This is a genomic window from Stenotrophomonas sp. 28608_Sma, assembly GCF_056486185.1.
This window is the reverse complement of the sequence record NZ_CM151308.1, coordinates 3,630,215-3,686,784: the sequence shown is the minus strand read 5'-3', so window position 1 is coordinate 3,686,784 and position 56,570 is coordinate 3,630,215. Positions and strand designations below refer to the sequence as shown.

General features: G+C 66.5%; 49 protein-coding genes, 1 pseudogene and 1 riboswitch (2 of these 51 running past the window's edge). Of the genes and pseudogenes, 31 read left to right on the top strand and 19 right to left on the bottom strand.

The features are described from left to right. A protein-coding gene (locus ACZLHH_RS17460; RefSeq protein WP_180844199.1) for a methyl-accepting chemotaxis protein crosses the window boundary here: on the top strand, positions 1-1,949 show its 3' portion. The gene continues 178 nt to the left of window position 1, outside the view; 1,949 of the gene's 2,127 nt are visible here — the last part of the coding sequence; its start codon lies beyond the left edge, outside the window; its stop codon occupies positions 1,947-1,949. An 86-nt stretch (positions 1,950-2,035) separates the two neighbouring features. Here the strand turns inward: ACZLHH_RS17460 and ACZLHH_RS17455 are convergent, their stop codons facing one another. Continuing rightward, a complete protein-coding gene (locus ACZLHH_RS17455; RefSeq protein ID WP_107432237.1) occupies positions 2,036-2,326 on the bottom strand; it encodes a hypothetical protein in 291 nt (96 codons plus the stop codon). 14 nt (positions 2,327-2,340) lie between these two features. Then, a complete protein-coding gene (locus ACZLHH_RS17450; RefSeq protein ID WP_459057004.1) occupies positions 2,341-2,847 on the bottom strand; it encodes a hypothetical protein in 507 nt (168 codons plus the stop codon). A gap of 173 nt (positions 2,848-3,020) precedes the next feature. Between ACZLHH_RS17450 and ACZLHH_RS17445 the strand changes: the two genes are divergently transcribed. Further along, positions 3,021-3,761, top strand: coding sequence for an alpha/beta fold hydrolase (locus ACZLHH_RS17445; protein WP_180844201.1), 741 nt, complete (start codon positions 3,021-3,023; stop codon positions 3,759-3,761). A 9-nt stretch (positions 3,762-3,770) separates the two neighbouring features. Here ACZLHH_RS17445 and ACZLHH_RS17440 read toward each other — a convergent pair whose 3' ends face one another. Then, positions 3,771-4,244, bottom strand: coding sequence for a hypothetical protein (locus tag ACZLHH_RS17440; protein ID WP_049463124.1), 474 nt, complete (start codon positions 4,242-4,244; stop codon positions 3,771-3,773). 22 nt (positions 4,245-4,266) lie between these two features. Further along, a pseudogene (locus ACZLHH_RS17435) lies at positions 4,267-6,357 on the bottom strand (catalase). A gap of 116 nt (positions 6,358-6,473) precedes the next feature. On the opposite strand from ACZLHH_RS17435, the gene ACZLHH_RS17430 reads away from it, so the two are divergent. The 3 genes from ACZLHH_RS17430 to ACZLHH_RS17420 all read left to right on the top strand — a co-directional run bounded on the left by ACZLHH_RS17430 (position 6,474) and on the right by ACZLHH_RS17420 (position 9,159). Continuing rightward, on the top strand, positions 6,474-7,196 hold the full coding sequence (locus ACZLHH_RS17430; protein WP_032127825.1) for an AraC family transcriptional regulator: 723 nt from the start codon (positions 6,474-6,476) through the stop codon (positions 7,194-7,196). A gap of 81 nt (positions 7,197-7,277) precedes the next feature. Beyond that, positions 7,278-8,645: an amino acid permease gene (locus ACZLHH_RS17425; RefSeq protein WP_180844203.1), complete on the top strand. Its 1,368-nt coding sequence runs from the start codon at positions 7,278-7,280 to the stop codon at positions 8,643-8,645. Between the two features lie 103 nt (positions 8,646-8,748). Beyond that, the gene (locus ACZLHH_RS17420) at positions 8,749-9,159 is read left to right on the top strand and encodes a VOC family protein (RefSeq protein ID WP_005410627.1); all 411 of its coding nucleotides are present in this window, start codon (positions 8,749-8,751) and stop codon (positions 9,157-9,159) included. 92 nt (positions 9,160-9,251) lie between these two features. Here ACZLHH_RS17420 and gcvP read toward each other — a convergent pair whose 3' ends face one another. Beyond that, a complete protein-coding gene (gcvP, locus tag ACZLHH_RS17415) occupies positions 9,252-12,119 on the bottom strand; it encodes an aminomethyl-transferring glycine dehydrogenase (protein WP_125895311.1) in 2,868 nt (955 codons plus the stop codon). Positions 12,120-12,181: 62 nt separating this feature from the next. Beyond that, positions 12,182-12,284, bottom strand: a riboswitch (glycine riboswitch). A 299-nt stretch (positions 12,285-12,583) separates the two neighbouring features. Here gcvP and ACZLHH_RS17410 point away from each other — a divergent pair. The 3 genes from ACZLHH_RS17410 to ACZLHH_RS17400 all read left to right on the top strand — a co-directional run bounded on the left by ACZLHH_RS17410 (position 12,584) and on the right by ACZLHH_RS17400 (position 15,325). Continuing rightward, positions 12,584-13,810 carry a multidrug effflux MFS transporter gene (locus ACZLHH_RS17410; protein WP_180844204.1) on the top strand — a complete coding sequence of 409 codons (1,227 nt, stop codon included), beginning with the start codon at positions 12,584-12,586 and terminating at the stop codon, positions 13,808-13,810. Positions 13,811-13,952: 142 nt separating this feature from the next. Beyond that, a complete protein-coding gene (locus tag ACZLHH_RS17405; protein WP_180844205.1) occupies positions 13,953-14,849 on the top strand; it encodes a siderophore-interacting protein in 897 nt (298 codons plus the stop codon). Between the two features lie 83 nt (positions 14,850-14,932). After that, the gene (locus tag ACZLHH_RS17400) at positions 14,933-15,325 is read left to right on the top strand and encodes a hypothetical protein (protein ID WP_008265644.1); all 393 of its coding nucleotides are present in this window, start codon (positions 14,933-14,935) and stop codon (positions 15,323-15,325) included. A 465-nt stretch (positions 15,326-15,790) separates the two neighbouring features. Here ACZLHH_RS17400 and ACZLHH_RS17395 read toward each other — a convergent pair whose 3' ends face one another. From ACZLHH_RS17395 to ACZLHH_RS17380, 4 genes are all read right to left on the bottom strand, one after another. After that, positions 15,791-17,755 carry a M2 family metallopeptidase gene (locus ACZLHH_RS17395; RefSeq protein WP_180844206.1) on the bottom strand — a complete coding sequence of 655 codons (1,965 nt, stop codon included), beginning with the start codon at positions 17,753-17,755 and terminating at the stop codon, positions 15,791-15,793. A gap of 603 nt (positions 17,756-18,358) precedes the next feature. Next, positions 18,359-20,008, bottom strand: coding sequence for a phosphoethanolamine transferase (locus ACZLHH_RS17390; protein WP_180845414.1), 1,650 nt, complete (start codon positions 20,006-20,008; stop codon positions 18,359-18,361). Continuing rightward, positions 20,005-20,772: a phosphatase PAP2 family protein gene (locus ACZLHH_RS17385; protein ID WP_180845415.1), complete on the bottom strand. Its 768-nt coding sequence runs from the start codon at positions 20,770-20,772 to the stop codon at positions 20,005-20,007. The genes ACZLHH_RS17390 and ACZLHH_RS17385 overlap by 4 nt, the downstream gene beginning before the upstream one ends. 111 nt (positions 20,773-20,883) lie before the next feature. Beyond that, entirely contained in the window at positions 20,884-22,587 is a 1,704-nt protein-coding gene (locus ACZLHH_RS17380; RefSeq protein ID WP_107431480.1) for an ArnT family glycosyltransferase, read from the bottom strand. 130 nt (positions 22,588-22,717) lie between these two features. Between ACZLHH_RS17380 and ACZLHH_RS17375 the strand changes: the two genes are divergently transcribed. Together ACZLHH_RS17375 and ACZLHH_RS17370 are read left to right on the top strand one after the other, a co-directional pair. Beyond that, positions 22,718-23,431: a response regulator transcription factor gene (locus ACZLHH_RS17375; protein WP_049421248.1), complete on the top strand. Its 714-nt coding sequence runs from the start codon at positions 22,718-22,720 to the stop codon at positions 23,429-23,431. Beyond that, a complete protein-coding gene (locus tag ACZLHH_RS17370) occupies positions 23,418-24,704 on the top strand; it encodes a sensor histidine kinase (RefSeq protein ID WP_180845416.1) in 1,287 nt (428 codons plus the stop codon). Before ACZLHH_RS17375 ends, ACZLHH_RS17370 begins: the two co-directional genes overlap by 14 nt. Before the next feature lie 266 nt (positions 24,705-24,970). Here ACZLHH_RS17370 and ACZLHH_RS17365 read toward each other — a convergent pair whose 3' ends face one another. Further along, entirely contained in the window at positions 24,971-25,360 is a 390-nt protein-coding gene (locus tag ACZLHH_RS17365) for a VOC family protein (protein WP_032129859.1), read from the bottom strand. Between the two features lie 133 nt (positions 25,361-25,493). On the opposite strand from ACZLHH_RS17365, the gene ACZLHH_RS17360 reads away from it, so the two are divergent. Further along, on the top strand, positions 25,494-26,744 hold the full coding sequence (locus ACZLHH_RS17360; RefSeq protein WP_049421249.1) for a DUF819 family protein: 1,251 nt from the start codon (positions 25,494-25,496) through the stop codon (positions 26,742-26,744). Between the two features lie 204 nt (positions 26,745-26,948). On the opposite strand, the gene ACZLHH_RS17355 is transcribed toward ACZLHH_RS17360, so the two are convergent. Both ACZLHH_RS17355 and ACZLHH_RS17350 read right to left on the bottom strand, forming a co-directional pair. After that, a complete protein-coding gene (locus ACZLHH_RS17355) occupies positions 26,949-27,173 on the bottom strand; it encodes a YbdD/YjiX family protein (protein ID WP_005410613.1) in 225 nt (74 codons plus the stop codon). Beyond that, positions 27,173-29,254: a carbon starvation CstA family protein gene (locus ACZLHH_RS17350; RefSeq protein WP_032129857.1), complete on the bottom strand. Its 2,082-nt coding sequence runs from the start codon at positions 29,252-29,254 to the stop codon at positions 27,173-27,175. The genes ACZLHH_RS17355 and ACZLHH_RS17350 overlap by 1 nt, the downstream gene beginning before the upstream one ends. Before the next feature lie 215 nt (positions 29,255-29,469). Between ACZLHH_RS17350 and ACZLHH_RS17345 the strand changes: the two genes are divergently transcribed. Next, complete coding sequence (locus tag ACZLHH_RS17345; RefSeq protein ID WP_032129856.1) at positions 29,470-30,321, top strand: pirin family protein; 852 nt, start codon at positions 29,470-29,472, stop codon at positions 30,319-30,321. A 128-nt stretch (positions 30,322-30,449) separates the two neighbouring features. Here the strand turns inward: ACZLHH_RS17345 and ACZLHH_RS17340 are convergent, their stop codons facing one another. From ACZLHH_RS17340 to ACZLHH_RS17330, 3 genes are all read right to left on the bottom strand, one after another. Next, on the bottom strand, positions 30,450-30,911 hold the full coding sequence (locus tag ACZLHH_RS17340) for a hypothetical protein (protein WP_071229554.1): 462 nt from the start codon (positions 30,909-30,911) through the stop codon (positions 30,450-30,452). Positions 30,912-31,107: 196 nt separating this feature from the next. After that, the gene (gene aqpZ, locus ACZLHH_RS17335; RefSeq protein WP_032129854.1) at positions 31,108-31,827 is read right to left on the bottom strand and encodes an aquaporin Z; all 720 of its coding nucleotides are present in this window, start codon (positions 31,825-31,827) and stop codon (positions 31,108-31,110) included. A gap of 120 nt (positions 31,828-31,947) precedes the next feature. Then, positions 31,948-32,811: a pirin family protein gene (locus ACZLHH_RS17330; RefSeq protein WP_032129853.1), complete on the bottom strand. Its 864-nt coding sequence runs from the start codon at positions 32,809-32,811 to the stop codon at positions 31,948-31,950. A gap of 573 nt (positions 32,812-33,384) precedes the next feature. Between ACZLHH_RS17330 and ACZLHH_RS17325 the strand changes: the two genes are divergently transcribed. Next, a protein-coding gene (locus ACZLHH_RS17325; RefSeq protein WP_440977490.1) for an IS3-like element ISStma2 family transposase occupies positions 33,385-34,736 on the top strand; the annotation gives its coding sequence in 2 pieces (ribosomal slippage) (positions 33,385-33,832 and positions 33,832-34,736; 1,353 coding nt in all). 182 nt (positions 34,737-34,918) lie between these two features. Here ACZLHH_RS17325 and ACZLHH_RS17320 read toward each other — a convergent pair. Next, on the bottom strand, positions 34,919-36,982 hold the full coding sequence (locus ACZLHH_RS17320; protein ID WP_180844927.1) for a 3-hydroxyacyl-CoA dehydrogenase NAD-binding domain-containing protein: 2,064 nt from the start codon (positions 36,980-36,982) through the stop codon (positions 34,919-34,921). A 235-nt stretch (positions 36,983-37,217) separates the two neighbouring features. On the opposite strand from ACZLHH_RS17320, the gene rpoE reads away from it, so the two are divergent. From rpoE to recO, 9 genes are all read left to right on the top strand, one after another. Then, on the top strand, positions 37,218-37,838 hold the full coding sequence (rpoE, locus tag ACZLHH_RS17315) for an RNA polymerase sigma factor RpoE (protein WP_010482816.1): 621 nt from the start codon (positions 37,218-37,220) through the stop codon (positions 37,836-37,838). Beyond that, the gene (locus ACZLHH_RS17310; RefSeq protein WP_049421254.1) at positions 37,835-38,722 is read left to right on the top strand and encodes a sigma-E factor negative regulatory protein; all 888 of its coding nucleotides are present in this window, start codon (positions 37,835-37,837) and stop codon (positions 38,720-38,722) included. The genes rpoE and ACZLHH_RS17310 overlap by 4 nt, the downstream gene beginning before the upstream one ends. Before the next feature lie 74 nt (positions 38,723-38,796). Further along, positions 38,797-40,332 (top strand): DegQ family serine endoprotease, encoded by a 1,536-nt coding sequence (locus ACZLHH_RS17305; RefSeq protein WP_032129850.1) that lies wholly within the window; start codon positions 38,797-38,799, stop codon positions 40,330-40,332. A gap of 179 nt (positions 40,333-40,511) precedes the next feature. Then, complete coding sequence (gene lepA / locus ACZLHH_RS17300; RefSeq protein WP_032129849.1) at positions 40,512-42,305, top strand: translation elongation factor 4; 1,794 nt, start codon at positions 40,512-40,514, stop codon at positions 42,303-42,305. 54 nt (positions 42,306-42,359) lie between these two features. Next, positions 42,360-43,154, top strand: coding sequence for a signal peptidase I (gene lepB, locus ACZLHH_RS17295; protein ID WP_180844928.1), 795 nt, complete (start codon positions 42,360-42,362; stop codon positions 43,152-43,154). Between the two features lie 52 nt (positions 43,155-43,206). After that, on the top strand, positions 43,207-43,590 hold the full coding sequence (locus tag ACZLHH_RS17290) for a DUF4845 domain-containing protein (RefSeq protein WP_010482821.1): 384 nt from the start codon (positions 43,207-43,209) through the stop codon (positions 43,588-43,590). Continuing rightward, positions 43,580-44,260 (top strand): ribonuclease III, encoded by a 681-nt coding sequence (gene rnc, locus ACZLHH_RS17285; RefSeq protein WP_032129847.1) that lies wholly within the window; start codon positions 43,580-43,582, stop codon positions 44,258-44,260. The genes ACZLHH_RS17290 and rnc overlap by 11 nt, the downstream gene beginning before the upstream one ends. Further along, positions 44,257-45,153: a GTPase Era gene (gene era / locus ACZLHH_RS17280; protein WP_010482823.1), complete on the top strand. Its 897-nt coding sequence runs from the start codon at positions 44,257-44,259 to the stop codon at positions 45,151-45,153. Before rnc ends, era begins: the two co-directional genes overlap by 4 nt. Positions 45,154-45,171: 18 nt before the next feature. Then, positions 45,172-45,891 carry a DNA repair protein RecO gene (recO, locus tag ACZLHH_RS17275; protein WP_180844929.1) on the top strand — a complete coding sequence of 240 codons (720 nt, stop codon included), beginning with the start codon at positions 45,172-45,174 and terminating at the stop codon, positions 45,889-45,891. A 641-nt stretch (positions 45,892-46,532) separates the two neighbouring features. Here the strand turns inward: recO and ACZLHH_RS17270 are convergent. Further along, complete coding sequence (locus ACZLHH_RS17270; RefSeq protein WP_032129364.1) at positions 46,533-47,261, bottom strand: response regulator; 729 nt, start codon at positions 47,259-47,261, stop codon at positions 46,533-46,535. A gap of 127 nt (positions 47,262-47,388) precedes the next feature. Here ACZLHH_RS17270 and rlmD point away from each other — a divergent pair, with 127 nt between their 5' ends. The 9 genes from rlmD (at position 47,389) to ACZLHH_RS17225 (ending at position 54,721) form a co-directional block, all read left to right on the top strand. Beyond that, complete coding sequence (rlmD, locus tag ACZLHH_RS17265; RefSeq protein WP_049421257.1) at positions 47,389-48,723, top strand: 23S rRNA (uracil(1939)-C(5))-methyltransferase RlmD; 1,335 nt, start codon at positions 47,389-47,391, stop codon at positions 48,721-48,723. 33 nt (positions 48,724-48,756) lie between these two features. Next, positions 48,757-49,242, top strand: a complete 486-nt coding sequence (locus tag ACZLHH_RS17260; RefSeq protein WP_071229427.1) for a CYTH domain-containing protein — start codon at positions 48,757-48,759, stop codon at positions 49,240-49,242. 114 nt (positions 49,243-49,356) lie between these two features. After that, positions 49,357-50,052: a DsbA family oxidoreductase gene (locus tag ACZLHH_RS17255; RefSeq protein WP_121504611.1), complete on the top strand. Its 696-nt coding sequence runs from the start codon at positions 49,357-49,359 to the stop codon at positions 50,050-50,052. A gap of 163 nt (positions 50,053-50,215) precedes the next feature. Further along, positions 50,216-51,223 carry a beta-N-acetylhexosaminidase gene (gene nagZ / locus ACZLHH_RS17250; protein ID WP_032129343.1) on the top strand — a complete coding sequence of 336 codons (1,008 nt, stop codon included), beginning with the start codon at positions 50,216-50,218 and terminating at the stop codon, positions 51,221-51,223. Beyond that, on the top strand, positions 51,223-51,777 hold the full coding sequence (locus ACZLHH_RS17245) for a hypoxanthine-guanine phosphoribosyltransferase (RefSeq protein ID WP_005410592.1): 555 nt from the start codon (positions 51,223-51,225) through the stop codon (positions 51,775-51,777). Before nagZ ends, ACZLHH_RS17245 begins: the two co-directional genes overlap by 1 nt. Before the next feature lie 82 nt (positions 51,778-51,859). Beyond that, the gene (locus ACZLHH_RS17240; RefSeq protein WP_010482830.1) at positions 51,860-52,606 is read left to right on the top strand and encodes an S-methyl-5'-thioinosine phosphorylase; all 747 of its coding nucleotides are present in this window, start codon (positions 51,860-51,862) and stop codon (positions 52,604-52,606) included. 88 nt (positions 52,607-52,694) lie between these two features. After that, complete coding sequence (locus tag ACZLHH_RS17235; RefSeq protein ID WP_005410590.1) at positions 52,695-52,901, top strand: cold-shock protein; 207 nt, start codon at positions 52,695-52,697, stop codon at positions 52,899-52,901. Positions 52,902-53,003: 102 nt separating this feature from the next. Further along, complete coding sequence (locus ACZLHH_RS17230; RefSeq protein ID WP_107431486.1) at positions 53,004-54,272, top strand: FAD-dependent oxidoreductase; 1,269 nt, start codon at positions 53,004-53,006, stop codon at positions 54,270-54,272. 179 nt (positions 54,273-54,451) lie between these two features. Further along, positions 54,452-54,721, top strand: coding sequence for a hypothetical protein (locus tag ACZLHH_RS17225; RefSeq protein ID WP_032129345.1), 270 nt, complete (start codon positions 54,452-54,454; stop codon positions 54,719-54,721). Between the two features lies 1 nt (position 54,722). Here ACZLHH_RS17225 and pdeM read toward each other — a convergent pair whose 3' ends face one another. Next, entirely contained in the window at positions 54,723-55,364 is a 642-nt protein-coding gene (gene pdeM / locus ACZLHH_RS17220) for a ligase-associated DNA damage response endonuclease PdeM (protein ID WP_032129346.1), read from the bottom strand. Then, a protein-coding gene (locus ACZLHH_RS17215) for a ligase-associated DNA damage response DEXH box helicase (RefSeq protein WP_180844930.1) crosses the window boundary here: on the bottom strand, positions 55,354-56,570 show its final stretch. The gene runs 1,243 nt beyond the window's last position; only the last 1,217 of its 2,460 coding nucleotides appear in the window; its start codon lies beyond the right edge, outside the window; its stop codon occupies positions 55,354-55,356. Before ACZLHH_RS17215 ends, pdeM begins: the two co-directional genes overlap by 11 nt.

Sequence of the window (56,570 nt, the reverse complement as noted above, 5' to 3'; positions counted from 1 at the left end):
TCGATGCCAACAACCAGATGATGGTGGTGCGTCGCGAGATGCTGATCCGCCAGGGCGACGACCGTGGCCACGACGAGCAGCGCATCGCCGATCTGGTGAAGCGCTACGAGGCCAGCTGGACCGCCTATCAGGCGCTGCCCAGCGACGCCGACGGCAAGGCCATCGCTGAAACCATCGCCGCCAAGCGTGCCATTGCGCGTCCACTCAACAAGCAGACCAGCGAACTGATGGAGCAGGGCGACTACCCGGGCGCCATAGCGCTGACCCTGGGCCCGGTGCAGGAAGCGGCAAACGGCTGGAACAAGGCGCTGTCCGATGGCGTGGACTTCGAAGAGAAGGAAAGCCGTGAGGCAGCCGCCGAGGCGATCCGCCTGGGCGAGCGCAGCCTGCTGCAGCTGCTGGTGCTGGGCGGCGTCGCGCTTCTGGTGGGCATCGGTGCCTCGGTGATGATCGGCCGCAGCCTGACCGGCCCGCTGGCCCGCGCGGTGAACCTGGCCGAGCGCCTGTCCAAGGGCCAGCTGGACCAGGAGTTCCGCCTTGGTGGCCGTGACGAACTGACCCAGCTGGGCGAGGCGATGGCCAGCGTGCGGCAGAGCGTGCAGGCGGCGATCGGCGCGCAGCTGCAGATGGCCGAACAGCATGAGGCCGGTGCGATCCGCTATCGCATGGACGCCAGTGCGTTCCCCGGTGATTTCGGCCGCATGGTGCAGGCCACCAACAGCCTGGTCGAATCGCACGTCCAGGTGGAGATGCTGATGGCCGAGGTGATGCAGCGCTACGCCATCGGTGACCTCAGCCGTGATCTGCCGGACTACCCGGGCGAGAAGGGCACACTGACCCGCACCCTGGCGGCGGTGAAGCAGAGCCTGATGGCGATCAACGCGCAGATCGATGAACTGGCCCGCGCCGCACGCGCCGGTGATTTCAGCATGCGTGGCGATGCCGCAGCGTTCCAGTACCAGTTCAAGGCGATGGTCGAGCACCTCAACGGCATGATGGCCAGTTCGCAGGCCAGCATCGCCGACGTCTCCGACGTGCTGCGTGCAATCTCGCACGGCGACCTGACCGCACGCATGGAGGGCGAGTACGACGGTGTGTTCGCGCGCATGCGCGACGACGCCAACACCACCACCGCACAGCTGACCGGCATCGTGCGGGGCATCCAGGTGGCCGCCGACAGCATCAACAACGCAGCGCAGGAACTGGCCGCCGGCAACAACGACCTGTCGCGCCGCACCGAGCAGCAGGCCGCCAACCTGGAAGAGGCCGCAGCATCGATGGAGGAGCTGACCTCCACCGTGCGCCAGAATGCCGAGCTGGCCCGTCAGGCCGACAGCGAAGCGCATGCCGCCGGTGCCGCAGTGCGCGAGACCGAGCAGGCAATGGCACAGATGGCATCGGTGATGGGCGAGATCGATCAGTCATCGGCACGCATCTCGGAGATCTCCACGGTGATCGACGGCATCGCGTTCCAGACCAACATCCTGGCGCTGAATGCTGCGGTGGAAGCCGCCCGTGCGGGCGAGCAGGGCCGTGGGTTTGCCGTGGTTGCCAGCGAAGTGCGCACGCTCGCACAGCGTGCCGGTGTCGCCGCCAAGGAGATCAAGGAACTGATCGAAGATGCCGCTGCGAAGGTGAAGAGCGGCCTGGCAGTGACGGTCGAATCGGAAGCCGCGATCGCGCGCGTAGCCCAGGCAAGTTCGCGCACCACCCAGCTGATGAGCGACATCGCAGCGGCCAGCAAGGAACAGGCCGCCGGTATCGAGCAGGTCAACCAGGTGGTGGTGCAGATGGACCAGGTGACCCAGCAGAACGCTGCGCTGGTGGAAGAAGCCACCGCGGCGAGCCGCGCGCTGGAAGAACAGGCGCATGCGCTGACCACGTCGGTTTCGGTGTTCAAGGTGGAGCAGGGCGCGCGCATGCCCATCATGCCTGCTCAGGCGGCGTAAGCAACCTGCGACTGGATGTTGGATGGCGCCCTGCATGCGCTCCCGCGTGCAGGGCGTCGATGCGCGCAACCGGTCCGTGCCGTTGGCTAGCGCCCGCGCGCGGCGCGTTCGATCAGCCAGCCGGCTGCGTACAGCAACAGCAGTGTTGGCGGAAGCAGCACTGCATACGCGGTCGACCAGGGTTTGCCGTACAGCAGGCTGCCTGCGCCGATGGCATCGAGTGCGGCGGACTGTAGGGTGATGGGAAGCGCCATCAGGATATAGGTGCCCTTCGGGTCCGCGTCCGACTGCGCGCCGTGAACCAGCCATGCGGTCAACAGCAGGTAGACCACGCAAAGCGCAAGACCGGTCCAGCTCAGTAATCGCCGCATCTTCATTCGCATGCCTCCGTTCAACGGACGTCGAAGCGAGCCTGCAGAGGCAGGCTCACATTCCGCAGCAGATCCCTGACCACCACCTGCGCAGTCCATGTGCCTTTCGGATCACTGGCCTCGGCCACGAACTTCAGGTGCAGGTTGGCCATGTACAACAGGGTTGGCGGGCCGGGCAGGGCAGTGGTGAAACAGGGAACATCGCGTTCGTCGATACTGGTACTGCCGTCCGGACGTAGCATGCGCAGATCGCAGTGCACCTTGGGTACGCGGTTCTCGTCCAGTTGCGGGTTGGACAGGAATGTCAGCAAGAACAATTCACCGCCCAGGTGGACTTCGTTGGCCTCGGTAAAACCGGGAGTGGTCTCCGGTGGGGTTTCCCACTTGGCCTGCCAGTCGGCATCGGAGGTAACCAGCAGCGATGCAGCAAAGCCACCGCTGGATTTCATAGCACCGGTCTCCGGCATCGCCTTGCCGTCCCCGTTTATCCAACCATCGCTGGCGGAGCTGTTCAGTGGCAGCATCATGGCCATCATGGCCAGCGCGTAGGTCCATCGCATCAACGGCTCTCCTTGGCAGCCGCGTTCCGCGGCAGAGCGGGCAGTATTGCTCAACCTTGCCCGGCAAAGCAGCCGGAGAGCCGGAGCAGAGTTTCCGTTGCCTGCCGATGTGGGCGATGCTTGCCAGCAAAGGAGGTGACATGGGAATCGGGAGCGAGGAAAAGCCGGGCGGTGATTCAGCATCACCCACGCCGCAGCACGTGCTGATGCTGCCCGGCCTGGATGGCTCCGGCAGGCTGTCGTTCCCGTTTCTGTCAACACTCCAGGCTCATGGGCTGACGACGCAGGCGATTACGCTGCCTGCGCAGGGAGGGCAGGATCACGCCACGCTGGCCCAACGGCTGTGGTCGCAGCTGCCCGGCCATCCCTTCATCCTGCTTGCCGAGTCCTTCTCGGGCCCGTTGGCGGTTGAACTGGCCACGCGACAGCCCGCCGGGCTGCGCGGACTGGTGCTTGCCGCGACCTTTGCGCGTCGGCCGGTGCCATTGCCGGCAGCCAGCGCAGCCCTGCTGACGCCGGCCTGGCCTCTGCCTCCCGTGGCATTGCTTGCGCGCCTGTTGCTGGGGCGGTGGCGCACCCGCGAGCACCTGTCGATGCTGCGCGATGCGCTGGCCCGGATTCCGGCGGCCACATTGCGGCAACGCGCCGCAGCGACCCTGCGCGTCGACGTACGCGCATTGCTGCCGGCAATCGACGTGCCGACGCTGTGCCTGCACGCGTGCCATGACCGCCTGCTGTGGCCGCCCAGCGTGGCAGAACTGCAGGCCCTTTTGCCGGATGCCCGGCATGTTTCGCTGGAAGGACCGCATCTGCTGCTGCAGGCACGCGCTGACGCAGCCGCAGCCGAAGTTGCCGCGTGGATGAGGACGCTGCCGTCCTGATGGAGGGGCTCAGCCCCGCGCGCGGGTACGTGCTGCCTTCTTCGCCGCCACCTTGCGCACGGTCTTCTTTGCCGCACGGGTCTTCGCTGCCTTCTTCGCCGCAGCGCTACGCGAGGCGGGAGTGCTGGACTTCTTGGCCACCGTCTTCTTTGTCGCCTTCTTTGTGGCTGTCTTGCGAGCCGGTGCCTTCTTTGCCGCCGCCTTCTTCGCAGGTGCCTTCTTCGCTGCCGTCTTGGGTGTGGCCTTCTTTGTAGCGGACTTCCTGGCAGGCGCCTTCTTCGCAGCCGTCTTGCGGGTCGCCTTCTTCGTACCCTTGCGTGCGCTGCCGCTACGCTTGCCGCCGCCATCCTGCTTGTTCACGGTAGCCCAGGCAATACGCTCGGCCGTGCCTTCGCTGGCACCGCGCTCGCGCTCGCTTTCCTCGATGTGCTCGGCCTGACGCTTCTGTTTATCGGAATATGCGGATTTGTCACCACGGGGCATGACAGTTCTCCTGTTGTTGTAGTCAGGCCAGCAGGCGCAGCCTGGGTTCGCGCGCCCACTGGCGGGTGGCGGTCGCTGCCAGGAATGCCTTGGCGTCTTCCGCTTCGACGATGCCGGCGTCGTTGCCGACCCTTGCCGCCTTCAGCAGCGCCTGGCCGCCCGCGTCGCTGGCGATGGCCTTCAGGTGCGCCCACGCCTGGCTGACGAACTCAAGGGCAGCGCTCTCTTTCGACAACGCCTTTGATGCCTCTACGCTCAGCACCACGGCCACCGCATCGAACACGGCCGATGGCGTGCCGGCCAGTTGCCCATCGGCGGCCTGTACGCTGCCGTCACTGAGCGTGGCGCCTCCCACTTTTGGTGCGACCAGCTTCACGTTTGCACCTGCCTTCCGGGCCGCTTTGCTCAGGCTGGCAATCAAGCGCGCGTCGGAGCCTTCGTCGAACAGGATGCCGATGCAGCGCCCTTGCAGGGTGGGTTTGTTGCGACCAATCACCCGCACTTCGGGGGCGGGGGGCATGTCCCGCACTGGAGTAGCGGTCGGCGCCGGGTCGGGCAGTGCAGGCAACGCCAACCCGTCGGCCACGCGCTGTGCCAGTGAGTCGTCGATATTGCGCAGGTGGCTGACGGTACGCACCCGCACCTTCAACGTTTCCACCTTGGACAACTCGAACACCAGCGCCGATGCCAGATGGGCCTATTCCGGCTTTTCAAGGCTACGGAAGAACATGCGGGCCTGGCTGTAGTGGTCGGCAAAGCTCTCCGCGCGGATGCGGCCCTTGCGGCCATCGTCCGTGCTGGCGTGACTGCGGAATCCGCTTGAGGCCTCGCGCGGTGTGTCTTCCTGCAGCGAGCTGGGATCGTAGGCCACCCGGCCCTTGGGAACCTGCATCTGCATGTGGCCGTCGCGCTGATGATTGGCAAACGGGCACTTCGGAGCATTCACCGGGATCTGGTGGAAGTTGGGGCCGCCCAGGCGCAGCAGCTGGGTGTCCAGATAGGAGAACAGGCGCCCCTGCAGCAGCGGGTCGTTGCTGAAGTCGATGCCGGGCGGCACGTTGGCCGGGCAGAACGCCACCTGCTCGGTCTCGGCGAAGAAGTTGTCCGGCCATCGGTCCAGCACCATGCGGCCGATGACCTGCAACGGCACCAGTGATTCGGGAATGATCTTGGTCGGGTCCAGATGATCGAACGGGAATGCGTCGGCCTCTTCTTCCGTAAACAGCTGCACTGCCAGCTCCCATTCCGGGAAGTCACCGCGCTGGATGGCCTCGAACAGGTCACGGCGATGGAAGTCATTGTCGGCCGACTGCAGCTTCAGCGCTTCGTCCCAGACCGTTGACTGGATGCCCAGCTTCGGCCGCCAGTGGAACTTGACGAAGGTCGACTCACCTGCCTCGTTCAGCAGGCGGAAGCTGTGCACGCCGAAGCCTTCGATCATGCGCAGCGAACGCGGAATGGCACGGTCGCTCATTGCCCACATGATCATGTGCATCGACTCGGGCATGAGCGAGATGAAATCCCAGAAGGTGTCGTGGGCCGTGGCCGCCTGCGGGAAGGCACGGTCCGGTTCCATCTTCACCGCGTGCACCAGGTCCGGGAATTTCATGGCGTCCTGGATGAAGAACACCGGGATGTTGTTGCCGACCAGGTCCCAGTTGCCCTCCTTGGTATAGAACTTGACCGCGAAGCCGCGCACGTCGCGCGGGGTGTCCACCGAGCCTGCGCCACCGGCTACCGTCGAGAAGCGGGTGAACACGGGTGTCTTCACGCCTACCTCGGTCAGGATGCGCGCTCGGGTATGCGCCTTCAGCGATCGGGTCAGCTCGAAGTAGCCATGTGCTGCGCTGCCACGTGCGTGCACGATGCGCTCGGGAATGCGTTCGTGATCGAAGTGGGTGATCTTCTCGCGCAGGATGAAGTCCTCCAGCAGCGTGGGCCCCCGGGTTCCCTGCCGCAGGGAGTTCTGGTTGTCCGCCACCGGGATGCCCTGATCGGTGGTCATCACCGGATGGCTGGCCCCGGCCTGCTGGTGCAGTTCATCACCGTCGCCCCGGTAGTGGTTTTCGGCGTGGGTGGTTGCGCGCTTGCCGGTCGGCTTGCTGGCGGCCATTGACGTTGGCTCCGGATGATCTGAAAGAGAACCACGACACTGGAACCGAGCCCGTTAAACCGAGGTCCGGCAAAGGTGAACGTACAGGCAAAAGCAGGCTCGGGTATGCTTGCCCCATGCGAGTCGAGCCCGCCGACATCGAAGCCCTGTTCGACGCCATCCCGGATGTGCTGTTCTTCATCAAGGACCTTCAGGGGCGTTACACCCACGTCAACCAGACCATGCTGCGGCGGCTGGGCCTGCGCGCGCGCAAGGACGTGATCGGGCGTACCGCGGCTGAAATCTACCCGACCGGCCTCAGCGCGGACTACGTCGACCAGGACGCCCGCGTGCTGTCCGGTGAGGTGATCGAGAACCTGATGGAGCTGCACCTGTTCGCCAACCGCGAACCGGGCTGGTGCCTGACCTGCAAGCGCCCGCTGGTGGTCGATGGGGCCATCGAGGGCCTGATCGGCATATCCCGCGACCTCGGCCAGAAGGACAGCCTGGGCACCCAATACGAGCAGCTGCGGCTGGCCCTGGCCCACCTCAATGCGCACTACGCCGAGAACGTGCGCATGCAGACCCTGCTGGACATCACCGGCTTCTCGCTGTCGAAGCTGGAGCGCAGCTTCCGCAAGGTGTTCCAGATGACCCCGCAGCAGGTGCTGACCCGACTGCGGATCCAGATGGCCATGCACCTGCTGCACGGTGACGACAGCATCGCCTGCATCGGCCAGGCCTGCGGTTTCAGCGACCAGAGCGCCTTTACCCGCAAGTTCAAGGCTGAAACCGGTTTCTCGCCGCGCGCCTACCGGGCCCGTATTGGTGGCAACGTCGGCGAGCCGGCGCTGGCCTGAGCCGCCTGCTGCGCTGTGCCTATCCCCGTGGGCACGGGACAGGGTAAGGTGTCGCCCCTGTAGCCGCCGCCAGCCCTGCCGATGCCCAACTCGATTCCGACCGCTTCGCCGTCCCGCCTCGGGCACTCGCTCAAGCCCCGCCAGCTGATCATGATGGGCCTGGGCAGCGCCATCGGCGCCGGCCTCTTCCTCGGCTCGGGCGTGGGTGTACAGGCGGCCGGCCCGGCGGTTCTGGTGTCGTATCTGGTCGCTGGTGCGCTGGTGATCATCGTGATGAACGCACTGGGCGAGATGGCGGCGGCCAAGCCGACCAGTGGCGCGTTCTCGGTCTATGCCGCTGATGCCATGGGAGCCACCGCCGGCGCCACCGTGGGCTGGCTGTGGTGGGTGCAGCTGGTGATCGTGATCGCCGCCGAGGCGGTAGGCGCGGCCGGGCTTCTTGCCACGGTCTGGCCGGCGATACCGGTACCAATGGCGGCGCTGGCCTTCATGCTGTTCTTCACCGCGATCAACCTGCTGGGAGTGAAGAACTTCGGCGAGTTCGAATTCTGGTTCGCCATCCTCAAGGTGGTGGCGATCCTGGCCTTCATCGCCATCGGCGTGGCGCTGCTGATGGGCTGGCTGCCGCAGGTGACCTCGCCGGGCCTGAGCAACTTCACCGAGCATGGCGGCTTCGCGCCGAAGGGGCTGGCCGGCATCGGCGCGGCGCTGCTGGTTGTCGTTTTTGCCTTTGGCGGCACCGAGATCGTAGCCGTCGCTGCGGCCGAAACCGAAGATCCCGAGCGCAGCATTGCCCGTGCCATCCGCACCGTGGCCTGGCGCATCCTGGTGTTCTACATCGGCTCGCTGAGCGTGATCATCGCCGTGGTGCCGTGGACCAGCGAGGCGCTGAAGTCGCCGTTCGCTGCGGTGCTGGATATCGCCCGCATCCCGGGCGCGGGTACGGCCATCACCCTGATCGCCGTGATCGCACTGCTGTCGGCACTCAATGCCAACCTCTACGGCGCCTCGCGCATGATGTATTCGCTGGCGCAGCGCCGCGAGGCACCGGCGGTGCTCGGCTGGACCGACCCGCGCCAGGTGCCGGTGATCGCCGTGCTGGCCAGCGTGCTGTTCGGCTTTGCCGCCACGGTGATGGAACTGCTGTTCCCGGACCGGGTACTGCCGGTGCTGCTGAACATCGTCGGTTCCACCTGCCTGCTGGTGTGGACGCTGTCGCTGGTGTCGCAGCTGGTGCTGCGCCGCCGGGCCGACCGCCTCGGCACCCGCCTGCCGTTCCGCATGGCCGGATTCCCGTGGCTGACCGCCTGTGCGCTGGCGATCCTGGCACTGATCTTCGGCCTGCTGCTGAGCGAGTCGCACACCCGCCTGCAGTTCCTGTCGATGGTGGCACTGACTGCCACGATCGCCGCCAGCAGCGCCATCGCCCGGCGCATGCGCGAGGCGTGACTGAAGCTGCCGGCCAGCGGCCGGCACTACCACGGGGGCTGCACATCCGCCGTGCCATCCTGATCGTGTGGGCCGCCCGCGGCCCGTCGACCAGGAGTACCGCATGCTGCGCAGTCGCCCCTTCCTGATGTTTACCGGCCAGGCCGAGGCCGCCCTGGCCCTGTACGCCGAGGCCTTCGCCGATTTCCGCCTGCTGGCAATGCAGCGCCATCCGGACGGCGCCGGTGCCGGCGTGCCGGGGCAGGTGCGCCAGGCCATCTTCCTGCTCGGCGGCACCCATTACCTGTGCTTTGACAGCCTGGACGTGCACGATTTCACCTTCTCGCCGTCGATCTCGCTGTTCGTGGAGTGTTCCGGCGCCGAGCAGTTCGAGCGTGCGGCACGCGTGCTGGGTGAGGGCGGCCATTGGTTGATGCCGGTGGGTGACTACGATTTCAGCAACCGCTACGGCTGGGTGCAGGACCGCTTCGGTGTCTCGTGGCAGTTGAGCCTGGGGCAGATGCCGGACCCGTGATCGGATGTTTGTGGGTGTGGACCTTGGTCCACACGCGCTTATGAAAACGGCCCGCTTGCGCGGGCCGTTCTCTTTACCGATGCCGCGAGGAATCAAGCCTCGACTTCATCATCCTTGTAGGCATCGACCGGGATGCAGGCGCACATCACGTTCTTGTCGCCGTACACGTTGTCGACGCGCGCCACCGGCGGCCAGTACTTGCTCTGCTTCAGGCTGGCCAGCGGGAAGGCGGCCAGTTCGCGCGGGTAGGCGTGGGTCCACTCGCTCGCGGTCACCGCGGTGGCGGTGTGCGGCGCGTTCTTCAGCGGGTTGTCCTCGCGGTCCAGGCGGCCGTCTTCGATCGCGGTGATCTCCTCGCGGATCTGGATCATCGCGTCGATGAAGCGATCCAGCTCGTGCAGCGACTCGCTCTCGGTCGGCTCGACCATCAGCGTGCCGGCCACCGGGAAGCTCAGGGTCGGGGCGTGGAAGCCGAAGTCGATCAGGCGCTTGGCCACGTCCTCGGCGCCGATGCCGCTGGTCTTCTCCAGCGGGCGCACGTCCAGGATGCACTCGTGTGCCACCAGGCCGTTGCGGCCGGTGTAGAGGGTCTTGAAGTGCGGGGCCAGGCGCTTGGCGATGTAGTTGGCGTTGAGCTGCGCGACCTGGGTGGCCTTGCGCAGGCCGTCGCGGCCCATCATCGCGATGTACATCCAGCTGATCGGCAGAATCGAGGCGCTGCCGAAGCTGGCAGCGCTGACCATGCCGACCGGGCCGTTGTCACCCAGCTTGCCCGGCAGGAACGGGGCCAGGTGCTCCTTGACCGCGCACGGGCCGACGCCCGGGCCGCCACCACCGTGCGGGATGCAGAAGGTCTTGTGCAGGTTCAGGTGCGAAACATCCGAACCCCACTTGCCCGGCTTGGCCACGCCGACCAGGGCGTTCATGTTGGCACCGTCGGTGTACACCTGGCCGCCGTGCTTGTGGATGATCTCGCAGATCTCCACCACCTCTTCCTCGAACACGCCGTGCGTGGACGGGTAGGTCATCATGATCGCGGCCAGGCGGTCGCTGTACTTCTCGGCGTTGAGGCGGATGTCCTCGACGTCGACGTTGCCGTTGGCATCGGTCTTGGTCACCACCACCTTCATGCCGCACATCTGTGCCGAGGCCGGGTTGGTGCCGTGCGCCGAGTCCGGAATCAGGCAGATATCGCGATGTTCCTCACCGCGCGAGCGGTGGTAGGCGCGGATCGCCAGCAGGCCGGCGTACTCGCCCTGCGCGCCGGAGTTCGGCTGCAGGCTGACCGCGTCGTAGCCGGTGCATTCCACCAGCATCGCTTCCAGCGTGTCGATCAGTTCCTTGTAGCCCAGCGCCTGGTCGGCCGGCACCAGCGGGTGGATCTGCGAGAACTCCGGCCAGGTCACCGGGATCATCTCGGCGGTGGCGTTGAGCTTCATGGTGCACGAGCCCAGCGGGATCATCGTGCGGTCCATTGCCAGGTCCTTGTCGGCCAGCGAACGCAGGTAGCGCAGCAGCTCGTGCTCGCTGTGGTGGGTGTTGAACACCGGGTGGGTCAGGAACGCGGACTGGCGCAGCAGGCCGGCCGGCAACGCGTCGGCGGTGCTGGCATCCAGTGCGTCGACGTCCAGCGAGGCACCGAACACGGCAGCCACGGCGACGATGTCGGCGCGGGTGGTGGTCTCGTCCAGGCTGATGCCGACCGAGTCGCTGTCGATCGCGCGCAGGTTGTAACCGGCGGCGCGTGCCTTGGCGTGGATCTCATCGGCGTGCACGCCGGTGACATGCAGGGTGTCGAAGAAGTCACCGCCGACCTGCACGCCGGCGTTGCGCAGCGCGGCGGCCAGGATCGAGGCCAGGCGATGGGTGCGGCGGGCGATGCGGGTCAGGCCGTCCGGGCCGTGGTAAACGGCGTACATCGAGGCCATCACCGCCAGCAGCACCTGTGCGGTGCAGATGTTGGACGTGGCCTTCTCGCGGCGGATGTGCTGCTCGCGGGTCTGCAGGGTCAGGCGGTAGGCCGGGTTGCCCTGCGCGTCGATCGAGACGCCGATCAGACGGCCCGGCATCGAGCGCTTGTAGGCGTCACGGCAGGCCATGAAGGCGGCGTGCGGGCCACCGAAGCCGAACGGCACGCCGAAACGCTGGCTGTTGCCGACCACGATGTCCGCGCCCCATTCGCCCGGAGCGGCCAGCAGGGTCAGGGCCAGCAGGTCGGTGGCCACGGCCACCAGGCCGCCGCGCGCGTGCACGGCATCGACCAGCGCCTTGTAGTCGCCGACCTGGCCGAAGGTGTCCGGGTACTGCAGCAGCAGGCCGAAGGCTTCCGCTTCCAGCGCTTCGGCCGGGGTGCCCACGCGCAGCACGATGCCCATCGGTTCGGCACGCGTGCGCAGCAGTTCCAGGGTCTGCGGGTGCACGGCGTCGTGCACGAAGAAGGTGTCCGACTTCGACTTGGCCGAACGCTTGGCCAGGGTCATCGCTTCGGCGGCGGCAGTGGCTTCGTCCAGCAGCGAGGCGTTGGCGATTTCCATGCCGGTGAGGTCGGCGCACAGGGTCTGGAAGTTGATCAGCGCTTCCATGCGACCCTGCGAGATTTCCGCCTGGTACGGGGTGTAGGCGGTGTACCAGGCCGGGTTTTCCAGGATGTTGCGCAGGATCACGTTCGGCGTGTGGGTACCGTAGTAGCCCTGGCCGATGAAGCTGCGCAGCACGGTGTTCTTGTCGGCGATCGCACGGATCTTTGCCAGTGCCTGCACTTCGGTCATCGACTCCGGCAGCGCCAGCGGCGCCGGCGACTTGATCTTGGCCGGTACGATGGCATCGGTCATGCCATCCAGCGACGCGTGGCCGACGACATCGAGCATCTGCGCGATCTCGGCGTCGTTGGGGCCGATGTGGCGCTCGACGAACGCATTGTGGTGCTCGAGCTCACGCAGGGAAGGGGTGTTCTGGGACATGGCGAAGGATCCGTCAGGAAAGGGCACACGCACGGGCACAAGCCGCCGGTCGGCGGTCTGCGGGGCGCCCCTCTGTCCTTTTGCCTGAGAGTTTAAAAGCGCGGCGGACCGCAGCTTCGTGCCCCTTCGGCGCCGGATCGAACCGGTCTCTCCAGAGTTCTGTTACGGGTGGTATCGGGCCTGAGCGATTACGGGCGTTGCGCCTTCGGCAGCGGTGTTCCGCTTCTCCCACCGTGTTGCCCGCCGATTATAGCCCGTTGCGGGCCCGCCGGCCGCCTCCAGGCATGGCCGCCGCGCCTGAATGGCCGATGGCCCGGTCGTGCGTTTTGTGCACCGCTGCATGGCATCGGGCGCAATCCCCACCTATGATGGGCGGATACCCGAATTCATCTGGCGCCGTCCCTGCAGAAGGGGACCGGCGCCCGCCGTGCGTGCCGCGCATGGCCCTGCCGGACGCCTTCCCCATGACCGCCGCTGTTGCTCCCTCCACCCGCCGCATGGCCCTGCTGCTCGCCGGTCTGGCCATGTTCGGTCCGTTCTCGATCGACACCATCTTCCCGGCGTTCCCGCAGCTGGCCCAGCGCCTAGCGGTGGACGAAGTGGCGGTGCAGCAGACCATCAGCGTGTATCTGCTGTTCTACGGCCTGATGAGCCTGGCGCACGGCCCGCTGTCCGATGCCTGGGGCCGCAAGTGGGTGATCCTCGGTGGCCTGGTGGTGTTCGTCGGCGCCTCGGTCGGCTGCGCGCTGTCCACCGACCTGACCACGCTGCTGGCGTTCCGCGCGCTGCAGGGCCTGTCGGCGGGTGTCGGCATGATCGTTGGCCGCGCGGTGATCCGCGATCTCTACCATGGCCACGACGCGCAGCGCCTGATGAGCCAGGTGTCGATGCTGTTCGGCATCGCCCCGGCCATCGCACCGATCATCGGTGGCTGGATCCTGCTCAGTGGCGCCGGCTGGCCGCTGATCTTCTGGTTCCTGGTGGTGTTCGGGCTGGTCCTGCTGGCGGCCACTGCACGCTACCTGCCGGAGACCCATCCGGTTGAAGCGCGCGTGCCGTTGTCGCCGCGCACGTTGATGCGTGATTACCTGCGCATCGGCTTCAACCCGCGCTTCCTGCGCCTGGCGCTGGCCGGCAGCATCGGCTTCGGTGGCATCTTCCTGTACATCTCCTCGGCGCCGGTGTTCGTGATGCAGCACCTGCATCTGGGCGAGGGCGGCTTCGCCTGGCTGTTCATCCCCACCATCGGCGGCATGACCACCGGCTCGTTCCTGTCCGGGCGCATGGCCGGGCACACCACGCCCACCCGCCAGGTGTCCATTGGGTTCGGCCTGTGCGCGTTGTCGGTGCTGCTGAACGTCGGCTACGTGGCGCTGTCGCCGCAGTTCGTGCTGCCGTGGGCGGTGCTGCCGATCTTCCTGGGCGGCATGGGCATGGCGCTGATCTTCCCGATCCTGGCGCTGGCGGTGCTGGACATGTACCCGCACCAGCGCGGCCTGGCCTCGTCGCTGCAGGCCTTCGTGCAGCTGATGATCAGCACCGTGGTGGCTGGCGTGGTATCGCCGCTGCTGAGCGCCAGCCCGCTGCACCTGGCGTTGGGCCAGGCGGCGTTCTTCGGTGCTGGTTTCGTGTTCTGGTACTGGGAACACCAGCGTGAACGCGCGGCGCAGGCAGTCTGCACGGGTCACTGAGCAGCGTGCAGGGGTAGGGCGGACGGGGATGCCGGCACATCCTTGCAACCGCGGACAACCGGACTAGGCTGGGCATTCCAGCCAGCCGGTGCGTGGATGCACGACAGCCAGCCAATCCGATGTCGTTGCATGAGGTTCCCCCATGGCTGCGCAGCAGACCTACCGCCTGTTCGAGGTGGCGCTGAAGGAGCGCCGCGTTCTCTCCCCTTCCCTGGACCGCATGGTGTTCACCGGTGCCGACGTGGCGCGGATGAAGACCGAAGGCCCGGACCAGCGCATCAAGGTGTTCTTCCCCTTGCCCGGCCAGGAGGTGCCGCAGGTCCCCAGCGGTGAAGACTGGTACCCACGCTACCGGGCCCTGCCGGATGACAAGCGCCCGCCGATGCGTACCTACACCATCCGCCAGCTGCGTGCGGAGCAGGGCGAGGTCGATGTCGATTTCGTCATCCACGGGGTGACCGGACCCGCTTCGCGCTGGGCCATGCACGCCCGCCCAGGCGACCGCGTGGTGTTGCTGGCCCCCGATGCCGACTGTGCCGAGAGCAGCGAAGGCTGGGAGTGGAAGCCACCAGCCGGTGTCGGCCAGGTACTGCTGGTGGCCGATGAAACGGCGTTGCCTGCGGTGGCGGGCATCCTCGAAGAGCTGGCGGACATGCCTGATCCGCCGCGCACGCTGGCATTGCTGGAAGTGGCCCAGGCCGGCGATGCGGTGCCGTTGAAAGCGCCGGGCACAGCCGAGCTGGTGTGGTTGCCGCGTGGGCAGGCCGCCTATGGCCAGCCGCTGCTGCAGGCGGTCCAGGAACGGCTGTCAGCGACCTCAAGCGTGGCTGCTGGCGATGCGCTGGAGGAGATCGACGTCGATACGCAGATCCTCTGGGAGCAGGCCGACACCTGCGTGGCCGGGCCGCTGTACGCCTGGGTGGCGGGTGAGGCGGGGGCGGTGATGGCGATCCGCCGCCACCTGGTGCGCGATTGCGGGCTGGACCGCCGCGCGATCACCTTCATGGGCTACTGGCGGCACGGCAAGGTGCTGGACTGACCATACTGGATCGAGCACGCGTGAAGCAGCGCTGCGGGCGGGGTGCGCTATCCTTGCGCCCCCCTTCGCAGCGGTACCGCACCATGTCCACCAGTTCCAAGACCCGCCGCGACCAGCGCCGTCGCCAGGAAAAGCAGGCCGCCAACAAGGCCGCCGCGCAGGCATCGCCGGTGGAACCGCATGCCGAGCTGCGCGATGCGCAGCGCACCCTGCTGGCCGGTGTCGTGCGCCGTGACGGCGAATGGGTGCTGGGCATGGACGGCCGCATCGCTGGCCACAGCGAGAGCGCTGCGCAGGTGCTGGCGCTGATCATGCAGGCCGGTGAACTGCACGAGCGCAACGGCACGCCGGTGCGCCTCATGTACTCCGATGCGCTGCGCGATGCCGCGCAGGCCGAAGCGAAGGAGAAGGGCCAGACCTTCGAGGAATTCAAGGCCGAGCTGGCCGCAGCGATGGCCGCGAAGAAGAACAGCTGACAGGCACTTCGGTAGAGCCGGCCGCTGGCCGGCTGCCAGACAGATGTCCACCGTGCAGTTGCCGGCCAGCGGCCGGCACTACCGGAAAGGGGCGGATCCTTTCGGATCCGCCCTTTTTCATTTCGCCGCCGGGGCCGCGTTGGCCTGCCAGCCGCACATCTGGCCTTTGACTGCTGTTTCGGTAGAGCCGGCCGCCGGCCGGCTGCCCGTTGGGTCTTCATCGCGTAGTTGCCGGCCGGCGGCCGGCACTACCGGAAAGGGACGGATCCTCGCGGACCCGCCCCTTTTTTCATTTTGCCGCCGGGGCCGCGTTGGCCTGCCAGCCGCACATCTGGCCTTCGTTTGATTGCTGTTTCGGTAGAGCCGGCCGCTGGCCGGCTGCCAGACAGATGTCCACCGTGCAGTTGCCGGCCAGCGGCCGGCACTACCGGAAAGGGGCGGATCCTTGCGGACCCGCCCCTTTTCTCATTTCGCCGCCGGGGCCGCGTTGGCCTGCCAGCCACACATCTGGCCTTCGTTCTGCTGCTTCAGCCACTCGTTGACCGGGGTGAAGTACTCGATCATCGGGCCGGCATCGAGCTTGTCGGTGCCGGTCAGCTCCTTCAGCGTGGCCTGCCACGGCTGGCTGGCACCCTTGCTCAGCATCGCCCAGTACTTCTGGCCGGCTTCCTTGTTGCCGTAGAAGGTGCACTCATGCAGCGGGCCCTTGTAGCCGGACGCGTCGCACAGGCCCTTGTAGAACTGGAACTGCAGGATGCGCGCCAGGAAGTAGCGGGTGTACGGGGTGTTGCCCGGCACGTGGTACTTCGCGCCCGGATCGAAGAACTCTTCGCCACGGGTGCTGGCCGGCGCCACGCCCTGGTACTTGGCCTTCAGGTCCCACCACGCCTTGTTGTAGTTGTCGGCGGTGATCGAGCCATCGAACACGCCCCAGCGCCAGCGGTCGATCATCAGCCCGAACGGCAGGAACGACACGCCCGACAGCGCCATGCGCATCTGGTTGTTGATGACCGCTTCGCGGCTTTCGGTCGGCGCATCAACCAGGCCGATCGAGCTGAGGTACTTGGGCGTCATCGCCAGCACGATGGTGTCGCCGATCGCTTCATGGAAGCCATCGTTGGCACCGCCCTGGAACAGCGGCGGCAGCGGGTTGTAGGCCAGGTCGTAATAGATGTGGCCCAGCTCGTGGTAGATGGTGGTGAAGTTTTCTTCGTTCGGCTTGATGCACATCTTGGTGCGCACATCGCCTTCCATGTTCATGTCCCAGGCACTGGCGTGGCAGACCACGTCGCGGTCATCGGGCTTGATGAACTGGGTCTTTTCCCAATACGACTGCGGCAGCGACGGCATGCCCAGCGACACGTAGAAGTCCTGGGCGCGCTCGGTCATCTGCCTGGCGGTACGCAGTTCGGCCTCGCGCTGTGCCTTGTACTGCGCCGCTACGTTGGCATCCTTGCCGGCCTTGGCCAACGCCGCGCTCAGGTTGGTCTGGTACTGCTTTTCAAGCGCTGCAGTGATGTCCAGGCTGCCGGCACCCGGATACGGCTCCAGCTGGTCCCACAGGTTCGACCAGTCCTGCTGCCACATGTTGCCCAGCAGGTGTGCGGCGATCAGGCCATTGCCCACTTCCGCCTTGTCCTTGCCGTAGGTCTTGTCCAACTTGCCGCGTGCGTAGCAGTGCAGCTGCTCGTACATCGGCTTGACCTGTTCCCACAGGCGATCGGTTTCCGGGCCGATCTGCTCCGGCGGCATGTCGTAGCCGCTGCGCCACATCTGGCCGGCATCGGTGAAACCCATGCCCTTGGCACCTTCATTCACCAGGCCGACGAACTTCTGGTAGTCGCCGCGCATGCTCTTGGTGGTGCTGTGCCAGCCCTGCCAGGCGTCGAGCTGCTTGTCGTAGTCGCGGCTGCGTGCCAGCACCTGCTCCAGCTCGCCCAGCTGGCGGCAGGAGTTGGGATCGTTGGCATTGGTGCAGTACTTGCCGGCACCGTAGCTGCCTTCCATGCGGGTGGCGATCTGGGTCAGCTCGGCCAGTTTGGCCGGGTCACGCGGTGCCGGCATCGAGGACATCAGCTTCAGCAGGTGGATCGCGCGCTTGCTGTCCTCGCTCATCGGCTTGCCGTCGAACTTGGCGGCCTGTTCGATCCAGCTGTTGAGCTGGGTCAGCGAGCGCTCGTTGGCCTTGGCCGCGATGCGTTCCGAATCACTGTTGATGTAGGTGGAGGACAGCCACTGCGCCGAGGTCATCTCCGGGTAGGCGGCCTTGAACTCGGCATTGATGCGGGCCACGAACTGGTCGGCGGTTTCGCCGGCCGGGGCGCTGCTGCTGGCGGTATCGGTGCCTGGGGCAGCTTCCTTCTTGCAGGCGGCCAGGGCCAGCGTGGCGGCGGCGATTGCCGAGGCCAGCAGGAGATGACGGTGTTTCACGGGAGGTCCTTGGGTGGTGAACGACGGCCGAAGGCTAGTTGGCCGTCGCCGCCACCGCAAGTGGCGGAAGTCGGCCGGGCGGCGCCCGGCGCCCGCAGAGGCCTTCAGGCAACGGCAAAGGCCGAAGCAACAGCAACAGCGGACCATCCGTGGTTTGGTGGGGCGGTGTCGGAGTGCGGGGACGCCGCAAGTACGTCCTTGTAGGCTTGGCAGCCGCATCCATGCGGCTGACACCCCGCACTCCGACACCGCCCCACCTCTGACAGATTCCGTGCGCTGTCGGTAGGTGTCGACCTTGGTCGACACCTCTGTCAGATATCGACAATCAAAATGGGGTCGGATCCGTTTTCCGGAGGAAAACGGATCCGACCCCAAGGTCGTTCCAACCGATTGCGGAAAACTGTCGAAGGCGGGGTGGGTCCGGTGGCGGGAGTGTCCGCGGCATGGATGCCGCGGCCAAGCCCCCATGGATGGGTTTACGGCGTCTCCCGCCACCGGACCCACCCCGCCATCCCACGGAATGCATGCTGTTGCTGTTGCTTCGGCCGTTGCGGTTGCAGTTGCCTCTGCAGGTGCAGGGCTGCAAGCCCTGCCGAACAACCCTCAACCTTCGCAGCTGGCGAACACGTCGCGGTTGCGCTCATACAGCGAGGTCTTCACCTGCATCAGGCCCAGCACCGACGGGAACAGGTTGTCATGGTCGGTGTAGGCCGCCGAACGCTTGCGCACGCACTGCAGGTCCAGCCCGCGGCTGCTGGCGAAGCCCTGCGAGAACCACATCGTCATCGGTACCCGGGTCTGCTCGGCCGGCGCGATGGCGTAGGGCACGCCATGCAGGAACAGGCCCTTCTCGCCCAGCGACTCGCCGTGGTCGGACAGGTAGATCATCGCCGTGTCGTAGTCCTGCATGCCCTGCAGCGTGCCGATGGTCTTGGTCAGGAAGTGATCGGTGTACAGCACGGCGTTGTCGTAACTGTTGGTGATCTCTTCGCGCGAGCAGCGGCCGATGTCGCGGGTATCGCAGGTGGGGGTGAAGCGGCGGAACGCGGGCGGGTAGCGCTCGAAGTAGGCCGGGCCGTGGTTGCCCAGCTGATGCAGCACCACCACCCGGTCGCCCGGCTTTGCACGTACCTGGGTGGCCAGGTCCTGCAGCAGGATTTCGTCCATGCAGCGGCCGTCAGCGCACAGGCCCGGGGTGGTCGCATCGGACAATGACTGGAAGTCCAGGCCTTCGCACACGCCCTTGCAGCCGGACTGGTTGTCACGCCACAGCGGCGTAATACCGGCACGGTTCAATACGTGCAGCAACGACTGGTGCGCGCGGATCTTCTTCTCGTCGTAGTCGTGCCTGCCCCATGGAGAGAACAGGCACGGCAGTGAAACCTCGGTGCTGGTGCCGCACGAGTGCATGTCCGGGAAATTGATCACGCTGGCCTGCGCCAGTTCCGGGGTGGTGTTGCGGCCACCGTTGAGCCCCCAGTTCTGCGCGCGCACGGTCTCGCCCATGACGATCACCAGCAGGCGCGGCTTGCTGGCCGGCGCGCGCGGGGTGGCTTTGGCATCGGTGCCGATCGGCAGCTTCGGTGCGCGCTGCACCGGGTTGTCGCCACGCAGTGCACGCGGCATGCCCAGCAGCACATTGGCCGGGGTGGCGAGGTAACGCACTTCGCGCTGGTTGCGCATCAGTGCCGAGACATCCTGGAACGAGATCAATGCGCCGCCCACCGCCGTCACTGCCGCCACCACCAGGAAGCCGACGCGCCAGAGCAGGCTGCGGCCCCAGCTGCGGCGGCGCAGCTGCACGCGCCACAGCACCGCCATCGGCAGCACTGCCAGCAACAGCACCGGCCACACCAGCGATATGGTCATCAGCTCGCGGCTTTCCTTGGGATCGGTCGCCAGCACGTTGCGCAGCATGTCCGCATCCAGGTAGATGTGGTAGCGGCTCATGTAATGCGCAGCGAATGCGGTCACCAGCAGCAACAGGCTGATCACCACCTTGGCGTTCCAGCGCCAGACCAGGATGCCCAGCAGCACGCCGTGCGCACCGAGCAGCAACAGCAGCAGCGACAGCGCGTAGCGCAGGCTGCCCGGATGGCTGGCCATCGCGCTGTGCCAGAACAGGCCGTTGCCGGCCACTGCGAAGAACAGGCTGGTCAGTGCGATCAGTGCTTCGGTGGACAGCTGCGGCCGCCAGCGGCGAAGGTTCGCCAACGCGGGAAGGCGGGCGGGGCGTTGGACCGATGCACTCATGCGTTTGCCTCCTGGCGGTGGGGACGGGCCAGCTGACGGCGGGTCAGGACGCGTTTGACGATCAGATACAGGCCCAGCGAAAGCAGCCAGCAGATCAACGCAGTAGCAACGTCATGCGAAAGGAAATGCGCGCCCCGCAGCTGCTGGCTGACGCCGAATACCAGGCCGGTGCCAAGGCCGATCCACAACCCGGCCCAGCGCCATGAAGGGCGCCACAGCAAGGCGAAAAAGTACAGGGACAACCATGCATAACCTGCGCTGGCGTGGCCGGCCGGGAAGCAGGCCTGCGCGGCCATGCCTGCGGGGCGCGCCGTGAAAAGCCCGATGAACGGCTGGTGGCCGCCGTAGCGCAGCAGGTCCCAGGGGCATTCCATGGGCACCAGCGACTTCAGCAGGGAGATCACACCGGTGCCCAGGGCCATGGCAATCACGACATAAAGCAGCGCCCACCGCAGGGTGCGATCGCGACCCTTACGCCAGTGGTGGAAGCACAGCAGGATCGCCACGAGCGCAGCAGCCGTGCTCAGCCACTTGCCGGCCTTGTGCACCACCGTGCGAGTGACCCAGGCGTCCTGCAGCGCCCAATGGCCACCCTCAAGGCGGAACAGGTGATCGGCCACCCATTGGTCGCCGCCGAAACCCATCAGCAGCGTAAACAAAGGCAGACCGATTGCGACAGGCAGCCAGAGGTGAGTTACGGCAAATCGAGACGCCAGTGGCGATGTCGCAAGCGGCGCTACCGAATCAAGGGGACGGACGGGCATGCTGGGAAAGGGCGGGTCGGGAATCCGCGGCCATGCTCGTCACCTGGATGTCGGAGAAGGGTCGGACGCTCGTTCGTGCCGGGTTAATGCTTGCCCGGCACGTGTCAGCGTTCAGTCTTCTTCAGCGGTCGCGCCGGCCCGTTCGGCGTGGCATTCCGCGTCCCACGCGGTACCGGGAAGCAGTTGCCAGCGATTCCTGTTGGCAATACCGATATCGATCACCTTGCTCGGGTCCACGCACGGGCTCATCGCATCGTCCAGCACCAGCAGCCAGCGCTTGTCCGGTGCCTCGGCCAGCCACGGGCCGGCGTCGTGCCACTGCTCGGCCCAGGGCCGCTTGAAGCCGAACTCGCGCACCGGCCGGTCGGCCTGCAACAGGTTCTGCTCGCGCCAGGCCACCAGCGCCAGTTCGGCGTCGGGTCCGATCCGCGCGCCCACCCGGCGCATGAGTGCCGACGCCGAAGCGAAGGGGTCCAGGGCAGGCATCAGCACCAGGCCGTAGAGCATCCACAGCATGCCGTGGGTCAGCAGTACCAGCGTCGCGGCACGGCGTACCCGCAGCCACACGATCAGCGTGGCCAGGGCAATGGCGAAGGTCAGCAGGCCATCGCCCAGCACCGGCAGCAACGTCTCGGGCATGGCGCGGCGTTGCAGTTGCGCCAACGCCCATGGGTGCTCGGTCATCAGCATCACGCCGAGTACGCCGGTGGCCAGCATCAGCACCACGCTGTAGCCGAACAGGTAGCGGCGCACGCACACGCGGCGCAGCAGGCCGGGCAGCAGCGGCGCCACGGCCAGTGCCATCGCCGGCAGCATCGGCAGCAGGTACACCTCGCGCTTGCCCGGGCTGGCACTGAAGAACACCAGTACCAGTACGGCCCAGCCCAGCAGCAGCCACTGGCGGCGATCGCCACGACGGATGCGGCGCCACCAGGGCTTGAACAGCATCGGCAGCAGCAGGCTGCCCGGCAGCCACAGGGTCAGGATCACCTGCAGGTAGTACCAGGCCGGCTGCCGGTGGTGCCAGGCATTGGCGTAGCGGGTGCCGGTCTGCTTGAACAACAGCTCGTGCGCGTAGGCCTGCAGTTCGGCGCTGGGCGTATGCAGCAGGGCCCAGCCCAGCGGCGCCAGCCACACGCCCACGCCCAGCAGGAACGCCGGGATCAACCACAGCAGCGTTGCCGGGTGCGGACCCTCCACACGGTGCCCGCGACGGCGCTGGTACAGCCACCAGCCGAACCAGGGCAGCACCAGCAGCAGCGGCAGGAAACCCACGCCCTTGGTCACCGTGCCGAGGCCGGCGGCGAAACCGGCCAGCCACAGCGCGGGCAGGTTGCGACGTTCGCACAGGTGCCGCATCAAGCCCCACAGGGCGACGGTGGTCATCCCCACCAGCACCATGTCGATCTGCGCACGCTTGGCCATCAGCCCGAACTGCAGGGTGCAGAACAGCGCCGCGAGGGCATAGATGGAATGCCGCGGCGACCACAGCCGCCGTGCCAGATCCGACACCAGCCACAGACTCAGCAGGGCGCCCAGCAATGACGGCAGCAGGAACGACCATTGCCAGCTGCCGACCACCTCGTAGGCGGCCGCCTGCAGCCACATGAACACCGGTGGTTTCTCGGCATACAGCTCGCTGCCACGATGCGGCAGCAGCCATTGCCCGCTCTCGACCATGGTCCGTGCGGCCAGCACGAAGCGCGGCTCGTCCGGTGGCTGCGGCTGCCGAAGGCCGATGCCCGCTGCCAATGCAGCAATGATCAGCAGCCACAACAGGGGCAGTCGCCAACGGCGGGGCAGGGCTACGGGCACGGCAGGCTCCGGGAGCAAAACGGCCATTCTGAGGTGGCAGGGGTGGGAAAAGCGTCAGAAGGGGGCGGGACGACCGCATTCCGACATGGGCGGCGCTACCATGGTACGAACTTCCGTGGATGTTTCGTGCATGCGTCTGTTGGTGATCGAGGACAACCGCCAGCTGGTGGCCAACCTGTTCGACTATTTCGAGTCGCGCGGGCATGTGCTGGACGTGGCCCCGGATGGCATCACCGGCCTGCACCTGGCCGGCAGCCACCCCTACGATGCGGTGATCCTGGACTGGATGCTGCCGCGCATGGAGGGACCGGAAGTGCTGCGCCGGCTGCGTGCCGAGCACGCGTCGGAGGTGCCGGTGATCATGCTGACCGCGCGCGATGAACTGCCGGACAAGATCGCCGGTTTCCGCGCCGGTGCCGACGACTACCTGACCAAGCCGTTTGCCCTGCCCGAGCTGGAGGTGCGGCTGGAAGCGCTGCTGCTGCGTGCGCAGGGCCGCAACCCGCGCAAGCGCCTGCAGGTGGGCGATCTGGTGCTGGACCTGGCGACGCTGGAGGCCCAGCGTGAGGGCCTGGTGCTGCACCTGTACCCGGCCTGCCGCAAACTGCTGGAAGTGCTGATGCGGGCCAGCCCGGGTGCGGTGACGCGACAGCAGCTGGAGTTCGCCCTGTGGGGTGACGAGCCGCCGGATGGCGACCTGCTGCGTTCGCATGTCTACGAGTTGCGTCGCAGCGTTGACGGTCCGTTCGCCGAGAAGCTGATCCACACCCTGCCGCGCGTGGGTTACCGGTTGGCGGTAGTGGAGGGGGCCGACGCCGGCAGGAATGCTGATGAGGGCGCGTAAGCCGGGGCCGTTGTACAGGCGCGTGGTGTGGTGGTTGCTGGGCTATCTGGCGCTGCTGTCGATCGCGGTGTTCAGCGTCGGCAACTACGTGCACGAGCACGCCGAGCATGCTGCCTGGCGCGCGCTGCTCAACTCCGAGCTCGACAGCATCATCGAGCATGTCGAGCACGAACCGCACTATCGCTGGCAGGATTCGGACACGCTGAGCCTGTACCGCTTCGACGCGGTCAACCTTCCCGATAGCCTGCGTACCCTGCATCCAGGGCTGCACGACGGCGTAATGGTCAAGGGCCGCGAGACGGCGGTGATGGTGCGTGAAACCCAGTCGATGGGACGGGTCGCGCTGGTACTGGACATCTCCGACTTCCATGACCTGGAACAGTTCGCCACGCGCTGGGTGATGCTGGCCGGGGTGATCATGATCTTCGTTACCGTGCTGATGGCTTCGTTCGGCATGGAGCGGATGGTGCGTCCGCTGAGCCTGCTGGCACAACACATCGCCGCGCTCAGGCCGGGCGTGCAGGGGCAGCGCATCGAGGTCGACCCGCGCGGCAGCTCAGAGCTGCACACCATTGCCAATGCGTTGAACGATTACCTGGACCGCAACGAGCAGTTCGTCGAACGCGAGCGGGTCTTCATCAGCACCGCCAGCCACGAATTGCGCACGCCGATTGCGGTGATGACCGGTGCCGCCGAACTGGCGCTGGAGCAACCGGGCCTGCCCGAGCGTGCGCGCCAGCAGATGCAACGGGTACTGCGCACCGCACAGAGCGTGGAGCAGCTGATCGAACTGCTGCTGGTGCTGGCGCGTGATCCGGCGCGACTGGCGGCGCGTGCCGAGCGCATCGCGCTGGACCAGCTGCTGCCGGAGATCGTCGACGACCATCGCCACCTGCTGGGCGACAAGGACCTGAGCATCGGCATCCAGGCCGCACCGGTGGACATCGTCGCGCCGCTGGCGGTGGTGCAGGCAGCGATCGGCAACCTGCTGCGCAACGCCATCGAGAACAGTGGCCGTGGCCACATCGAATTGCGCCTGAGTTCATCGGCGGTGCTGACCCTGCAGGACCCGGGACATGGAATGAGCCCGGAAGAGATCGCGGCGATCCATGCGCGGATGGCCCGTGGCGAACGCGCCGATCGTGGCGGCGGCATCGGACTGGATCTGATCGCGCGGCTGTGCGAGCACCTCGGATGGACCCTGCAGCTGCAGCCCTGCGAGCCGCGTGGCACGCGTGTCACGCTCGATTTCAGTGCCTCGCGACCGTGCTGATCCGGCCGTTCGTGTAAATGCCAACCTTGGTTGGCATGCCGTTCGTCGACCAAGGTCGACGCCTACCCAGGCGGTGGCTGTCCGTGTTCTGGTAGGTGCCAGCCCTGGTTGGCATGCCTCGGCGGTGGCTGTCCGTGTCCTGGTAGATGCCAACCTTGGTTGGCATGCCCCGGCGGTGGCTGGGCGTGCTCTGGTAGATGCCAACCTTGGTTGGCATGCCGTTCGTCGATCAAGGTCGACGCCCACCCAGGCAATGGCTGTCCGCTTCAACGCCCGTTCGGTCGCGCCACGTGCTGGTCGATCAGGATCACGTTGCCGTCGGGATCGGCCAACTGCAGATAGCCCGTACCCTGGCCATCAGGATCGGTGCGGACCGCCAGTTCGATGCCCCTGGCGTCCAGCTCTGCCTGCAGCTCACGCACATCCTGGAAGTGGGGCAGTTCCTGCTTGTGCTGGTCCCAGCCGGGGTTGAAGGTCAGCAGGTTGCCCTCGAACATGCCCTGGAACAGCCCGATCACCGTGCCGTTGCTGCGCATCACCAGCCAGTTCTGTGCCGGATCGCCGCCGGTGACCGAGAAGCCCAGGGCTTCGTAGAAGGCACGGGAGGCCGCGAGATCCTTCACCGAGAGGCTGACCGAAAAGGCACCAAGCTGCATGGGTGGGCTCCCTGACGGGATGGGGGGTGTCGGCACTGCAGCATGACCGGGCGTGAAGACAATGTTAATCTCGATCTGCGCCGCCTTATGCGGCGCTTTTTTTTCTCCGCTCTTTCGATCGACAGAGGATCCCATGCCGACCGAACCCGCTACTGCCCTGATCAGCAACGATATCGTTGGACTGGGCCTGATTGCCGCCACCCTGGCCCTGATCTTCTGGGCCGCCAGTGGTCCAACCCCGCTGCTGAAGAAGATCTTCGCCTGGGTGCCGGCCCTGCTGCTGTGCTATTTCATCCCCGCCGTCTACAACACCGCCGGTGTCATCGATGGCCACAACACCTCGCTGTACAACCCGGTCGCGCGTGACGTGCTGCTGCCGGCCGCGCTGGTCCTGCTGACCCTGTCGATCGACCTGAAAGGCGTCATCAAGCTCGGCCCGAAACTTCTGATCGTGTTCTGTGCCGGTACCGCCGGCATCATGCTCGGCGCCATCGTTTCGTTCCAGCTGATGAAGCTGATCCATCCGGAAACCGTGGCCGGTGATACCTGGGCCGGCATGGCGGCGCTGGCCGGCAGCTGGATCGGTGGCGGCGCCAACATGGTCGCCATGCGCGAGGTGTTCGGCACCGATGCCACCACCTTCGGCCAGTTCGCGGTGGTTGACGTGGCCTGTGCCAGCCTGTGGATGGCGATCCTGCTGTTCCTGGCCAACCGCGCACAGCAGATCGACACCCGCAATGGTGCCGACACCCGTGCCATCGACGAGATGAAGGCGCGCATCAGTGCCTACGAGGCGCAGAACGCGCGCATTCCCAGCATGACCGACCTGATGGTGATCGTTGGCGTGGCACTGGGCGGCGTCGGCCTGGCCCATGCCATCGCCGCGCCGCTGGCGGGCTGGTTCAAGGCCAATGTCAGCTGGGCCAGCCAGTTCAGCCTGGACAGCCAGTTCGTCTGGGTGATCCTGCTGTCCACGGCGATGGGCCTGGGCCTGAGCTTCACCCGTGCCCGCCGGCTGGAAGCGGCCGGTGCGTCGCGGCTGGGCACGGTGTTCCTGTACTTCCTGATCGCCTGCATCGGCATGCAGATGAACCTGCTGTCGCTGCTGGATCGGCCGTGGCTGTTCCTGCTCGGCGCGATCTGGATGGCCACGCACGTGCTGGTGCTGTGGGTGGTGGCCAAGCTGCTGCGCGCGCCGCTGTTCTTCTTCGCCATTGGTTCGCAGGGCAACATCGGCGCAGCCGCTTCGGCCCCTGTGGTGGCGGCGGCGTTCCATCCGACGCTGGCGCCGGTGGGCGTGCTGCTGGGTACGGTGGGGTATGCCACCGGCACGGGCCTGGCCTACGTCACCGGCCTGATCCTGAAGTGGATGGCCACCGGCTGAGTTCGGACCGCCCTGGCGTCATGCTTCCGTAGATCCACGCCACGCGTGGATGCATTTCATGGGTCTCCATGAACAAGGAAGGGGTCAGATCTGTTTCCCGGAGGAAACGGATCTGACCCCGGATTCAACTCGATATCTACCAGGTTTCATCGACGCATGGCGTGGATCTACTCAACGTCACGCGAGAGCTGTTGAACCGGACCCTCAACAGCAGCGTCCCCCGTTGCGTCCGCCGTAGCGCGCTTCCTGGCGTTCGCGGAAGAACGTCTTGTAGTCCATCGGCTCCTGGTCCGGATGCTTCTCCAGCATATGCCGGACGTAGTTGTCGTAATCAGGAATGCCACAGCACAGTCGTGCGGTCTGCACCAGGCGCCGCCAGATGCGGCGGTGCGCCTGGTACTGGCCGGCGGGAACCAGTTGGGTACTCATCACAGATCCACCATTTCGTGCGGCTTCAGCGCCACGTACGGGGTCTCGCGGTCAGTGCGCTGCGGGTTGCGGCGGGCCGCCAGGATGGTCTTGATCGAATACACCAGCACCGCGCCCACCACCAGCAGGAACAGCGCGGTCAGGCCGGTGTTGACGTAGGCGTTGACCACGATCTGCTTCATCTGCGCCACCGACTTGGCCGGTGCAGTGATGGTATCGCTGGCGAGCGCGGCCTGGAACTTGTGTGCCTGTGCCAGGAAGCCCTGTGCCGGATTGCTGTCGAAGATCTTGATGAAGCCGGCGTAGGTGGTGCAGATCAGCAGCCATATGGCCGGAACCGCGGTGACCCATGCATAGCGGTCACGCTTCATCTTGAACAGCACCACCGTGCCCAGCATCAATGCGATGCCGGCCAGCATCTGGTTCGAGATGCCGAACAGCGGCCACAGCGTCTGGATGCCGCCGAACGGATCGACCACGCCGGTGTAGAGCAGGTAGCCCCACAGCGCCACGCAGCCGGCGGTACCGATGATGTTGGCGGTCCACGATTCGGTCTTCTTCAGGGCCGGCACGAAGTTGCCCAGCAGGTCCTGCAGCATGAAGCGGCCCGCACGGGTACCGGCGTCCACCGCGGTGAGGATGAACAGCGCTTCGAACAGGATCGCGAAGTGGTACCAGAACGCCATCATCGCGTCGCTGCCACTGGGAATCGCTTCGTGCAGGATCTGCGCGATGCCTACCGCAAGTGTTGGCGCGCCACCTGCACGATGCAGGATGGTGGGTTCACCAATGGCCGCCGCGGTCGCGGTCAGCTGCTCGGGGGTGATGGTGAAGCCCCAGGTGTTGGTGATGTAGTGCGCGGCCGAGGCCGCATCGGCACCGATCACCGCCGCCGGGCTGTTCATCGCGAAGTAGATGCCCGGATCGATGATCGAGGCCGCCACCAGCGCCATCACCGCCACGAACGATTCCATCAGCATGCCGCCGTAGCCGATGTAACGCATGTGCGCTTCATTGGCGAGCAGCTTCGGCGTGGTGCCGGAGGAAATCAGTGCATGGAAACCGGAGACCGCGCCACAGGCGATGGTGATGAACAGGAACGGGAACATGCCGCCCTTCCACACCGGGCCGTCGCCGCTGGCGGCGAACTGGGTCAGTGCCGGCATCTTCAGTTCCGGCATCACCACCAGGATGCCGATGGCCAGCGCGATGATGGTGCCGATCTTGAGGAAGGTCGACAGGTAATCGCGTGGTGCCAGCAGCAGCCACACCGGCAGCACCGAGGCGACGAAGCCGTAGCCGATCAGCATCCAGGTGATCTGGGTGCCGGTGAAGGTGAACGCCGGGCCCCAGACCGGGTCGGCGGCGACCTTGCCGCCGTACCAGATCGCGGCCAGCAGCAGGATCAGGCCAACCACCGAGATCTCGCCGATCTTGCCGGGGCGGATGTAGCGCATGTACACGCCCATCAGGATCGCGATGGGCATCGTCGCGATCACCGTGAACATGCCCCACGGGCTTTCGGCCAGCGCCTTGACCACCACCATCGCCAGCACTGCCAGGATGATGATCATGATCAGGAACGCACCGAACAGGGCAATGGTGCCGGGCACCTGGCCCATCTCCTCGCGGACCAGGTCACCCAGCGAGCGGCCATTGCGGCGGCTGGACAGGAACAGCACCATGAAGTCCTGCACCGCGCCGGCCAGTACCACGCCCACCACCAGCCACAGCAGGCCGGGCAGGTAGCCCATCTGCGCGGCCAGGACCGGGCCGACCAGCGGGCCGGCGCCGGCAATGGCGGCGAAGTGGTGGCCGAACAGCACGTGCTTGTTGGTCGGCACGTAGTCCAGGCCATCGTTGTTGATCACCGCCGGGGTGGCCCGGGTCGGATCCAGCTGCATCACCTTGTTGGCGATGAACAGGCTGTAGAAGCGATAGGCGACGAGGTACAGCGACACCGCCGCGACGACGATCCACAGGGCATTGATGTGTTCGCCGCGGCGCAGCGCCACGGTGCCCAGACAGAACGCGCCGAGCAGAGCGAGTACCGCCCAGCCCAGTTTGGAAAACCCTTTCATGAGGTGCTCTCTCCCGGAAAGACAGACAAAGAGTCCTGCTTGCCCACGACAGGGTCAATCGGCACAGGACGAATCGGCGGTAGTACTTTGGTCGTACGGCGGCTGCGCTGACGTGCAGCGAACATCAGGGATGGAACAATCGGTTGCGGAGCCATCCATTGGCCTACGGCCGTGTGGCGTCCATCTTCAGTGGCACCCATCCAACAGGAGTCGCCATGAGCTTTCCCGAACCGGTCCGCGTACTGCGCACCATCCGTGGCATGCCCACCTCCGACGGTGCCGGCGTGCGCCTGACCCGGGTCATCGGCGGCCCGACGCTGCCCGACCTGGATCCGTTCCTGCTGCTTGATGAGTTCGGTACCGACCGTGCCGAAGACTACATCGCCGGCTTCCCGGAACACCCGCACCGTGGTTTCGAGACCGTCACCTACATGCTCGACGGACGCATGCGGCATCGCGACAACCACGGCAACGAAGGCCTGCTGACCCCGGGCAGCGTGCAGTGGATGACCGCTGGCCGTGGCCTGGTGCATTCGGAGATGCCCGAGCAGGAAAGCGGGCAGATGCGCGGGTTCCAGCTGTGGGTGAACCTGCCGGCGAAGGAGAAGATGACCGAGCCGAAGTACCAGGAATTCGCACCCGAGCGCATTCCCGTGGTGCACCCGGAGCCGGGCGTGGAGGTGAAGGTGATTGCCGGCAGCGTGGACGGCACCGATGGCCCGATCGTGCAGCCGGCCACCGATCCGCTCTACCTCGACATCACGCTGGCGCCCGACCGGGCCTGGACCTATGCGCTGCCGGAGGGGCACAACGCGTTCGCCTACGTGTTCGAAGGTGCGATGACCGTGGGTGAGCAGGACGCCGCGCGCGACGTTGCACGCCAGGAACTGGCGGTGCTGGGCGGTGGCGAGCAGTTGCACCTCTCGGCCGGCAGCGAAGGTGCGCGGTTGATCCTGGTGGCCGGCCGTCCGCTGCGCGAACCGGTGATGCGCCACGGGCCGTTCGTGATGAACACGCGGCAGGAACTGATGCAGGCCTTCGTCGATTTCCAGGAAGGCAAGTTCTGAGAGAGTGCCGGCCGCTGGCCGGCAGCAGCCTCGGACAAAGGCGGATCGGGGTGCCGGCCAGCGGCCGGCACTACCGTCGGATCGGCTCGCATTGCGGGGATGCTGCCAGGCAGTCATCCCCGTCACCTTCAGCGCCCCGCGGCCACGGCCGACGGGGTCAGGCTCATGCCCTGCGCCAGCTGCTGCAGCGAGCCCAGTTCCTGCGCGCTGTCCGGATACAGCGAAATCTGCGCGTAACGCCCTTTGTCGAGCTTGACCACACTGATGCGACGCTCGGCATAGCCGGGCGGCTGCTGGCCACCCAGATCGGGCTGGTACCAGTACAGCGATTCACCGCCGAAGCTGCCCTTTTCCTGGCGCAGCGAGCGGTTCAATGGAAGGTTGGGATCGCGCGCACTGAGCATCAGGCTCAGTACCTCGCGGCCATCGCCGGTGCTGGCGCGGCAGACCAGGAAATCGGCCTGTGCCTGCTGTTGCCACTGCAGGCCGCTGCTGGCCGGCAATGAAGGACATTCGGTGGGAGCCTGTGCAGCGGCGGCCTGGGCCACCGCGAACAGCAGGCTCGACAACACTACAGGCGCGAACTTCATGCATCCCCCAAGGTGGTGTGTCGTTGGCTCCGCCGGATGGACCGGCAGCCTTGGCATCCCATCCCCGGATGCCGCCCCGGCCGGCATGTGCACGGACGGTCAACTTAACCTTAACGGAACGTGAGCGATCGCACAAATCGCGGTTACACGCGTAACCATTGCGGCCGGTGGTCGGCCGCAATGGTCCGCACAGGCCTCAGCGGTCGTTGCCGATCCACTTGTAGATGATGCCGCCGATCGCGCCGCCCAGCAGCGGGGCGACCCAGAACAGCCACAGCTGGCTGACCGCGCCGCTGCCGGCGAAGAAGGCCACCGCCGTGGAACGGGCCGGGTTCACCGAGGTGTTGGTGACCGGGATGCTGATCAGGTGGATCAGGGTCAGCGACAGGCCGATCGCCAGCGGGGCGAACCCGGCCGGTGCCTTGCCGTGGGTGGCGCCCATGATCACGATCAGGAACACGGCGGTCAGCACGACTTCGCACAGGAAGGCCGCGGCCACGCTGTAGCCGCCGGGGGACAGCGCGCCGTAGCCGTTGCTGGCGAATGCACCGGCCTGGCTGCCATCAATGGCGAAGCCGCTGGCGCCCGATGCGATCTGCAGCAGGATGAAGCCGGCCAGCAGGCCGCCGGCGACCTGGGCGATGATGTACGGGATCAGGTCCTTGGTCGGGAAACGACCGCCGGCCCACAGGCCGACACTGACCGCCGGATTGAAGTGCGCGCCGGAGATATGGCCGAACGCATAGGCGCCGGTCACCACGGTCAGGCCAAAGGCCAGCGCAACGCCGAGGAAACCGATACCCAGCGGATTGCCGTCACCGCCGAACTTGGCGGCCAGCACGGCACTGCCACAGCCACCCAGAACCAGCCAGAACGTGCCGAGGAACTCGGCGGACAAGCGTTTACCCATGCTCATGTGTTGCACTCCTTTGACGGTCGAAAGTGTGATTTATGTCACATTTCAGCGATCAGCGGGTGACTGTAGTGTCAACGCGGGGTGCAGGGATACACCTTCGGATGTGTGCAACACGCGATGTCAGTACTGCGGCAGCGGGATGAATTCCTTGTCGTCGCCCGGAATGGTGCCGAAGCGGCCGGCCTCCCAGTCGTGCTTGGCCTGTTCGATACGTTCCTTCGAGCTGGACACGAAGTTCCACCACAGGTGACGCGGGCCATCCAGCGGCTCGCCACCGAACAACATCGCCTTCACCGGCGTCTTCGCGCGCAGGCGGCCACGCGCACCAGCCTCGGGGATCACCAGGTGCTGGGCAGGGATGTCCACGCCATCCAGCTGCGCGTCGCCTTCGAGGATGTACAGCGCGCGCTCGCGGTGGCCGTTGTCGATATCGATTTCCGCATCCGGGTCGAGGTCGATCGCCACGTTGAGCGTATCGGCGAACACCTTCACCGGCGATTCTTCGCCGTAGGCGCGGCCGGCAATGACGCGCAGCCATGCGCCATTGCGGCGCTGCTCGGGCAGGGTGGCGGCGGCATGGTGGTAGAACGCCGGCTCGATTTCCTCATGCGATTTCGGCAGCGCCACCCAGGTCTGCATGCCGTGGATCGGGTTGTCATGGTCGCGGTCCGGCTGCGGCGTGCGCTCGGAATGGGCGATGCCGCGGCCGGCGGTCATCCAGTTGACGTCACCGGGGCGGATCACCTGATCCGAACCCAGCGTGTCGCGGTGGCCGATCGCGCCCGACCACAGATAGGTGACGGTGGCCAGGCCGATATGCGGATGCGGGCGCACGTCGATGGCGGTGCCGGGGTGCATGAGTGCCGGGCCCATCTGATCGACGAACACGAACGAGCCGATGCTGCGCGCCTGCAGGGTGGGGACGGCGCGACGGACTTCGAGTCCGCCGATGTCGTGCACGCGCGGGGCGATGATGGTGGTCATGCGGGCGTTCTCGCTGGCAGGGATCAGGTGATCAGCATCGCATGCGGCTGTGACGGGGACATGCCCCGTATGGGTAACAGGTTGTTCCGTAGAGTGGAGCTTGCTCGACTGGGGTTCCAGCCAACGGCGCAGCCCCTCGTGGCTGTGGGTTGGTCGCTGAAGGCAGAAGCAAGATCAAAAGCTGCGCTTGGCCGGGCGGGTGGGTGGCGCAGGGGACGCTGCAAGTACGTCCATGTAAGCTCGATCGCCGCATCCATGCGGCTCACGCCCCTGCGCCACCCACCCGCCCGGCCTCTGACAGTTTCCGTGTGCGTCCAGCCACGGAGAAGAAAAAAGAAAATCAAAGTCAAAATCAAACGCCGGTCGCTTCGCTCCTGGTGGCAACCAAGGTAGCCACCCACCAGTTCGCAGTAGCCATCAACCAGATTCGCGGTTCACCGACCGTCACCGGGAAACTGTCAGGGGTGGGGCGGTGTCGGGTTGCGGGGTGTCCGCGGCATGGATGCCGCGGCCAAGCCCCCAAGGTGAAGTGACCCCCGGGAGTTGGACTCTAGATCCAACCCCGAGGGATACATGAACAAATACGACGCGCGTTTCAAACTGCAGGTCGCCAAAGAGGCCTGCAAGACCTCCACATCGGTCAAAGCCATTGCCCGTCGCCACGGCCTGGAGTTCTCCACGCTCAGGCGCTGGGTGGCGACCTATCGGCTGCATGGGAGGCGGGGATTTCATCGCCAGGCCCGGTCCTATGACCTCCCGTTCAAACTGGCTGTCCTGGAGAAAATGAGCCAGGACGGCCTGTCCGGGCGGGAGGCCACCACCTACTTTCAAATTGGCGATGCCGGCGCGGTGGGACGATGGCGGCGCCTGTATGCTCAAGGCGGTGCCCAAGCGTTGGCACCCCCTCCGCCGCCGCCCCGAAAGCCGATGAAAAAGACCCGTTCGTCCAAGCCACCTGAGGATATGAGCCGCGATGAGCTGCTCAAGGAAGTCGCCTATCTGCGTGCGGAGACCGACTACCTAAAAAAACTCGATGCCTTGATCCGGGAAGAGCAGGCGGCGCAGGACGCAAAGCGCAAGCCGTCCAAGGATTGAGGCAGGTTCATACGCTGTCGCTTCTGCTCGAAGCAGCTGAGCTGTCACGCAGTACGTTCTATTACCAGAACCATGTCCTGGCCCATCCGGATCAGGATGAGGCAGCCCTGTGCGAGCGCATCCGTGCAATCTACGATCAAAGCCAAGGGCGCTATGGCTATCGCACGGTGACGCTGGAATTAGCCAATCAGGGCCATCGGACCAATCACAAGCGGGTTCAGCGCCTGATGGGGGAGATGGGACTGAAATCGCGGGTGCGTGTGAAGCGCTACCAGGCCTTCAAGGGGGCGGCCAATGTTGTGGTTGGCAATGACCTCAATCGCCAGTTCCATGCCGAGCGGCCCAACCAGAAGTGGGTGACTGACGTGACCGAGTTCAAGGTGCAGGGTATGAAGCTGTACCTGTCGCCGATCATGGACCTCTACAACGGCGAAATCGTGGCTTATCAGATCAAGCGTCGGCCCGTATTTGATCTGGTGGGCCAAATGCTGGAGGAGGCCATCAAGAAGCTCTCCCCGGATGAGCGCCCGATGATCCACTCCGACCAGGGCTGGCAGTACCAGCATGAAAACTACCGGCACATGCTGGAAAAGCACTCGTTGAAGCAAAGCATGTCCCGGCGCGGCAACTGCCTGGACAACGCGGCGATGGAGAGCTTCTTTGGAACGCTGAAGTCGGAGTTCTTCTACCTGAACAGCTTTGACAGCCTCGAGAGTCTGGAGGCTGGGCTGGTGGAATACATCCAGTACTACAACGAAGAACGCATCAAACTGAAACTGAAAGGTCTGAGCCCGATAAAGTACCGGGAGCAGGCCCAATCGGCCGCCTGACCCCGTCCAAGTCTCGGGGGTCACTTCAAGGACGGGTTTACGGCGTCCCCGCAACCCGACACCGCCTCGCCCAACAAACAGAAAAGCCAGAGCCGGCTGTTGCTCCGGCTCTGGCTCTGGCTCTGGCTTTTGCTTCGGCGGTTGCCTCTGCGGGTGCCGGGCCGCAGGCCCGGCCGATCAACTCACACCACCGGTTCGCGCAGGGCGGGGTTGTCCCAGCCCGGGCGCGGTGCGAAACGGTCACCATGGCGCTGCTGCAGTGCCTTCAACCGCTCGACGATCGCGTCGGCACCCACTGCGCGGATGTGCTGGATCGGACCACCGCGGAACGGTGCGAAGCCGGTGCCGAAGATCACGCCCGCATCCAGCAGGTCCGCATCGGCCACCACGCCTTCGTGCAGGCAGGCCACCGCTTCGTTCAACAGCGGCAGAATCAGGCGGTCCTCCAGATCGGCCGGGGCCTGGTAATCGCTGGCCACGTCCGGCTTCTTTGGCTTGCCGTTTTCCCAGGTGTAGATGCCCTGGCCATCCTTCTTGCCACGCTTGTCCGGTTCCACCGTCTGCAGCGCGGCCGGAATCTGCAGGCCCAGGAACGGTGCCAGTTCGCGGCCGACACCGGCGGCTACGTCCAGGCCCACGGTATCGATCAGTTCGATCGGGCCCATCGGCATGCCGAACTTCACCGCCGCCCTGTCGATCACCGGGCCCGGGATGCCTTCGGCGTAGGCAGTGGCGGCTTCCAGCATGTACGGGAACAGCACGCGGTTGACCAGGAAGCCCGGGCTGCCGGCCACCGGCACCGGGAACTTGCCCAGTGCCTTGCAGAACGCGGCCAAGCGACGTTCGGTCTCAGGCGCCATGCCGTCGTGATGGATGATTTCCACCAGCGGCATCTGCGCGACCGGGTTGAAGTAGTGCAGGCCAGCGAACTGTGCCGGGCGCTGGATGTGGTCGCGCAGCTCCACCAGCGGAATCGACGAGGTGTTGGTGGTCAGCAGCGCATCCAGCTTCATCTTCGGTTCCAGCGTCTGGTACAGCGCGCGCTTGGCTTCCGGGTTCTCGATGATCGCCTCGATCACCAGGTCGGCCTCGGCCACGCCGCTGCCTTCCAGGTCGGCACGCAGGCGCGCGGCCACCGCGGGACGCTTGCTCTCGTCGCGTACCTTCTTGGCGAACAGCGCCTGCGCGCGCTCCATGGCCGGGTCGATGAAGCGCTGCTCGCGGTCCTGCAGGGTCACCTCGAAGCCCTTGTAGGCGGCCCACGCGGCGATGTCGCCGCCCATCACGCCGGCGCCGACCACGTGCACGTGGCGGATGCCGGAATCACCACCGCCGAGGCCCTTCAGGCGCTCGGTCAGGAAGAAGATGCGGATCAGGTTACGCGCGGTCGGCGTGCTGGCCAGCTTCACCACGGCACGCCGCTCGGCATCCAGGCGTGCCTGGATCGGCTTGCCGCCGCTGCGCTGCCAGGTGCTGATCAGCGCGTAGGGCGCCGGGTACTGGTCCTTCTTGGCCTTGCGTGCGACCTGCTTGACCATCTGCGGTGCCAGCAGGGTGCGTGTCAGCCAGGTGTTGGTGGCCCAGGCCGTCGCGCGCTGCTTGAACGGGCGGGTGGTGCCGGACAGCGCCAGCGCGACGGCGGTGTCGAGCACCACTGCCGGTGCCACCACCTTGTCGACCAGGCCGATGCCGCGCGCGGCCGAGGCCGACAGGGTGCGGCCGGTCAGCATCATGTCCATCGCCGCCGGTGCGCCGACCAGCTGCGGCAGGCGCGCGCTGCCACCCCAGCCCGGGAAGATGCCCAGCTGGGTCTCCGGCAGGCCGATGCGGGTGCTGCTGTCATTGGAGGCCACGCGGTAGCGGCAGGCCAGCGCCAGCTCGGTACCGCCGCCCAGGCAGTGGCCGTGGATGGCTGCCACGGTCGGGCAGGGCAGTTCAGCCAGCTTCTGGTAGGTGGCCTGGCCACGGCGGATGGCATCGTTCACGGTGCCGCGGCGGTCGAACTCCTGGAACTCCTTCAGGTCGGCACCGGCAATGAAGCCGGCCTTCTTCAGCGACTGGATCACCACGCCCTTGGGCGGGTCCAGTGCAATGCGCTCGAGCAGGTCGCCCAGTTCCAGCAGCACGTCCTGCGACATGGCGTTGACGCTGCTGTCCTGACGATCCAGGGAGAGAACCACCACGCCGTCGTCGCGGATCTCGGGGTGCCAGTGGCTGAAGCGGAGACCATCGAAGCCTGAGAGCATGGACGTTCCATCCGGTTGTGTATGGAGAAGCGGCTATGATCCAGAGGTTGTTTCCCCCGCGTCAAATCCCAATAGCAGGGGAGTGGCGACCCCGGATCCATGGCCGTGGACCGGGACGCTAACGGAACGGTGGTTAAAAGCTGGTGCGGCGCCAGGTGATCGGCGACTGAACTTTTCCCGGGATTGGCAGTCTCATTGCCCGACGTCGGTTGGGCTGACAGGAGTGCGGCCCCTCATGGCCGATGTTGATACACCTCAGGAGCTGGATCTGGAACTGGTCCGGCGCGTGCAGCACGGCGAGAGCGCCGCGTTCGATGTCCTGGTGCGCAAGTACCAGCATCGCGTGGTGGCCCTGGTCGGTCGCTACATCGCCGACTGGAGCGAATGTCAGGACGTCGCCCAGGACACTTTCATCCGCGCGTACCGCGCGATCGGGAGTTTCCGTGGCGACGCCCAGTTCTCAACCTGGTTGCATCGAATCGCCGTGAATACCGCCAAAAACTACCTGGCTTCACACAATCGACGGCCGCCGACCGATGACATCGACATCGGTGACGCCGAACAGTTCGACAGCGGGACGCGCCTGCGCGACACCGATACGCCCGAACGCGAGTTGATGCGCCAGGAACTGGAACAGACGGTGATGAAGGCCGTCAATGCGCTGCCGGAAGAACTCCGGTTGGCGATCACCCTGCGCGAGGTGGAAGGCCTGAGTTACGAAGATATCGCGCAGAAAATGGGGTGCCCGATCGGCACCGTGCGTTCACGGATCTTCCGGGCGCGCGAGGCGATCGACACCGAACTCCGGCCGCTGTTGGACATCGGCAGCGCCACCCGTGAGAAGAGCCGCGTATGACCAGTAATCCGTTCAACGAATCGCAGAACCACCAATCGCCCGCCGGGCAGCGCCTGGACCAGCGCCATCGCGAACAGCTGTCGGCCCTGGTCGATGGCGAGCTGGGCGCCGACGAAGCGCGCTTCCTGCTGCGCCGGATGGAGCACGACCCCGAGCTGGCCGGCTGCCAGGAACGCTGGCAGCTGCTGGGTGACGTGATGCGCGGGCAGGCCTCGGCGCTGGCGCCGGCCGGCTTCAGCGCGGCCGTGGCCGCCGCCATCGCTGCCGAACCGGCGCCGCAGGCGGAGCCGCGCCGCGAGGTGCGCCGCAGCGGTTGGCGGGCCTGGGGCGGTGGCGCCGCACTGGCCGCCTCGGTGGCGGCGGTGGCGCTGTTCATGGGCGGCGAGAAGCTGAAAGAGGCCACCCCGGGCGAGCCGCTGGCACCGCAGGTGATCGCCAGCCAGGCCGAACTTGCGCCCGCACCGGCGCCGACGACGCCGGCTCCGGTAACCGAAGCCTCGGTGGATACCGCCGCAATGGCCGTGGCCGGTGTACCGGCAGTGGCCATGGCCGCAGCCAGCCGACGCCAGGACACCCGTCGCGCCAGCGCTACCCGCAGCCAGCAGGCCGCGCGTGCCGCCCAGCGCGAGGACATGCCGCAACGCGCTGTGGCCGCCGCACAGGCGCCGCTGACCCCGACCGTGCCGGCCAATGCCAGCCGCAACATGCCGTTCGGTGAGGTTGGTGGCCTGCAGGCGCGACCGTGGCCGCGCTCCAGCCTGGCGCCCGCTGCCGGTGGCGCGCTCAATGCGAGCTTCCCGGCCCACGCCGGGGGCGCCGCGTTCTACCCGTTCGAGCCGCGCCTGCAGGACGACCTGCCGGTGCCGCCGCGCCCGCGCGACTGAGCCGGGCGCTTTCACGCCCCGCCGTCGGCGGGGCCCGTATTCCTCTTTCCATCCGATCCGGAGGTTGCCGTCCGATGACTCCCCGACTCCGCACGCAGGCCATGGGCCTGCTGGCCCTGACCCTGCCGTTGGTGGCCTGCGCGCAGGCCCCGGCTCCGGCCGCCCAGACCCAAGCCGCGCCGGCCGCCGCGCCGCGGGCCCCGGCCCAGCCGCTGGTCACGGGCCTGCCTGACTTCACCAATCTGGTCGAACAGGTCGGGCCTGGCGTGGTCAACGTCGACACCACCATCGTCCGCAACAACCGCCAGGCCTCGCGGGGCCCGATGGGGGGCGACGATGACATGCCGGAGTTCTTCCGCCGCTTCTTCGGCCCGGATTTCCCGATGCCGGGGCAGGGCCCGGGCGGTCCGGACGGTGGCCCCAGTATCAAGGGCCGCGGCATGGGCTCGGGCTTCATCATCTCGCCCGATGGCTATGTGCTGACCAACTACCACGTGGTGGCCGATGCCAGCGAGGTGAAGGTCAAGCTGGGTGACCGCCGTGAGTTCACCGCGAAAGTGGTGGGCAGCGACCAGCAGTACGACGTGGCACTGCTGAAAATCGACGGCAAGAACCTGCCGACCGTGCGCGTTGGCGACTCCAACTCCCTCAAGCCGGGTCAGTGGGTGGTCGCGATCGGTTCGCCGTTCGGCCTCGACCACTCGGTCACTGCCGGCGTGGTCAGCGCCCTCGGCCGCAGCACAGGTGGCCCGGACCAGCGCTACGTGCCCTTCATCCAGACCGACGTGGCGATCAACCAGGGCAACTCCGGTGGCCCGCTGCTGAACACCCGTGGCGAAGTGGTCGGCATCAACTCGCAGATCTTCTCCGCCTCGGGCGGCTACATGGGCATCAGCTTCGCGATCCCCATCGACCTGGCGATGAGCGCGGTCGAGCAGATCAAGAAGACCGGCAAGGTCACCCGTGGCCAGCTCGGCGCGGTGGTGCAGGAAATCGACGGGCTGAAGGCGCAGGCGATGGGCCTGCCGGACAGCCGCGGCGCCCTGGTCAACCAGATCGTACCGGACTCGGCTGCAGCCCGGGCCGGGGTGAAGATCGGCGATGTGATCCGTTCGGTGAACGGCGCGCCGGTCAACAGCTGGTCCGACCTGCCGCCGCTGATCGGCGCGATGGCACCGGGCAGCCGGGTCACCCTGGGCGTGATCCGTGATGGCAAGCCGCGCGACCTCAGCGCCACCCTGACCGCACTGACCGAAGACGGGCAGGCCGGTTCGCGTGGCCCGGCCACCGGCGACAGCGATGCGGCTCCGCAGGCCGGCGCCAATGCCCTGCTGGGGTTGGACGTCAGTGACCTGACCGCACCGCAGCGCAAGCAGCTGGGCCTGGAATCGGGCGAAGGCGTGCGCATCACCGGGGTCAAGGGCCAGGGCGCGCGTGATGCGGGCCTGTCTCCGGGCATGGTGATCCTGCAGGTGGCCAGCACCCAGGTCGGCAGCGTGGACGCGCTGAACCGTGCGCTTTCCAGCTACAAGAAGGGCGACGTGGTGATGCTGCTGGTGCGCACCGGCAGCGGCAACAGCGCGTTCGTCGCGGTCAAGGCTGGCCAGTAAGGCCTGCCGGGGCCGCTTCGGCGGCCCCTGCTTTTCCCCGAAGCCCCGCCCTGGCGGGGCTTCGGCCATTCCGGTCCCGGTCCGATGAGGCCGTTTTCGCGGGCGGGCGCCGGGCATGCGATAATCGACCGTTACCCTGACGACGCCGCGCGCCGCCGCCACCTATGTCTTCTGATTCGATGCGGAACATCCGCAACTTCTCCATCATCGCCCATGTCGACCACGGCAAGTCCACGCTGGCCGACCGCATCATCCAGCTCTGTGGTGGCCTGCAGGCCCGCGAGATGGAAGCGCAGGTGCTCGACTCCAACCCGATCGAGCGCGAGCGTGGCATCACGATCAAGGCGCAGTCGGTGTCGCTGCCGTACCTGGCCAAGGACGGGCAGACCTACCATCTGAACTTCATCGACACCCCCGGCCACGTCGACTTCTCCTATGAAGTCAGCCGCTCGCTGGCCGCCTGCGAAGGCGCGCTGCTGGTGGTCGATGCGGCCCAGGGCGTGGAAGCGCAGTCGGTGGCCAACTGCTACACCGCCGTGGAGCAGGGCCTGGAAGTGGTGCCGGTGATCAACAAGATCGACCTGCCCACCGCCGACATCGAGCGTGCCAAGGCCGAGATCGAGGCCGTGATCGGCATCGACGCCTCCGACGCCGTGCCGGTCAGTGCCAAGACCGGCCTGAACGTGCAGGACGTGCTGGAAGCGATCGTGCATCGCATCCCGCCGCCGAAGCCGCGCGACACCGACAAGCTGCAGGCGCTGATCATCGACTCCTGGTTCGACAACTACCTGGGTGTGGTCTCGCTGGTGCGCGTGATGCAGGGCGAGATCAAGGCAGGTGACAAGCTGCAGGTGATGTCCACCGGCCGCAACCACCAGGTCGACAACGTCGGCGTGTTCACCCCGAAGCGCAAGGTGCTGCCGGCGCTGCGTGCAGGTGAAGTGGGTTGGGTCACCGCCAGCATCAAGGACGTGCACGGTGCGCCGGTTGGCGACACCCTGACCCTGGCCGGCGACCCGGCACCGAAGCCGCTGCCGGGCTTCCAGGAAATGCAGCCGCGCGTGTTCGCCGGCCTGTTCCCGGTCGATGCCGAGGACTACCCGGACCTGCGCGAAGCGCTGGACAAGCTGCGCCTGAACGATGCCGCGCTGCGTTTCGAGCCGGAAAGCTCCGAGGCGATGGGCTTCGGCTTCCGCTGCGGCTTCCTCGGCATGCTGCACATGGAAATCGTGCAGGAGCGCCTGGAGCGCGAATACAACCTGGACCTGATCAGCACCGCGCCGACGGTGGTGTATGAAGTCCTGAAGACCGATGGCTCGATCATCAACATGGACAACCCGGCCAAGCTGCCGCCGGTGAACCAGGTCGAGGAGATCCGCGAGCCGATCATCCGTGCCAACGTGCTCACCCCCGAGGAGTACATCGGCAACATCATCAAGCTGTGCGAAGAGAAGCGCGGCAGCCAGATCGGCATCAACTACCTGGGCAGCCAGGTGCAGATCAGCTACGAGCTGCCGATGGCCGAGGTGGTGCTGGACTTCTTCGACAAGCTGAAGTCGGTCAGCCGGGGCTATGCCTCGCTGGACTACCACTTCGTGCGCTTCGACGCAGGCCCGTTCGTGCGCGTGGACGTACTGATCAACGGTGACAAGGTCGATGCACTGTCGCTGATCGTGCACCGCAGCCATGCCGACCGTCGCGGCCGCGAGCTGTGCGAAAAGATGAAGGACCTGATCCCGCGCCAGATGTTCGACGTGGCCATCCAGGCCGCCGTCGGCTCGCAGATCATCGCCCGTACCACGGTCAAGGCCATGCGCAAGAACGTGCTGGCCAAGTGCTATGGTGGCGACGTTTCGCGCAAGAAGAAGCTTCTGGAAAAGCAGAAGGAAGGCAAGAAGCGCATGAAGCAGGTCGGCCGCGTGGAGATCCCGCAGGAAGCGTTCCTGGCCGTGCTGCAGATGGACAACAAGTAAGCCCGCACCGGCCCTGCGGGGCCGGTCGTCTGGTGACGTTGCAAAGGACCCTGAATGAAACTGTTTGAGATCCTCCTGGTCGTGCTGACCCTGGCCTCGGGCCTGATCCTGCTCGCGGACAAGCTGTACCTCGCCAAGCGTCGCGCCCAGCGCGCGGGCCTGCTCGATTCCGAGCCGGTGCTGGTGGACTACTCGCGTGCGTTCTTCCCGGTGCTGGCGGTCGTGCTGATCGTGCGCAGCTTCATTGCCGAGCCGTACAAGATCCCGTCCAGCTCGATGATGCCGAACCTGCTGATCGGCGATTTCATCCTGGTCAACAAGTTCTCCTACGGCCTGCGCCTGCCGATCAGCAACACCAAGTTCGTGCCGGTGGGTGAGCCCTCGCGTGGTGACGTGGTGGTGTTCCACTTCCCCGGCCATGGCGAGAACGATCCGGCCAAGGGCGAGAACTTCATCAAGCGCGTGATCGGCGTGCCGGGTGACACCGTGGTCTTCGAAGGCGATGGCGTGATCCTCAACGGCGAGCCGCTGAAGTACGACAACAAGGGCATCTACGCCGGCCACAAGGGCCAGGGCGAGGGCGCCAACCTGCTGGTCGAGCACCTGCCGGGCCGCACCCACACGGTGCTGGAGACCGACTATCCGCGTGGCCAGGGCCAGTGGACCGTGCCGGCCGGCAAGTACCTGGTGATGGGCGACAACCGCGACAACAGCGACGATGGCCGTTTCTGGGGCCTGCTGCCGGAAGAGAACCTGCGTGGCAAGGCGTTCCTGATCTGGCTGAACTGCCAGGGCTGGTTCTGCAAGGATGGCTTCGAGCCGTCGCGGATCGGCTCGAGCATCAACTGAGCGGGCACCAACTGAGTATTTTCACATCCAACGCGTATCTGGGGAGAACGCAATGAAGACGATGAACACGCAGCGTGGCATGACCCTGACCTCGTTCCTGACGGTCCTGATCGTGGTTGGCTTCTTCCTCTACATCGGCATGAAGCTGTTCCCGATGTACCAGGAGTACTACGCGGTGCGCTCGGCGATGAAGAGCCTGGCCAACGAGCCGGGCGTGGGCAGCATGGAGCCGGCGCGCATCCAGGACCTGTTCTTCAAGCGCCTGTACATCAACTATTCGGACAACGTGAAGCCGGCCAACGTGAAGTTCGACCGTCGCGACAATGGCTGGACCCTCAAGGTCAACTACGAAGTGCGCCGTCAGCTGATCGGCAACCTCGATGTGGTTGGTAAATTCGATTCTTCCCAGGACCTGACACGAAGCGGTGCCCAGTAAATTCATCCAACGTGGCGACCTGATCGGTCATGCCTTCAGTGACCCGGCCCTGCTCAAGCAGGCGTTGACGCATCGCAGTGCCGGTGCGCCGCACAACGAGCGCCTGGAGTTCCTCGGCGACAGCATCGTCAACATGATGGCGGCCGAGGCGTTGTACCGACGCTGGCCCAAGGCTGACGAAGGCGCGATGACCCGTGCCCGTGCCGAGCTGGTGCGTGAAGGCGCGCTGGCGGTGATCGGGCGCACCCTGGAACTGGGCGAGCGGCTGACCCTGGGCCCCGGCGAAATGAAGTCCGGTGGTCATCGCCGCGACTCGATCCTGGCCGACGCGGTGGAAGCCGTGGTGGCCGCGATCTACCTGGATGCCGGCTTCGAGGCCTGCCGGGCGGTGGTACTGCCCTGGTTCAGCGCTTCGATCGAGGCACTGCCGGCTTCCGGTCGGCCCGAGAAGGACCCCAAGACCCGCCTGCAGGAATGGCTGCAGGCCCGACAGAAGGCGTTGCCGCAGTATGAACTGGTGTCAGAATCCGGTGACGACCACGCCAAGCACTTCCGGGTACGCTGCAACGTAGCCGACCCGGCCGCCAGCACCGAGGGCGAAGGCGCCTCGCGGCGGCTTGCCGAACAACAGGCGGCTGCGGCCGTCCTAGAACAACTGGATTCCAAGTGAGCGAACAAACTTCCCATCATTGCGGCAGCGTGGCCGTCATCGGCCGCCCGAACGTGGGCAAATCGACCCTGACCAATGCCCTGGTCGGCGCCAAGGTCAGCATCGTTTCCAACCGCCCGCAGACCACGCGCCATCGCCTGCTGGGCATCGCCACCTATCCGGAAGGCCAGCTGGTGCTGGTCGACACCCCCGGCCTGCACAAGGTGCAGAAGCGGGCGATGAACCGGGTGATGAACCGCGCCGCGCGTGGCTCGCTGGAAGGCGTCGATGCCGGCCTGCTGGTGATCGAAGCCGGTCGCTGGGACGAGGAAGACAGCCTGGCCTTCAATGTTCTGCGCGACGCCGGTATCCCGGTGGTGCTGGTGGTCAACAAGATCGACCGGCTGAAGGACAAGGGCGCGCTGCTGCCGTTCCTGCAGGAAGTCACGGCCGGCCGCGATTTCTCGTCGGTGCATCCGATCTCGGCGCAGAAGCGCAACGGCCTGGAAGCACTGGTACGCGACGTACTGGCGCTGCTGCCGGAAGCGCCGCCGATGTTCGGCGAAGACGAGATCACCGACCGCAGCCAGCGCTTCCTGGCCGGCGAACTGGTGCGTGAACAGCTGATGCGCCAGCTCGGCGAAGAGCTGCCGTATGCCACCACCGTGGAAATCGAGCGCTTCACCGAAGATGGCAACCTGCTGCGCATCGGCGCGGTGATCTGGGTCGAGCGCGAGGGCCAGAAGGCGATCGTGATCGGCAAGGGGGGTACCCGCCTGAAGGAGATCGGGGCCAAGTCCCGCCTGCAGATGGAGCGCCTGTTCGGCGCCAAGGTGTTCCTGGAGACCTGGGTGCGCGTGCGTGAAGGCTGGTCCGACGACGAGGCCGCACTGAAGGCCTTCGGTTACGAGTAAGCCGTTGCAGTCGCTTCGATGATGATCGAGGACGACACCGGCTTCGTGCTGCATGCACGGGCCTATCGCGAGACCAGCCTGCTGGTCGAAGTGCTGAGCGCGCAGCATGGCCGGATCGGCCTGCTCGCGCGTGGCGTATCCACCGCCAAGGGACAGGTGCTGCGCGCGGCCCTGCAGCCGCTGCAGTGGATCCGCTTCAGTGCCCAGCAGCGGGGCGAATTGGCCCAGCTGCGGGGTGCCGAGGCACTGGATGCTGCCCCGCGCCTGGTCGGCCAGGCGATGCTGGCCGGCTTCTATCTGAGTGAATTGACCCTGCGCTTGGCCCCGCGCCAGGACCCGCTGCCGGAGTTGTACCTGGCCTACGGCGAGGCACGCGCGCGGCTGGCCGTGGGCGCCGGCCTGGCCTGGACCCTGCGCCGGTTTGAGCGCGAGCTGCTGTCTGCGCTGGGCCTGGGTTTCGATCTGGACAGCGCCAGCGACGGCCAGCCGATCGACCCGGCCGCGCGCTACGAACTGGACCCACAGGAAGGCGCGCAGCGCCTGCTCAGCGAGCGCGGTGGGGAACGCCGGGCGGCCGCGACGGGTTCTGCGCTGCTGGCGCTGGCCGCCGATGAAGAGCCCGATGCCGCCGACCTGGCCAGCCTGCGCCTGCCGATGCGGCGGGTGCTGGCCCATCACCTGGGGCCGCGCGGCCTGAAGTCCTGGGAAATGCTCGAGGAGCTTGCACCCAGGCGTTGAGGGGTGTTCGGCAGGGCTTGCAGCCCTGCACCTGCCGAGGAAGGCACGAGCAACAGCAACAGCAACAGCGTGCATTCCGTGGGATGGCAGGGTGGGTCCGGTTGCGGGAGACGCCGTAAACCCGTCCATGGGGGCTTGGCCGCGGCATCCATGCCGCGGACACTCCCGCAACCGGACCCACCCCGCCTTGGACAGTTTCTCGCGAGCTGTCGGAATGGCACTCTGCTCTGGTGGGTGTCGACCTTGGTCGACACAGTAGAGCCACGCCATGCGTGGATGCGTTTCGATTTCAATTCGAAATATTTGATTCCGATTGAGATTCATCCACGCATGGCGTGGATCTACTGGCCACCGGCCAACTGTCGAAGGCGGGGCACTGTGGGTTTGCGGGGTGTGAGCCGCATGGGCCCGAGGCATGCCTCGGGCGGGTTGGGCAGGACGCCCAACCCCGGTCTTGCCGTGTGCGCAGGACAGCGCACACGAGCAAGCGGCGACCAAGGCTACATGGACGTACTTGCGCCGTCCCCGCAAACCCACAGTGCCCCGCCATCCCACGGAATGCTGCTCTGGCCTTTGACGTTTGACGTTGCCCTGGCTTGAAGGCTTCGGCAGGTGCAGGGCGCAGCCCTGCCGAACAACCCTCAATGCAGCAGGGCAGCCACCGCGTCGCGGAACCCCGCCTGGGCCTGCCCGGACTCCGGCGCATGATGCAACTGGCGCACCGCCCGGCCCAACCGCGCCGCGCCCACGAAGCCACAGCTCGCCTGCAGCCGATGCAACTGGCTGCGCAGCTGGCGCTCGTCATGCTGGTCCACCGCCTGCTCGACCGCATCGCGTACGCCCGGCAGCTCGGCCAGGAACAGCTCGCGCAGCGCGATCAGGTGGTTGCGCTGGCCATTGAGCGCGGCCAGTGCCGCAGTCTCGTCCCAGTCCTGTACCTGCAGCTCGACCGCGGCCGGCGCCTGGGCCATGACGATCCCGGCCGGACTGTTGACCAGGGCGCGGCGCACCGCCTTCAGCAGCTGGTCGCGGCCCAGCGGCTTGACCAGCGTGTCGCTGAAACCGGCCTCGCGCAGGCGCGCATGGATCGAGGTATCACCGTCGGCGGTATGCGCCAACGCCGGGGTGTCGGGATGTGAACGTCGCAGTTCGCGCAGCAGCTGCGCGCCGTTGCCGTCAGGCAGGTTGACGTCGATCAGCCACAGGTCATGCGCGCCGGGCTCGGCGCTGGCCAGGGCACTGGCCAATGAGTCTGCGGTGTCCACGTCCGCCGGTAACGTTTCCAACGCCGCCTTGAAAAAACCGCGGCTGATGATGTCGTCCTCGACAAGCAGGAAGCGGGGCCGGCTGGCCCGCGGGGTCATCTGCATCAGGGCTGCCTCCATGTCAGCTGTTGCAATCATCAAGCACAGCGGCGGCGGGCGCAAGCGGGTCCGGACCCTGCCGGTCAGGATCTGCGACAATACGCCCCCATTTTTGCCCGCAGCCTGTTGCCACGTGGCCCGATCCCGCTCCCGCATCGACCGTACCCCGTTCCAGACCGAGATCCTCGACCTCAGCCATGATGGTCGCGGTGTCGCCCGCCGTGAAGGCGAGGGCGGCAAGGTCACCTTCGTCAGCGGCGCCCTGCCGGGTGAGGTGGTCATGGCCGAACAGACCGCCCGCAGCCGCCATTTCGACGAAGCGCGTACGGTGGAAGTGCTGCAGGCCTCGCCGCAGCGCGTCACCCCGAAGTGCCCGCACTTCGGCACCTGCGCCGGCTGCGTGCTGCAGCACCTGGACGAAGACCAGCAGATTGTCGCCAAGCAGCGCGTGCTGATGGACAACCTGGAGCGCATCGGCCACGTGAAGCCGGGCACCGTGCTGGCGCCGCTGGTCGGTGAGAGCTGGGGCTACCGGCGCAAGGGTCGCTTCTCGGTGCGCCGGGTCGAAAAGAAGGACAAGACCCTGGTCGGCTTCCGTGAACAGGATCCGCGATTCGTCGCCGACCTCAGCCAGTGCCTGACCGTGATCCCGGAAATCGGCACCAAGGTCGAGGCGCTGTCCAGCTTCATCGAATCGCTCGATGGCAAGCGTGACATCCCGCAGATCGAATTCATCGCTGGCGACCAGGCCGTGGTCCTGACCGTGCGCCACCTGCAGCCGCTCAGCGATGCCGACCGCGTGGCCTGGGCCGCCTTCGGCCAGCAGCATGGCTTCGTGATCTACCTGCAGTCCGGTGGCGTGGATACCGTGCAGCCGCTGGACGGGCAGGGCGTGCCGCTGTCGTTCCGGCTGGCGCCGTGGGACGTGGAGCTGGCGTTCCGTCCGTTGGACTTCATCCAGGTCAACGCCAAGCTCAATGAGAAGATGATCGCCCACGCCCTGGACCTGCTGGAGCCGGGTGAGGACGAGCGTGTGCTGGACCTGTTCTGCGGCCTGGGCAACTTCACCCTGCCGCTGGCGCGCCGCGTGCGCGAAGTGGTCGGTGTGGAAGGTGATGCTGGCCTCGTCGCGCGGGCCCGTGAGAATGCCGAGCGCAACGGCCTGACCAACGCCCAGTTCTTCAGCGCCGACCTCACCCAGGACCAGCGCAGCACGCCGTGGATGCGCCAGGGCTTCGACAAGCTGCTCTTGGATCCGCCGCGCTCGGGCGCGATCGAAGTGCTGCAGCAGCTGCCGCTGAAGCAGTTCAAGCGCATCGTCTACGTCAGCTGCCACCCGGGTTCGCTGGCACGCGATGCCGGCTATCTGGTCAACGAACAGGGCTTCACCCTGGTCAGCGCCGGTGCCATGGACATGTTCCCGCACACCGCACACGTGGAAAGCATCGCGGTATTCGAGAAGCGCTGATCGGCTGTCATGCCCATCGCGCATAATGGCGCGATGGGCATCGAAATCGAACGCAAATTCCTCGTCAGCAGTGATGGCTGGCGCACCGCCGCGCACCGGGTGATCCCGATGGCGCAGGGCTACATCAACGACATGGGCGCGCTCGATCGCGGCACCCAGAACGCTTCGGTGCGCGTGCGCATCGAAGGCGACCACGCCGCGCTGAACCTGAAGTCGCGCACCATAGGCCACACCCGCCAGGAGTTCGACTACCCGATTCCGGTGGACGATGCGCGCGCACTACTGGCGCTGTGCGTGGGCGGCCTGATCGACAAGCGCCGCCATCTGGTCGAACACGCCGGCCTGACCTGGGAGGTGGACGAGTTCCTCGGCGACAACGCCGGCCTGGTAGTGGCTGAGGTTGAGCTGGACAGCGCTGACCAGACCATCGACCTGCCGGACTGGGTGGGTGCCGAAGTCACCGATGATGCCCGCTACTACAACGTCGCCCTGGCCAGCCACCCGTATTCAGAGTGGTGAAGCCGCCAAAAAGGGGACGGAGGGGATTAAGTCGTCTTTACCCCATCTGTGCGGGAAACGACTTAATCCCCTCCGTCCCCTTTTATCGAGGGTGTCGGCCCCCATGTGGAAAGGATGAGAATCGACATCTACTCCGACGTGGTCTGCCCCTGGTGCTGGATTGGCAAGCATCGTTTCCAGCAGGGCGTGCAGTTGCTGGGCGCCAACGCGCCTGAACTCGATATCCACTGGCAGCCGTTCCAGCTCGACCCGGATGCTGACGCAACCCCGGTGCCGCTGCGCGAGGCTTATGTGCGCAAGTTCGGCGGCGTCGAGCGTACCGAACAGATCCTCGGTCAGACCCAGACCACCGCGCGGGCCGAGGGCCTGCCGATGGACTTCAGCCAGGGCCAGGTGCGGGTGACCACGCTGCCGGCGCACCGGGTGTTGTGGCTGGCGGGCGAGCACGGCGTGCAGGACGCGGTCGGCGAAGCACTGTTCCGCGCCCACTTCGAGCACGGCCAGAACCTGGCGGACCCCTCGGTGCTGATCAAGGCGGGCGCGGCAGGCGGCCTCGACGCGGGTGAAATCGCGCAGATGCTGGCCTCCGACCGCGGCCTGGCCGAGGTCGAAGCCAAGCTGGCGCAGGCTCATGCATTGGGCGTTTCTTCGGTGCCGACCTTCGTCATCGATGGGAAGTGGGCCATTTCCGGGGCGCAGCCCCCCGAGGCCTTCGCCAACGCCCTGCGCCAGATCGCCGCCGAGCAGGGCGCGCCTGCGGCCCCGGCTGACGGCGACGAGGCCTGCGGTCCGGACGGCTGCAAGGTCTGACCGGATCCGAGAAGGGGACGGAGGGAATTAAGACGTATCCAGCCCGTAGGGGCCGATTGCGGCTTAATCCCCTCCGTCCCCTTTTTCTGACCACTGCGCCTGTCGGCCGGTTCTGCGACAATGCGGCACTGCGCCATGCGGGCGCGCGTTGTGGAGATCGACCATGCTGCTGATCGGCGTTGCCGGCACCGAACTGACCGCCCAGGAACGCGACTGGCTGCAGCACGATGCCGTGGCCGGGGTGGTGCTGTTCAAGCGCAACTTCGCCTCGCGCCAGCAGGTGACCGATCTGAGCGCGGCGATCCGCGCTGCCGCGCCACGCCCGCAGCTGATCTGCGTGGACCAGGAAGGCGGCCGCGTGCAGCGTTTCCGTGAGGGCTACAGCGAGTTGCCGCCGCTGCAGGACATCGGGGCGATGTACGCCACCGACCCGCAGCAGGCGCTGGCCCTGGCCGAGCAGCACGCCTGGCTGATGGCCAGCGAAGTGCGCGCCAGCGGCCTGGACCTGAGCTTCGCGCCGGTGGTCGATCTGGGCCGTGGCAACCGCGCCATCGGCAACCGCGCCTTCAGTGAAGACCCGCAGGTGGTGGCCGCGTTCACCGCCGCCTACGTGCGCGGCATGCATGCGGTCGGCATGGCCGCCACGCTCAAGCATTTCCCCGGCCACGGCACCGTGCTGGAAGATACACACGTGGATACCGCGATCGACCCGCGCGCGCTGGACGAGCTGCGCGCCCAAGACCTGGTCCCGTTCCAGGCCGGCATCGCCGCCGGTGCCGACGCGGTGATGATGGCGCACGTGATCTACCCGCAGGTGGCACCGGAACCGGCCGGCTATTCGCCGCGCTGGATCCAGGACATCCTGCGCGGCGAGCTCGGGTTCCGCGGCGTGGTGTTCTCCGATGACATCGGCATGGCCGCCTCGCACAGTGCCGGCGGCGTGCCGGCGCGCGTGCACGCGCATCTGGATGCCGGCTGCGACGTGGTGCTGGTCTGCCACCCGGAACTGGTCGATGAAGCCCTGCACGCGGTGCAGGGACGCTCCCTCAATACTGCTGCGCTGCTGGGCCTGCTGGGCCGCGGCGCGCTCGGCTGGGACGGCCTGCTGGCCGATGCCCGCCATGGCGACACCCAATCCCGTCTGCTTGAAACCCTTGGAAGAACCGTCTGATGCCCAACCTCACCATTTCCCAGGCCCTGGCCCAGGCTGACCTGCTGGTCGACCGCCCCACCATCGACAAGGCCATCGCTGGTATCGCCGACGCCATCGCGCGCGATTACAAGGGCGAGGTGCCGCTGTTCCTGTCCATCATGCACGGTGCGCTGCCGTTCGCCGGCCAGCTGGCGCTGGAACTGGGCGCGCGCGGCCAGGACGTGCAGTTCGATTACCTGCACGCCACCCGTTACCGCGGTGAAACCACCGGCGGCGACCTGGTCTGGAAGCACAAGCCGGCCACCTCGCTGTTCGGCCGCCGCGTGCTGCTGGTCGACGATATCCTCGACGAGGGCTACACCCTGCAGGGCGTGCGCACCTGGTGCCTGGAACAAGGCGCGACCGACGTGCGCATCGCCGCGATGACGGTGAAGAAGCACGACCGCGCGCTGCCGGACGTGACTGCCGACTACGCCGGCATCGAACTGCCGGACCGTTACGTGTTCGGCTTCGGCATGGACGTCAACGAAACCCTGCGCTGCGTGCCGGCCATCTACGCGATGAAGGAATAACGGCGCAGCCGCCCGCGGCGCGTCTTCTTCTGCCGCCGGCATCCTCGGGTGCCGGCGTTCGTCTTTTCATGGAGTGCTTCGAATGCAACAGATCGCCCTGGCCGTGATCGGCGGTACCGGTGTCTATAACCTGGCCAAGCTTGACGACGTGCAGACCCACGAGGTCGACACCCGCTTCGGCCGTCCGTCGGGCCCGGTGCGCGTTGGTACGCTGCTCGGCCATCGCGTGGCGTTCCTGGCGCGGCATGGCGAAGGCCATTCGCTGCCGCCGCACAAGATCAACTACCGCGCCAACCTGGCCGCGCTGCAGCAGCTGGGCGCGCAGCGCGTGCTGGCGTTGAACACGGTGGGGGGCATCACCGAACACTTTGGTCCGCGCGTGCTGGCCTGCCCGGACCAGATCATCGACTACACCTGGGGCCGCATCAGCACGATCTGTGAGGAAGAAGGCACCGACGTGGTCCACGTTGATTTCGGCCACCCGTACACACCAATGCTGCGCAGCAAGATCCTGGCTGCGGCCAAAGTGACCGGTGTCACGGTCCATGACGGTGGCTGCTATGGCGCAACGCAGGGGCCGCGCCTGGAAACCATCGCCGAAATCGCCCGCATGCGCCGCGACGGTTGCGATCTGGTGGGCATGACCGGCATGCCGGAAGCCGCGCTGGCGCGGGAGCTGGGGCTGGATTACGCCTGCCTGGCGATCATCGCCAACTGGGCCGCCGGCTGTGGTGATGGCGAGGAGATCACGATGGCCGAAGTGCTGGCCAACGTGCAGGCGGCCGGCAACGGACTTCCGGAACTGGTGGGCGAATTGGCACGGGGGTGATTGTCTTCCCCGAGCAAGCTTTGCATACTCAGCTTGTGCGCGGGTTCAGCGTACACCACCCATTCATTGCATAAGGTCTCGCATCACCATGCCGAACGGTACCGTCAAGTGGTTCAACGACGCCAAGGGATTTGGCTTCATCTCGCCGGAGGATGGCAGCGCCGACGTGTTCGCGCACTTCTCCGCCATCAACTCCAAGGGCTTCCGCAGCCTGCAGGAAGGCCAGCGTGTCACCTATGACGTGACCCAGGGCCCGAAGGGTGCCCAGGCTTCGAACATCACGCCGGCCGAGTGATCCACTCGACAGTGCGTTGAAAACCCCGCTTCGGCGGGGTTTTTTTTGCGCGGATTGCCCGCGACCCGCTCGCGATCCACCCGCCTCGGGCACAATGCGGCCATGACGGAACGACTGCGCATCGCCGTGATCGGCTACGGCACCGCTGGACAGGCAGTGTCCATCCTGCTCACCCGTGACGGCCACGAGGTGGAGATCTTCGAACGCGTGCCCACGCCGGGGCCGGTGGGTGCCGGTTTCCTGCTGCAGCCCAGCGGCCTGCAGGTACTGTGGCAGATGGGCCTGCTTGATTCCGTGCGCGCACATGCCGCGCCGGTGCACCGCCTGTATGGCGACACGCCGTGCGAGCGCGCGGTGATGGACATGCGCTACGAGGGACTGGATGCGCGCCTGCACGGCCTGGGCATGCAGCGCGGGGCCTTGTTCTCGCTGTTGGACGAGGCGCGCGCAGGCGAGGGCCAGCTGCATGCCGGTACCACCATTACCGAGGTGGATGCCGAACACGGCCGTCTGCGCGACAGCGACGGGCGCACGCATGGCCCGTTCGACCTGGTAGTGGTCGCCGATGGCGCCGCGTCGACGCTGCGCGGCACGATCGCCGGCGGTGCCGGGCTGGACCGCGTGTATCCGTGGGGGGCGCTGTGGTGCCTGCTGCCGGCCGAGGACTGGCCGCACGTGCAGGAGTTGCGGCAGCGTTACGTGGCCGCGCGCAAGATGATCGGACTGCTGCCGGTCGGCACGCGCCCCGGTGATGACACGCCGCGCCTGAGTTTCTTCTGGAGCCTGCCACGCGCCGACTTCGAACGCTGGCAGGCCGATGGCATGACGCCCTGGCTGGATGAACTGCATGCACTGTGGCCGCAGGCCAGTGCGCGCTTCGCCCATCTGCGTGATGCCGGCCAGTTGGCGCGCGCGGTCTACCGTGATGCGGTGATGACGCGCTGGTACCACGGCCGCATGGTGCTGGCCGGTGATGCCGCGCATGCGATGAGCCCGCAGCTGGGGCAGGGCGTGAACATGGCGCTGCTCGATGCGCTGGCGCTGCGCGATGCGGTGCGCACCTACGGCGGCAGCACGGTCGCGCTGCAGGCCTACCAGGCGCAACGCAGGGCACACGTTGCGGTGTACCAGCGCTGGAGTCGTTGGCTGACGCCGCTGTTCCAGTCCGACCGCGACGCCTGGGCGAAGGCGCGTGACGTGCTGCTGGGCCCGATGGGGCGCCTGCCCAGTGGCCGTGGCCACATGCTGCGCGTGCTCAGTGGCACCCAGCACGGCTGGTTCGGTGCACTTGCACTGGATCCGGCGTTCGTCGACGCACTGGCCACTGCAGCGGAAATGCCTCGTATCAACGCGATTTCGGCCAATGCGTGAAGCGCGTCGTCACCTGAATTAACGGTTGCCTCACCGCCGATATGCGAGAAGTAGGTTGCACGCGAATGCGCGTCGCCCGTTTTCCTTTCCGTGATCAACATCGCGCGTGGCCCGGGCGGCGCTGCCGTTGCGGCCTGTTGCGGCCCGGATGTGCCGCTGATGTTGAAGAGGAGGACGCCATGTTGTTCGCGGTCGAGGAGCTGGAATCGGAAATCTGCAAGCTGCGCGGATTGCTGCAGATGCTGCACGAGGACCAGCCCGACGTACTGGAGGACGTGTTCGAGTTCCATGTCGGCAGCCTGATCAGTCATGCATCAGCGGAGCATCACGCGCGCATCCGCACCTGCGCGCAGGAAATGCTGGCGGCGATCCAGGCGTTGCCGCGACGACGTGAGGGCGACACGCCTGATTTCCAGTTGATGCCGCAGCTGGGCATTCGTCCGGCCTGATTCAAGCCACCGGCAGTTGCACCAGGCCGTTTTCCACGCAGGCGACCCTTTGCTCGCCGCGGGCGGGCACGGGCACGATGCCGGCAGTGAACGCGGAGAAGGCCGGCAGCACCGTCATCCGCTCACGCAGCCAGAACGCGGGGAAGCGCCGTCGCAATGGCGGCAAGGCGACCTGCGGATGCAGATGCCCGGCGATCACATGCAGCTCTGCATCGGGCATCGGCTCATGGCGAAGCAGGAACGGCTGCAGCCGTACTTCATCGTGGATCTGTACCTGCAACTGAGCATGCGGCAGCTGGCGGTCGTGATTGCCACGCAGGACATGCACGTCCAGCGAAGCATTGCGTTCGCGCCATGCCAGCCATTGCTGGTACCACGCAGCGCGATGCGCCGGTCCATGCAGGATGTCACCCAGGATCCACAGCTCGCGACAGGCATGCCTGTCCAGCAGCCCCTGCAGGCGTTGCAGGTCTTCGCCGGTGCCGCCGCTGGGCAATGCGATGCCGGCGCGGCGGAATACATCGGCCTTGCCCAGGTGCAGGTCGGCGATCAACAGCGCCTGCCGCGCGGGCCAGTACAGCGCACGCGCGCCAAGCAGAATCAGCGATTCGCCGGCGCGCAGCAGCGGCAGTTCATCGGCCATGGCGGCGCTCCAGCTGCTGGGCCGCGCGTTGCACGCGGGTGCGCCAGTCCTCGTTGCTGAACTGCCCGCGCAGGCGTTCGGCCCATAACGGGAAGCCCAGTGGCGTGAGTGATGTCGGGTGCTGCACGGAGAGGGCCTGCATGCCGATCCTTGCCAGGACCTGCTGTAGTCCCGGCAGGTCCAGGCTGTCATGCAGCACTTCGCGTTCGGCCAATGCCAATAGCAGGTGGCCGGGGTCATGCTCGCGCAGTACGTCGTAGAGCAGGCCTGCCGAGGCCTGCAGCTGGCGCAGCGATCGCGGCATACCGCCGGGCAGGCTGGGGACCAGCAGGCCCGCTACGCGTGCGATGCCACGGAACTGGCGGCGCGCCAGCTCGCCCAGGTTCACCGCGGCACGCAGATCGTCCAGCAGCTGATCGGGGGTGAACAATGCTCGCCATTGCGCCGCATCCAGTTCGATCGCCTGCGCCGGTGCCAGAACCAGGCCATGATCGTTAACCGCGTAGCCGATGCTGTTGCGCTGCCGGCGGGTACAGCGCAGTGCCAGCAAGGCGGCCAGCGCCTCGTGCACGTGACGGCCGGTAAAAGGGTAGACGAACAGGAACTGGCCGTCGCGGCGCCGCACCTCTTCCACCAGCAGATGCTCTGGACCGGGAAGCGCCGACAACTGCCGCTGCAGTGCCAGCAAGGAGGACAACCAGCGTGATTCGGCACTGTCGTCGGCGCCGGACAGTACCCACTCCAGCTCGCGGCCGAGCGGCATCGACAGTGGCAACTGGCCTCCCTGCCAGCGCGGCACCACACCATCACCGCGCCCTCGTGCCAGCCGCACGAAGGCGGTCATGTCGCGCAGCTGCACCAGTTCCAGCAGGCGCCCGGCGAACTGGAAACGGTCGCCGCGACGCAGGCGGCTGGCGAACTGTTCCTCCACGGCACCCAGGCCACCACCGCGCAGGAACTGCACGCGCACGCTGCCATCGCTGCTGATGGTGCCGATCGACAGCCGATGGCGCAGTACCTGACGGCGATCGTGCATGCGGTAGTGGCCGTCGGCATCACGCACGACCTTGTGGAAATCGGGGTACTGGGCCAGGGCCTGGCCACCCTGCACGATGAACGTCAGCACGGCCTGCCACTGGTCTTCGCCGAGCGACGCAAAGGCATGGGTACGCCGTACCTGCGCCAGCAGCGCATCGCTGTCGAAGC

What these genes read in the sequence shown, in the direction of transcription:
- ACZLHH_RS17455 (WP_107432237.1), bottom strand. Translation starts at nt 2,326, where the DNA reads ATGAAGATGCGGCGATTACTGAGCTGGACCGGTCTTGCGCTTTGCGTG.
- ACZLHH_RS17375 (WP_049421248.1), top strand. Translation starts at nt 22,718, where the DNA reads ATGCGTCTGTTGGTGATCGAGGACAACCGCCAGCTGGTGGCCAACCTG.
- ACZLHH_RS17305 (WP_032129850.1), top strand. Translation starts at nt 38,797, where the DNA reads ATGACTCCCCGACTCCGCACGCAGGCCATGGGCCTGCTGGCCCTGACC.
- ACZLHH_RS17360 (WP_049421249.1), top strand. Translation starts at nt 25,494, where the DNA reads ATGCCGACCGAACCCGCTACTGCCCTGATCAGCAACGATATCGTTGGA.
- ACZLHH_RS17320 (WP_180844927.1), bottom strand. Translation starts at nt 36,982, where the DNA reads ATGCTCTCAGGCTTCGATGGTCTCCGCTTCAGCCACTGGCACCCCGAG.
- ACZLHH_RS17385 (WP_180845415.1), bottom strand. Translation starts at nt 20,772, where the DNA reads ATGCCCGTCCGTCCCCTTGATTCGGTAGCGCCGCTTGCGACATCGCCA.
- ACZLHH_RS17225 (WP_032129345.1), top strand. Translation starts at nt 54,452, where the DNA reads ATGTTGTTCGCGGTCGAGGAGCTGGAATCGGAAATCTGCAAGCTGCGC.
- ACZLHH_RS17450 (WP_459057004.1), bottom strand. Translation starts at nt 2,847, where the DNA reads ATGATGCTGCCACTGAACAGCTCCGCCAGCGATGGTTGGATAAACGGG.
- pdeM (WP_032129346.1), bottom strand. Translation starts at nt 55,364, where the DNA reads ATGGCCGATGAACTGCCGCTGCTGCGCGCCGGCGAATCGCTGATTCTG.
- ACZLHH_RS17235 (WP_005410590.1), top strand. Translation starts at nt 52,695, where the DNA reads ATGCCGAACGGTACCGTCAAGTGGTTCAACGACGCCAAGGGATTTGGC.
- ACZLHH_RS17405 (WP_180844205.1), top strand. Translation starts at nt 13,953, where the DNA reads ATGGCTGCGCAGCAGACCTACCGCCTGTTCGAGGTGGCGCTGAAGGAG.
- gcvP (WP_125895311.1), bottom strand. Translation starts at nt 12,119, where the DNA reads ATGTCCCAGAACACCCCTTCCCTGCGTGAGCTCGAGCACCACAATGCG.
- ACZLHH_RS17350 (WP_032129857.1), bottom strand. Translation starts at nt 29,254, where the DNA reads ATGAAAGGGTTTTCCAAACTGGGCTGGGCGGTACTCGCTCTGCTCGGC.
- recO (WP_180844929.1), top strand. Translation starts at nt 45,172, where the DNA reads ATGATGATCGAGGACGACACCGGCTTCGTGCTGCATGCACGGGCCTAT.
- ACZLHH_RS17445 (WP_180844201.1), top strand. Translation starts at nt 3,021, where the DNA reads ATGGGAATCGGGAGCGAGGAAAAGCCGGGCGGTGATTCAGCATCACCC.
- ACZLHH_RS17255 (WP_121504611.1), top strand. Translation starts at nt 49,357, where the DNA reads ATGAGAATCGACATCTACTCCGACGTGGTCTGCCCCTGGTGCTGGATT.
- ACZLHH_RS17370 (WP_180845416.1), top strand. Translation starts at nt 23,418, where the DNA reads ATGAGGGCGCGTAAGCCGGGGCCGTTGTACAGGCGCGTGGTGTGGTGG.
- ACZLHH_RS17430 (WP_032127825.1), top strand. Translation starts at nt 6,474, where the DNA reads ATGCGAGTCGAGCCCGCCGACATCGAAGCCCTGTTCGACGCCATCCCG.
- lepA (WP_032129849.1), top strand. Translation starts at nt 40,512, where the DNA reads ATGCGGAACATCCGCAACTTCTCCATCATCGCCCATGTCGACCACGGC.
- ACZLHH_RS17330 (WP_032129853.1), bottom strand. Translation starts at nt 32,811, where the DNA reads ATGACCACCATCATCGCCCCGCGCGTGCACGACATCGGCGGACTCGAA.
- ACZLHH_RS17340 (WP_071229554.1), bottom strand. Translation starts at nt 30,911, where the DNA reads ATGAAGTTCGCGCCTGTAGTGTTGTCGAGCCTGCTGTTCGCGGTGGCC.
- ACZLHH_RS17365 (WP_032129859.1), bottom strand. Translation starts at nt 25,360, where the DNA reads ATGCAGCTTGGTGCCTTTTCGGTCAGCCTCTCGGTGAAGGATCTCGCG.
- lepB (WP_180844928.1), top strand. Translation starts at nt 42,360, where the DNA reads ATGAAACTGTTTGAGATCCTCCTGGTCGTGCTGACCCTGGCCTCGGGC.
- rpoE (WP_010482816.1), top strand. Translation starts at nt 37,218, where the DNA reads ATGGCCGATGTTGATACACCTCAGGAGCTGGATCTGGAACTGGTCCGG.
- ACZLHH_RS17240 (WP_010482830.1), top strand. Translation starts at nt 51,860, where the DNA reads ATGCAACAGATCGCCCTGGCCGTGATCGGCGGTACCGGTGTCTATAAC.
- ACZLHH_RS17425 (WP_180844203.1), top strand. Translation starts at nt 7,278, where the DNA reads ATGCCCAACTCGATTCCGACCGCTTCGCCGTCCCGCCTCGGGCACTCG.
- ACZLHH_RS17420 (WP_005410627.1), top strand. Translation starts at nt 8,749, where the DNA reads ATGCTGCGCAGTCGCCCCTTCCTGATGTTTACCGGCCAGGCCGAGGCC.
- ACZLHH_RS17230 (WP_107431486.1), top strand. Translation starts at nt 53,004, where the DNA reads ATGACGGAACGACTGCGCATCGCCGTGATCGGCTACGGCACCGCTGGA.
- ACZLHH_RS17410 (WP_180844204.1), top strand. Translation starts at nt 12,584, where the DNA reads ATGACCGCCGCTGTTGCTCCCTCCACCCGCCGCATGGCCCTGCTGCTC.
- ACZLHH_RS17345 (WP_032129856.1), top strand. Translation starts at nt 29,470, where the DNA reads ATGAGCTTTCCCGAACCGGTCCGCGTACTGCGCACCATCCGTGGCATG.
- ACZLHH_RS17440 (WP_049463124.1), bottom strand. Translation starts at nt 4,244, where the DNA reads ATGCCCCGTGGTGACAAATCCGCATATTCCGATAAACAGAAGCGTCAG.
- ACZLHH_RS17270 (WP_032129364.1), bottom strand. Translation starts at nt 47,261, where the DNA reads ATGCAGATGACCCCGCGGGCCAGCCGGCCCCGCTTCCTGCTTGTCGAG.
- ACZLHH_RS17400 (WP_008265644.1), top strand. Translation starts at nt 14,933, where the DNA reads ATGTCCACCAGTTCCAAGACCCGCCGCGACCAGCGCCGTCGCCAGGAA.
- aqpZ (WP_032129854.1), bottom strand. Translation starts at nt 31,827, where the DNA reads ATGAGCATGGGTAAACGCTTGTCCGCCGAGTTCCTCGGCACGTTCTGG.
- ACZLHH_RS17245 (WP_005410592.1), top strand. Translation starts at nt 51,223, where the DNA reads ATGCCCAACCTCACCATTTCCCAGGCCCTGGCCCAGGCTGACCTGCTG.
- ACZLHH_RS17310 (WP_049421254.1), top strand. Translation starts at nt 37,835, where the DNA reads ATGACCAGTAATCCGTTCAACGAATCGCAGAACCACCAATCGCCCGCC.
- ACZLHH_RS17390 (WP_180845414.1), bottom strand. Translation starts at nt 20,008, where the DNA reads ATGAGTGCATCGGTCCAACGCCCCGCCCGCCTTCCCGCGTTGGCGAAC.
- ACZLHH_RS17355 (WP_005410613.1), bottom strand. Translation starts at nt 27,173, where the DNA reads ATGAGTACCCAACTGGTTCCCGCCGGCCAGTACCAGGCGCACCGCCGC.
- ACZLHH_RS17260 (WP_071229427.1), top strand. Translation starts at nt 48,757, where the DNA reads ATGGGCATCGAAATCGAACGCAAATTCCTCGTCAGCAGTGATGGCTGG.
- ACZLHH_RS17290 (WP_010482821.1), top strand. Translation starts at nt 43,207, where the DNA reads ATGAAGACGATGAACACGCAGCGTGGCATGACCCTGACCTCGTTCCTG.
- nagZ (WP_032129343.1), top strand. Translation starts at nt 50,216, where the DNA reads ATGCTGCTGATCGGCGTTGCCGGCACCGAACTGACCGCCCAGGAACGC.